This is a genomic window from Xanthomonas sp. LMG 8993 (assembly GCF_009835065.2).
GTDB classification, from domain to species: Bacteria; Pseudomonadota; Gammaproteobacteria; order Xanthomonadales; family Xanthomonadaceae; genus Xanthomonas; species Xanthomonas arboricola.
On record NZ_QVIF02000004.1, the window covers coordinates 285,769 to 341,899 of the forward strand.

Genomic DNA, 56,131 nt, shown 5'->3' on the forward strand with positions numbered 1-56,131 from the left:
TTGATGTTCATGTACCTGCCGTGGGGCATCAAGGCGCAGTACCCCGACAACGAAATGCGTTTCTACGAAGAGTCAGCCAACCGGGTGGCCGATACGCGAAGCGCCTCCGGCACGCCGGCGCGCATGCTGCCGCTGGAACAATTCGTGGCGCGTGCGCGCAGCGACTGGCGTGGCGGCGAGGTGGGCAACGTGGCGGTGTCGCTTCCCAACGACGCGCATGCGGCGGTCGGCGTCACCCAGCGCGCTGGCAACCTCTCCACCGATGCGCCGTCCATCCTGTTCGATGCAATCACTGGACAGCGCCTGCAGCGCAGCGGGCCGCCGGGCGGTGCCAGCCAGACGCGTGGGGTGATGGTAGGCCTGCATATCGCCCACTTCGCCGGGCCGTGGATGCGCGCGCTGTTCTTCGGCTCCGGCTTGCTCGGTTGCCTGATGGTGGCCAGCGGCGTGGTGATGTGGGCAGTGAAGGAACGCCCCAAACACCTGAAGGCCGGGCGCATCGGCTTCGGGCTGCGGTTGGTGGATGCGCTCAACATCGGCACGGTCGCCGGCCTGCCGATCGCCTTTGCCAGTTTCTTCTGGGCCAACCGCTTGTTGCCGGTGGGCCTGGAGGGGCGCGCGGCGATGGAGGCCAATCTGTTCTTCGTCGCATGGGCCACCGCATTGCTGGCCGCGTTCGTGTGGCCACGGCGCGCGATGTGGAGCTGGCAGCTGTATCTGGGTGCGGCCTTGTTCGCGTTGGTGCCGGTGGTCAATGCGATCACCACCGATGTGCATCTGGGCGTGACGTTGCCGGCCGGGCAATGGACGCTGGCCGGGGTCGATCTGGTCTGCCTGTTCCTTGGCGTGTCCCTGGGGATCGCGGGATGGCGCCTGCAACACTGGAGGGCGCCGCAACCGGCATCGGCACGACGTGCGCGCGCCACTGCCGCCGCGTCTGCGCAGGGCAGCGTGCCGATGCAGGAAAGCGCATGAGCGTGTGGCTGTTGCTGGCGCTGAATTTTTCCGGATTCGCCGCGCTGTGCCTGGCGATGGACAAGCATCAGCAGGAAGTGCGTGGCCGCACGCTTGGCGCCGCGCGTTCGCGGCAACTGCGCGTGCTGGGTTGGCTGCTGTTGCTGCTCACCTTCGGCCTGGCGGTACACGCGCAAGGCTGGGGCATCGGCCCGGTGTTGTGGCTGGGCACATTGACCGGCGCTGCCGCGCTGCTGTCGCTGTGGCTGCTGCCGTATCGGCGTGGGTTGATTCTGCCTACGGCTGTGGCCGCGCCGGTGCTGGCGGGTGCGCTGCAGCTGTTGCTGGGTTGAAGGACCTCGCTACGCCTCGATCGGCGGATCGCCCCAGCTACGCCCATCGCGCGGCAGGCGGCCATCGTCGAGCACGCGCAACACGTCTTTGGGCTGCAGCATGTCCAGAAACAGCACCACGTTGATGCCCTCCGGCAACGCCATGCTGGGAAAGATTACGCCCGGTATCTCCGCCTCGCGCAGCATGTCGCCGAGCACCCAGCTCACCGGTTCGATCTTGTTGACCAAGGCCTTGCGCCAGTCCTCGGTCCAATCGGCCCAGAGCGGATCCCAGCCTGCATCGAGCAGGCGCAGATCGGCCAACGCCGGCAGCTCGGCGGCGTAACTGACCAGGGTCAATGGCGGCAGGAACAGCGCGGCCTGCGCGTATTCGGCGGCAGCGGTTTCCAGTTGCAGCGATAGATACAGCGCAGGCTGCCCGAAACGATTGAAGCGCCCGCCCGAGCGTGCCGCACCGGCGCCGCTCAGCGGTTCGGCGGCCCAGCGCGGAGTGAAGGCGCGATACAGCGTGCAGTGCGCCGGGGCGCTCAGCTTCAACCGGCGGCCCCCGAGGCGACGGTGCGCAGATAGGTCAGCGCATCGTCGGTACGGCCCTGTTTGACCACTTCCAGCAAGGTGGCGAATTCGAACGCGGGGATCGGGGTGTTCTTGAGGTGGAACACCACCTGGCGTTCGTCCGGCTGGAGCTGCGTCATCGCCACCAGCAGGCGCGACAGGTTGCGTAGCAGGTCCTGCACGCGCGGGCTTTCCGGATGCACGCGCAGGCTGTTGCGATGCACACCCGCCAGCTCGGCCAGCTCCTGCTGCGACAGATCCAGCAGGCCGGCCATGGCCGAGGGCGACAGGATGGTGCTATCCGGTACGCGCAGGCGTTCGGTCAGGGCCGGGGGATTGAGAACGGCGACCATCGCACGACTCCAGCAGGACGAGTGCACAGTATATGCACAGTCAGCAGCACCCATACAGCCCAGCCGGACGCTCAGTCAGTGCACTGTCAGCCCGTCGGCTGGTGCGCTCCCACCGCGCGCAGGCAGAACCCGCAGATCGCCTCGACCAGTTGCTCGCCCTGCTGCGGGTCGCCGCGACTGGGGGCGATTGGTCCCACCAGCGCTTCGGTGAAGGCGCCGACGATGCAGGCCGCCGCCGCGTCCAGCGACTGCGACGGAAACTCGCCAGCCGCCACGCCTTCGGCAAGCAACTGACGAAACACCTCTCCAAACAGGCGCCGGCCACGGATGCGCTCGGCGTCCACCTCGCTTTCCACCGGCTCGGCGATGAAGGCGTACGCCAACGCCGGGCCGGCCAACGCGCGCCGCACAAAGGTGGCGATCGCATTGCGCAGGCGCTCGGCAGCGCTGGCCCGGGTGGTGGTGATGGCGCGCAGGATGGTCATCTCGCGCTGCACTGCCGCGTTGAGAACTTCCACGAAAAGCTCGGCCTTGGACGGGAAGTGGCGATAAATCTGCCCGGTGGACACGCCGGCGGCAGCGGCGACGGCGGTCACCGGCGCATTGCGGTAGCCGCCTTCGGCGATCAGGGCGCGGGCCGCGTGCAGGATGCGTTCGCGATTGCCGGCCAGGCGTTCTTCCATCAGGGCGGAGCGTCGATAAGCCATGGTGTGATTCTGGGTTCAATAGTTGAATTTTAGTTCACTTTTTCATTGCGGACCGCTAGGCTGCGCACAAACGCCGTGCGGCCTGCCCGCTCCCACCCGGCACATCCCGATCCCTGCGGAGTCGCTCCATGCACGTGCCGTCCCTGAATTTTGCGCTTGGCGAAGACATCGATCTGCTGCGCGAAAGCGTGGCAGCCTTCGCCAGTCACCATATTGCCCCGCTCGCCGCCGCGGCCGACCAGAACAATGTCTTCCCTGCCCAGCTGTGGCGCCTGCTCGGTGAGCAAGGCCTGCTCGGGCTGACCGTGGAAGAAGAATACGGCGGCAGCGGCATGGGCTACCTGGCGCATGTGGTGGCGATGGAAGAGATCTCGCGGGCCGGCGGGGCCATCGGCCTGTCGTACGGCGCGCATTCCAACCTGTGCCTCAACCAGCTGCGCAAGAACGCCACGCCGGAACAGAAGCAGCGTTACCTGCCCAGGCTGTGCACCGGCGAGCATGTCGGCGCGCTGGCGATGAGCGAGGCCGGCTCCGGCTCGGATGTGGTGTCGATGAAGCTGCGCGCCGATGCGCGCGGCGACCGCTATGTGCTCAACGGCAGCAAGATGTGGATCACCAACGGCCCGGACGCCGATGTGCTGGTGGTGTACGCCAAGACCGACCCGGATGCCGGCGCACGCGGCATCACCGCCTTCATCGTCGAAAAGGGCATGCCGGGATTCTCCACCGCGCAGAAGCTCGACAAGCTGGGCATGCGCGGCTCCAACACCTGCGAGCTGGTGTTCACCGATTGCGAAGTGCCGGCCGAGAACGTGCTGGGCACGCTCAACGGCGGCGTGCGCGTGCTGATGTCCGGGCTGGATTTCGAACGTGTGGTGCTGGCCGGCGGCCCGTTGGGCTTGATGGCCGCGGCGATGGACGTGGTGCTGCCGTACGTGCACGAGCGCAAGCAGTTCGGCGCGCCGATCGGCACCTTCCAGTTGATGCAGGCCAAGCTGGCCGACATGTACGTCGGGCTCAACGCCTGCCGCGCATACGTCTATGCGGTGGCGCGCGCCTGCGATGCCGGCCTGACCACGCGCCAGGATGCGGCCGGCGCGATTCTCTACGCGGCCGAAAAAGCCACCTGGCTCACCGGCCAGGCGATCCAGGTGCTGGGCGGCAACGGCTACATCAACGACTACCCCACCGGGCGCCTGTGGCGCGATGCCAAGCTGTACGAAATCGGCGCGGGCACCTCGGAGATCCGACGCATGTTGATCGGCCGCGAGCTGTTCGAACGCACCGCCTGACGGAGCCACCATGAGCGTGATCACCAGCCAGCTGCAGGTCAGCGGCGAGAGCTTCCAACAAAACGCTGCTGCGATGCGCACCGTGGTGGAGGATCTGCGCCGCACGCTGGCGCAGACCGCGCTGGGCGGCAGTGAGGCTGCGCGTGCCAAGCACAGCGCACGCGGCAAGTTGCTGGTACGCGAGCGTATCGATGCCTTGCTGGATCCGGGCAGCGCCTTGCTGGAGATCGCGCCATTGGCCGCGCACGGCATGTACGACGATCAGGTGCCGTGCGCCGGTGTGGTGGCCGGCATCGGGCGCGTGTCCGGGGTGGAGTGCGTGATCGTGGCCAACGATGCCACCGTCAAGGGCGGCACCTATTACCCGATGACGGTAAAGAAGCATCTGCGCGCGCAGGAAATCGCGCAGCAGAACCGCTTGCCATGTGTCTACCTGGTCGATTCCGGCGGCGCGTTCCTGCCGCTGCAGGATGAAGTGTTTCCCGACCGCGATCACTTCGGGCGTATCTTCTACAACCAGGCCAACCTGTCGGCCAACGGCATCCCGCAGATCGCCTGCGTGATGGGCTCGTGCACCGCCGGCGGCGCCTACGTGCCGGCGATGAGCGATGAAACGGTGATCGTGCGCGAGCAGGGCACGATCTTTCTCGGCGGTCCACCCCTGGTCAAGGCGGCCACCGGCGAAGAAGTCAGTGCCGAAGAACTCGGCGGTGCGGATGTGCACACGCGCATCTCCGGCGTGGCCGACCACTTTGCCGACAACGACCTGCAGGCCCTGGCGCGCGTGCGCGCCATCATCGCGCAGCTCAACTGGCGCAAGCCGGCTGCATCGCTGGCACTGCAGGCACCGCTGCCGCCGCGCTACGCCGCCGACGAGCTGTATGGCGTGATTCCTGCCGACACGCGCAAGCCCTTCGATGTGCGCGAGGTGATCGCCCGCATCGTCGACGACTCGCAGCTGGACGAATTCAAGCCGCGCTACGGCAGCACTTTGGTCACCGGCTTCGCGCATCTGCATGGCTATCCGGTGGGCATCATCGCCAACAACGGCATCCTGTTCTCCGAGTCAGCGCTCAAGGGCGCGCACTTCATCGAGCTGTGCACGCAACGCGGCATTCCGCTGGTGTTCCTGCAGAACATCACCGGCTTCATGGTCGGGCGCAAATACGAACATGGCGGCATCGCCAAGGACGGGGCCAAGCTGGTGATGGCGGTGGCCTGCGCCAAGGTGCCCAAGTTCACCGTGGTGATCGGCGGCTCATTCGGTGCCGGCAATTACGGCATGTGCGGTCGCGCCTACTCGCCGAACTTCCTGTGGATGTGGCCGAATGCGCGCATCGGCGTGATGGGCGGCGAGCAGGCGGCCAGCGTCTTGGCCACGGTGCGCCGCGACGGTATCGAAGCTAAAGGTGGCGCCTGGTCGGGCGAAGAGGAAGCTGCATTCAAGGCGCCGATCCGTGCGCAGTTCGAGCAGCAGGGGCATCCGTATTACGCCAGCGCACGCCTGTGGGACGACGGCATCATCGACCCGGCCGATACCCGTCGCGTGCTGGGGCTGGGACTGTCGGCCGCATTGAATGCACCGATCGAGACGACACGCTTTGGCGTGTTCCGGATGTGAGGTGATGATGTCCGTCTGCAGGTGCTGCTCTTGGCTGTCTTGCGGTGTACACACACCTGCACGCAAGGCGTTGCGTGTCGCCTGGAGCAGTGCATGAGGCCGGGCGCGTTGCCTGCGTCGAGCAGCGCACCGCGCGGGGGCGCAGCGGCGTCAGCTGCCATCGCACGGCGTGTGGCGCAATCCATGCAACCCTCTTTCCATCGCAGCGCCTGCCAGCATGGCGGCGTGCAGAGAACTTCGTCATGACCCAGCGCGAACTCGCCACCGCAGCAAGACCGCCCTATTTCGACAAGATCCTGATCGCCAATCGCGGCGAGATCGCGTGCCGGGTCATCGCCACCTGTCGCAAGCTCGGTATCGCGACCGTGGCGGTGTATTCGGATGCCGACCGCGATGCGCGGCATGTGCGGCTGGCCGATGAAGCGATCCATCTCGGCGCCGCACCGGCGCAGCAGAGTTATCTGCGTGGCGATGCGATCCTGGAGGCGGCACGCGCAAGCGGCGCGCAGGCGATCCATCCGGGCTATGGCTTCCTGTCGGAAAACGCGGCGTTTGCCGATGCCTGCGCGCAGGCTGGCATCGTGTTCATCGGCCCACCGGCGGCCGCCATCCGCGCGATGGGCGACAAGAGTGCGGCCAAGGCGCTGATGCAACGCGCCGGCGTGCCGCTGACGCCGGGCTACCACGGCGACGAACAGGCGCCGGCGTTCCTGCGTGCGCAGGCCGACGCGATCGGCTATCCGGTGCTGATCAAGGCCAGCGCCGGCGGTGGCGGCAAGGGCATGCGCCGGGTGGATACCAGCGCGGCCTTCGAAGAGGCCTTGGCCAGCTGCCAGCGCGAGGCGCAATCGGCTTTCGGCAATGCGCAGGTGCTGGTGGAAAAATACGTCGAGCGGCCGCGCCATATCGAGATCCAGGTGTTTGGTGATACCCGGGGCGAGGTCGTCTATCTGTTCGAACGCGATTGTTCGGTGCAGCGCCGGCATCAGAAAGTGCTGGAAGAAGCGCCTGCTCCCGGCATGAGCGAACAACGCCGCGCCGCCATGGGCAAGGCCGCCGTGGATGCCGCGCGCGCCGTGGGTTATGTCGGTGCCGGCACGGTGGAGTTCATCGCCGGCCCGGATGGCGATTTCTATTTCATGGAAATGAACACCCGGCTGCAGGTCGAGCACCCGGTCACCGAGTTGATCACCGGCACCGACCTGGTCGAGTGGCAATTGCATGTCGCCGCGGGCGAGCCGTTGCCGCTGCGTCAGCAGGACCTGCGCATCCATGGCCACGCGCTGGAAGCGCGCCTGTATGCCGAAGATGCCGACCGCGGCTTTCTGCCGTCGACCGGCACGCTGCGGCAGCTGCAATTTCCCGCAGCCGGCGCGCATGTACGCATCGATGCCGGGGTGGAGCAAGGCGACAGCATCAGCCCCTACTACGACCCGATGATCGCCAAGCTGATCGTATGGGATGTGGATCGCCCTGCCGCCCTGGCACGCATGCGCGAGGCGCTGGCGCAATTCCATGCAGTGGGCGTCACCACCAACAGCGCGTTCCTCGCGCGCCTGATCGGCACGGCGTCGTTTGCGTCTGCCGATCTGGATACCGCGCTGATCGAACGCGAGCAGGCCGTGTTGTTTCCCCAGGCGGTCAGTCCGGCCAATGCCTGGTGGTGCCTGGCAGCGGCGTTGATTGCCGACGCGTTGCCGAAGGCCGCCGCCGATCCGGCCGACCCGTTTTCGCCATGGCAACACACCGATGGCTGGCGCATCGGTGCGCATGCCGCGCACGCCATGACGCTGGAGGCCGCAGGCGAGCGCCGCCAGTTCGGCGTGCGCCCGCTTGGCGATGGCTGGCAGGTCACGACTGCAGGCGATACCTACACGCTGCGCTACCACCTGCAGGGCGATGCACTGCGCGTGGAAATGGATGGCCGACAATGGCGCATGCAGGTCCTGCGCGACGGCGACACCCTGACATTGCGCGATGCCACGCAGCGGGCGAGCTTCCGCCACCATGACACGCTGGCCGAAGCCGATCAGCCCGCGCACGACACCGGTGGCCTGACCGCACCGATGCCGGGCCGCATCGTGTCGCTGGTCGCCCCAGTGGGGCAGTCGGTCACCCGCGGCCAGGCCCTGGTGGTGCTGGAAGCGATGAAGATGGAGCACACCTTGCACGCGCCCGGCGACGGCACGGTGGCGGCGTACCTGGTGGCCGAGGGCGAGCTGGTCGCCGAGGGTGTCGCGTTGGTGGAATTTGTGTCCGCGTCTGCGTAGCGGCGCCTGGTGGCGTGACCAACGGCACGTCCGCAGGGGCCGGCCCTCGCCCTAGCGTTGGGGGAAAGCGGCCGGAGTGGCCGCGCCCCAGACCGGAGACGTCCATGCAACGCCTGCTTCTTGTTTCCAGCATGCTGCTCGCGCTGACCGCCTGCAGCGACAACGCCGCGCCCACCACCGACAAGGCTGCCACGCCAGCCCCGGCCGCTGCGCAAGCACCCGCGGCGCCACCCGAACTGATCACCCGTGATGCGCTGTTCGGCAACCCGGAACGGGCGAACGTGAGCATCAGCCCGGACGGCAAGTACCTCAGCTGGGTCGCGCCGCTGGAGGGCGTGCTCAATGTCTGGGTCGCCCCGGTGGATGCACCGGATCAGGCACGCGCGATCACCAAGGACACCGCACGCGGCATCCGCAATTATTTCTGGACCTATCAACCCAACACGCTGCTGTACCTGCGCGACAACGGCGGCGACGAAGACTTCCATCTGTTCTCGGTGAATCTGAGCGATGGCAGCAGCAAGGACCTCACCCCGTTCAAGAAGACCAACGCCGAGGTGTATCGCGTCAGCGCGCAGCACCCCGAGTCGATCATGGTCGGCATGAACGACCGCGATCCCAAATGGCATGACCTGTATCGGGTGGACCTGGCCTCGGGCAAGCGCAGCCTGGTGCAGCAGAACACCGACAGCCTGGATTCCTATCTGCTCGACGGCAACTTCCAGCTGCGCTACGCCACGCGCGCCACCGACGATGCCGGCAGAGAGCTGCTGGTACCGGATGGCAAGCGCTGGAAGCGCGTGGACCGCATCCCGTTCGAGGATGTCAGCAACACCTCGCCCGACGGACTGACCGACGACGGCAAGACGCTGTACATGCAGGATTCGCGCAATCGCGACACCGCGGCGCTGTATGCCATCGACACCGCCAGCAATGCGCGCACGCTGCTGTTCGAAAACCCGCGCACGGATGTCGGCGCCACCTTGAACGACCCCAGGACCGGCGTGGTGCAGGCCGTGTCCACCGACTATCTGCGCGAGGAATGGAAGGCGCTGGACAACGGCATTACCGCCGACCTGCAAAAGCTCAAGTCACTCGGCAGCGGTGATGCCAGCGTTGCCGCACGCACCCTCGACGATCGCATCTGGATCGTGGGGTATTCGGCGGCAGAGACACCGCTGAGCTACTACCGCTACGACCGTGCAGATGGCGGCAAGCTGACCAAATTGTTCTCCGCCCGCCCCGCGCTCGACGGCAAGCCGCTGGTCCCGATGTGGCCGCAGGAACTGACCGCGCGCGACGGCCTCAAGCTGGTCAGCTATCTCACGCTGCCCGCCGAGGCTGACGCCAATCACGATGGCAAGGCCGACAAGCCGGTGCCGCTGGTGCTGTTCGTGCATGGTGGCCCGTGGGCGCGCGACAGCTACGGCTACGGGCCGTATGAGCAGTGGCTGGCCAATCGCGGCTATGCGGTGCTGGCGGTGAATTTCCGTGGCTCCACCGGCTTCGGCAAGGCCTTCACCAATGCCGGCAACGGCGAGTGGGCCGGCAAGATGCACGATGACCTGCTCGACGCCGTGCAATGGGCGGTCAAGCAAGGCGTGACCAGGCCCGAGGACGTGGCGATCATGGGCGGCAGCTACGGCGGCTACGCCACGCTGGTCGGCCTGACTTTCACCCCGGACGCGTTCAAGTGCGGCGTGGACATCGTCGGCCCGGCCAACCTCAACACCTTGCTCGGCACCGTGCCGCCGTACTGGGCCAGCTTCTATAAGCAGCTGACCAAACGCATGGGCGACCCGGCCACCGAGGCCGGCAAGCAGTGGCTGACCGAACGCTCCCCGCTCAGCTATGTCGACAAGATCAGCAAGCCGCTGCTGATCGGCCAGGGTGCCAACGACCCGCGCGTCAAGCAGGCCGAGAGCGACCAGATCGTCAACGCGATGAAGGCCAAGAACATTCCGGTCACCTACGTGCTGTTCCCCGACGAAGGCCACGGCTTCCGCCGCCCGGAAAACAGCAAGGCCTTCAACGCAGTGACCGAAGGGTTCCTGGGCCAGTGCCTGGGCGGCCGCGTGCAACCGATCGGCGACGACCTGACCGGCTCCAGCATCACCGTGCCGGAAGGCGCCGACAAGGTGAACGGTCTGAGCGATGCATTGAAAACGCATACGCAGGCGATTCGGCGGTAGGTGGGCAGTCGTGGCGCCATCCGCCAAGGATGCGTTGGCGTCGCACTGCATCTGCACGTGTTGTCGGGACCGGCGGCCTAACCGCCGGTCTTTGACTTGGAGGCTCTTCGATCAAATAAGTTAGCTGGTTCAATGGCGTGCGTGTTCCTACACGGAGCTATTGCTGATTGAGTTGATCGGAATCGCTTGCTCCATTCCAGATCGCGCCAGCTGGATCGAGCTCTGTAGTGACCATGGTCTGTGCGCGCCAACCGAAGCCACAGACAGCTAAAACACCTTGCGATATCGGGTCCAGTCCCAACGCACGTTCAAGATGTTTCTCGTTGACAGCGCCGGTGATGAATGCACCCAGGCCAAGATCGGTAGCCGCAAGATAGAGGGTCTGCGAGAGGTGACCGGCCTCCAATGCGACCACACGATAACCTTTGGCATGTTGCCGGTATTTCCAGAACGTCCTATCGAAACGCGGAACCAGCGCAATCAGTACGTGTGCATCTGCAAACCAGTGCTGCTGCCCGACAGCCTGCATGACGAAATCATCCGAGCATTCGACCCCTGCTACAAGCTCGAGTGCGTGAACATCTGCACGATAGTGATAAACGCCTGCCGGCAACCCTTCCACACACATGACCAGGATATACGCCTCGATCGGATGCAAACCGCCGCCGGATGGGACGTTTTTTTTCAAAAAGACCAGGTCGTCGCCGACCTTCACCTGAGCCTGTGCGGCAAAAACCCGCTGCAGCATGTGGGAGAACATCTGAAAGGGAACTGCTTTGTTCCGGTCAAAATTACGGCATGTGACCCGGCGACCCAGCAAGTCGTCGAAATCGTTCCGGGGCATGGATGGCAAGCCGATCAATGCACCGTTATCAACGGTCCGCTGAACCTCCTGAGGTGCGGGGCCAAGGACACGACGCATCGCCACAGCCGTTTCGGTTCCAGAGTCCCGTGTGTTCTTGACCGCATCCACACCATCCCAGCGCGTAAAAGCATGCAGCACTGCCGCGAGCGGATGCCAATGCGATTCCCTGAGGCGTTCATCGTTTTGGGCAAAGGACGCATCTGGTGCTCGCTCATCCAGCACCAGGCCTTGGTCAATCAACCCCTCCAGTGTTTCCTGGTCAAAATGCGATCGGTCCGTCCAATGCGAAGGACTGAGTTCACCCAATAACCGGCGCTGATCTTCCGTCACTGCTACTGGTGCATCGAGATGGGGCGCTAGCGCAAACCACTCCATGACATGCTGTAGCCCATTGCCACCCTGCAAAAGACTGTCCAACGTGTAGAACACGGTTTCCCGTGGCTCCAGCAGGACAACTGCACAACGTCTGATCCGCATCAGCTTCTCCAGCGAAATGAAGTGCACCTCACGCAGGTGTACCTGAGGTAGCTATAGCGTCTCCCAGCAGCCCAAACTTGAGTCTGTTGCATGATAGCCCTCAAGCCGACAACGCTAGCGCCGCTAAGTGATACTTCACCCACTTGAAGAATTCAAAGATGCCGACGCTGAAGCTTGATCCTGCGGTTGCAAGCAAATTGATCGACCTGCTCTCCACAGACGACACCTTTCGCGCGTTATTCGTCTCAAACACCATGACAGCGTTACAGCAGGTCGGACACACCGCCGCACCTGAAGACGACCTTGAGGCCTTTGTGCGCGATTGCGCAAGCAGCATCCAACTTGCCGACAAGGATGTGATCGCGAGCGCCCGTGCACAAATCAACACCATGCTCACGTCAGGAACATCCCACATCGTTCCACAACTGGATGCTGGTTATGACGGCGACAGGACTCTCAAATAATTCGATGGATTCGCGACACCGGTGGCAGGGTCAGCCCTGCGCCTCCGCAATCCAGGAGGCTTCTGCGGCTTTCAGATCCACTATGTTGAGTGGCTGCAAGCAGTATCCACACTCGATTTCTGCGTAGGCCAGGCCGCGGCGCTGCCGCATCCAGTCATTTTGGATGCGTGCATCTTCATTGCGTTGCGCTAGTCGTGCCGCACGCATTGCGGTGGCCCGTGTCTGAAAGCGGGATGCTGAATCCAGATAGGGTGTGAGCGAGCGGAATGCATCGTCCGGCCTCCGATTTGCCAACAGGATTTCGGCATCCACTACAGCACCCAGTTCGACGATCAGGCGGTTGGCATAGACCAGCGGCGCTGCTCTGACCTGTTCCCGTACCTTTGCCGCACTCGATACATCTCCCGCACGCACCATCACCAATGCTGCTGCCAGGGCAGTGGAAAGATTGTCGATGGTATCGATTGGCACGTCCTTGCTTACGTCGTGCAGCGCTAGCTGTGCACCTTCTTTTGCTACCTCTACAGCTTTAAGGCGCTGCCCCGACGCCAACAATGCAGTCGCCAGGGGAACGTAGTAATTGATGCGATCAGTCCCTCGCTTGGCCAAGCCTGCGTTCAAGCCGGCTTGGGCGTGCGTGATCGCGCCACGCAGATCACCCTCGTCCAGAGCGACAGACGCCCGGGTGATGCCGGCATGAAAATTGGTTGTCTCCACTTTTGCAAGCGCACTGCGCGCACGGGAGAAATCACGCTTGGCGGCGGCTACGGCGGCCTGGCGGAGCAGCGCGCCATTCCAACCCGCAGTCACTGCTTGTGCCACTGCATGATCGGCTTGATCGTATTGCCCCAGAGCAAGCAGGATACGCCCATGCATATCAAGCGATATGCTGGAGAGATCGTATTTGCTCTGCGTCGACGTACGCGCATGAAGCAACGCCTCAGCAAACCGGTTTGCAACAAATAGATCCATTGCTGCATTGGCTTGAGCAGGAGCATAGTCTGGATACAGCTCTGACATCTGAACCCAGGAATCGGCTGCCTGCGCCGGGTCAAGGATCTGCACGCCCCAGCTCTTAACGTAAAGCGCCTCACGCGGTGGAAGCCTGGATCTGAATTTTTCAGCGACCCTGAGTGTTTCGGTCGCCTTTCTGTAATCGACATTGGCAAAGTAAGCACGCACTTGTCCCAGCCAAGCCAATGCGAAGTGAGGATCTATCTCTACTGCTTTCTGGAAGAAATCCAATGCAGCGGTATATTTCCCCTCCGCATAACGTTTTTGCCCAAGCGCGTACGCACGTAGGGCGTCCAGACTGGAAGTCGTTACATCCGGCAAAGCAGGACTATTGTTGCGGATGCTCTCGCGGTTTTCGCCAAGTTGATTTCTTAATTCGCCAGTGACCTCGTCGACAGCAGCAAGAATAGAAGGGTTGGAACCGAAAGCAGTGCTTACTGCTACTGTCTGCTGTGTCTTCGGGTCAACGACTTCCACAACAAACCGCGTGCGTCCACCAACGTAGCCAACCGAAGGAAGCAACACCGCACGTGCGCCACTTCGAAGTGCAACATCTGAGGCGTTCTTGCGATCCAAAGGCTCCTTGTAAGGGTCCTTACGCATCAGCGCCAGCAGCTTGAGCGTTCTGTCCTCACTCAGCACATTGACGTAGCGCGACTGCTCCAGACTGATTCGGAAAGCCTGATCCAGCGAACTTTCCAGCATGACGTCGTCGGTAAGGTTGCGTACTGCTCCCACAACTACCCAATCCCGCTCGGCGAACGCAAGCGCCGGCTGCGGGCGCGCAAACAGCCAGACAGCAAGACTGATGCCGAGGACGACTCCCAACTCTGCAACTAATGCCGCCGGCCGTCGCCACAGCGGAACATCGCGCCAGGCCTTTGCCGAATTCTTCGGCGTGCGCAGCGGCGTCAGGCCGACTTCGCCGACCTCATAGATCTCCATCGGCGTGGGCACGCCCTTGAAGCGCCAGCGGCCGTGGGATTTCCACAGGATGCGTTCGCCGCGGTCGCCCAGTTCGCGTGCGGCGCGGTGGGTCAACGACTCGGCCACTGCCGACAACAGGATCTGCCCGGGCCGCGCCATCGACATCAGGCGCGCGGCGGTGGGCTTGGCCAGGCCTTCGACTTCCAGCGGTTTGGCACCGATGCTGACCGCTTCGTCGCTATTGCGCCAGGTCAGCACTTCGCCGACGTGCAGGCCCTGCCGCGCGCATAGCGTCAGCGCGCGGGCATCGCCCATCGCCTTGAGGCCACGGGCGTAATCCAGCGCAAAGCCCAGGCCGTCGATGGGGCGATCGAACAACAGCAGCAATCCGTCCGAGCGGTCGATCAGCCGGCCACGCCATTGCTGCTGCAGTTTGACCACCAGCCGGTCGTGCTCGCGAAACAGCGCGGCGGCGGCGTTGTCACCGATGCGCTCGACCAGCGCGGTCGAGTCGCACAGGTCGGTCAGCAGCAAGGTGCGCAAGCGCGGCGCCTGGATCGCTTCCGACGACGCATCCTTGCGTGCGTGGGTGCGGGCGCTCATTGCTCAGCGATTGTCCGACGTGGCTGCGTTGCCGGGTGGCTGCGTGCTGCCAGACCCCAGCGCTTCATGCATGCACAGCACATTGCCGCCTTGCCGCTTTGCTTCGTACAGCGCGCTGTCGGCCAGCGTGTACCAATCGTTCCATGCCGCGTCGGCATCGATCATGCACAGGCCCAGGCTCACCGAGCAGCCCTGCTCGCTCTGGCCATTGCACAGCCGCGCTTCCACTGCGCGCACGATGCATTCGCCGATGTGGTGCAGCAGCTCCCGGGTGCCCTGCGCGACCAGCACGCAGAATTCGTCGCCGCCGAGCCGGCAGGCCAGGTCGCCGTCGGCGATCACCGAACGCAGCGCGTGGGCGACGTTCTGCAGCACGCGGTCGCCAGCGAGATGGCCGAATTCGTCGTTGATGCGCTTGAAACGGTCGCAATCGATCAGGATCAGACCCACCCCGGGCACGCGACCGGCGCGCCGGCATTCCTGCAGATGCAGGGCGAGCCCGCGGCGGTTGTGCAGGCCGGTGAGTTCGTCGGTGCGGCTGAGTTCTTCGGTGTGGTTGAGCTGGTGCGAGGTGACGTAGAGGTTGTCCAGCGCCGCTTCCAGATCGTGGTTGCGCCGGCGCAACTGGCGGATCAGCAACTGCTCGTTGTTGACCACTCGCACAATGGAGCGGCGCAGGAAATGCGCCACCATCGACGGGTCGTGATCGACCAGGCGCTGGAAGTCCTCGTGCGCCAGTTCGATCAAACGGGTGTCGGTGGATGCGCTGGCGCCGGCACTGCGCGCATGGTCGCCGATCAACAGGCCAAGTTCGCCGAAGAATTCGCCCGGGCCCAGGTGCTTGAGCATCAGGTCTTCGCCGAAATCCAGATCGATCTGGCCACTGACCACAATGAACATCTGCGTGCCCACTGCACCGCGCTCGAACAGCGCCTGGCCGGCGGCCAATTCGCGGGCGCGGCCAAAGCGGGCGAAAAACCCCAGCTCTTCGGCAGTCATGAGCGCATGCAGCCCGTCCGACAGCGTCTTTGCAACGCTCCCCGTCGGCTCCACTGCGCCGGCAGTGTTATGGCACGTCATCCCAAAATCCCTTAGACCGACCTGCAGCGCCGGCCTGCCTCAGCATCGTACAGGAGCGTTTTGTTCAGCACCAGGTCACACTCCCTCTCATTGAGCTTGAGACGAAATGACGGGTATTGGCAAAAAAATCGGGCTCGGTTTCCCGAGCCCCTCTCCCCTGCTCCCGGCAGAGCCCGCCATCCTCTTCGACAGGCCACCACCACCCTCCGCGGTGCTAGCGGGGGCTTGGCGGTGGGCGAAGCCCGCTGCTCCGTTTCACCCGTCGGCCGGCCGGCACGCGGTCGCGGCGCCTGCGCGCTGGGTTATGCGGCCTTTTCGCCGTGAAACTGCTCTTCCTCGGTCGAGCCACGCAGCGCGGTGGTGGACGACTGGCCCTGCTGGATCGCCTGCGTCACCGCGTCGAAATAGCCGGTGCCCACCTCGCGCTGATGCTTGACCGCGGTAAAGCCCATCTCGGCCGCCGCGAACTCGGCCTGCTGCAACTCGACGAAGGCGCTCATCTGGCGGCGTGCGTAGCCATGCGCCAGGTTGAACATGCCGTAGTTCAAGGCATGGAAGCCGGCCAGGGTGATGAACTGGAATTTATAGCCGTAGCTCGCCAACTCGGTCTGGAATTTGGCGATGGTGGCGTCATCCAGGTTCTTCTTCCAGTTGAAGCTCGGCGAGCAGTTGTAGGCCAGCAATTTGCCGGGGAATCTGGCATGGATGGCTTGCGCAAAGGCGCGCGCAAATTCCAGATCCGGCTTGCCGGTCTCGCACCAGATCAGATCGGCGTACGGCGCATAGGCCAGCCCACGGCTGATCGCCTGATCCAGCCCGTTGCGGGTCTTGAAGAAGCCTTCGACGGTGCGCTGCCCGGTGGTGAACGGCTGGTCGTTGGCATCCACGTCGCTGGTGATCAGATCGGCCGCCTCGGCATCGGTGCGCGCGATCAGCAGCGTGGGCACACCCAGCACATCGGCCGCCAGACGCGCGGCATTCAACTTTTCGATTGCCTCGCGGGTAGGCACCAGCACCTTGCCGCCCATGTGGCCGCATTTCTTCACCGATGCCAGTTGATCCTCGAAGTGCACCCCGGCCGCGCCGGCTTCGATCATCGCCTTCATCAGCTCGAAGGCGTTGAGCACACCGCCAAAGCCTGCCTCGGCATCGGCCACGATCGGCTGCAGGAAGTCGATGTCGTCATTGCCTTCGGCGTGATGCAGTTGATCGGCGCGCAACAAGGTGTTGTTGATGCGCTTGACCACCGCCGGCACCGAGTCGGCCGGATACAGCGACTGGTCCGGATACATCTGCCCGGCCAGGTTCGCATCGGCGGCGACCTGCCAGCCGGACAGGTAGATCGCCTTCAACCCGGCCTTGACCTGCTGCATCGCCTGGTTGCCGGTCAACGCGCCCAGCGCATTGACGAACGGCGTGGCGTGCAACGCATTCCACAACTTGTCCGCGCCCAGCCGCGCCAGCGAATGCTCGACATGCACGGTGCCGCGCAAGCGCACCACGTCGGCGGCGGTGTAGTTGCGGGTGATGCCGGCCCAGCGCGGGTTGCTGGCCCAGTCTTGCTGGATCTGTTCGGCGGTCTGTAGTGTGCTGCTCATGGTGCGTTCTCCTGGCAGGGATACGACGGATGCAACGAGGAATGAATGGCGCGATGACACGCGCGCCGGGCATGGCAAGGCCGTCGTTGCGCGCGTGGGCGCAACCGGCGGTGTGGTGCATGACGTGGATGGACTGCAGCGACAGCGGGCAAGCGCTGGCGTGTCGCTGCAGCGTTGGCTCAATCGATCAGGCGATATGCCGGCACGGTGAGGAAGTCGGCCAGCGCATCGGCACGGCTGAGCGTGTCCAGCAGTGCAATGGCGTCGTCGATGCGTGCGGCGCCGGGCAGTGCATCGGTCGCGCCCAGGCGTGCCGGCAACGCACGCAACGTGGCCTGCAACAGGGGCTGATCGATCGCAGTGCCATCGTCCAGGTGCTGGCCGTGATGCAACCACTGCCACAGCTGCGCGCGGCTGATTTCGGCAGTGGCGGCGTCTTCCATCAGGTTGTGGATGGGCACGCATCCATTACCGTCCAGCCAGGCCGCCAGATAACGCACGCAGACTTCGACATTGCCTTCGAACCCGGCGCGGGTGACGGTGCCTGGCGAAGGCGCGATCAGCATGTCGCGCGTCACCTGCACGTCGTTGCGCAAGACATGCTGCTGATGCGCAGTGGGCATGTGCTCGTCGAAGATCTTCATCGCTACCGGAATCAACGCCGGATGCGCCACCCAGGTGCCATCGTGGCCGGCGCTGACTTCGCGCAGCTTGTCGGCACGCACGCGCGCCATCGCCTGCTCGTTGGCGGCCTCGTCGTGATTGATCGGAATCTGCGCCGCCATGCCGCCCATCGCATGGGCGCCGCGGCGATGGCAGGTCTTGATCAAAAGTTCCGAATACGCCTTGAGGAAGGGCTGGGTCATGGTGACCTGGCCACGTTCGGGCAACACGCGGTCGCGATGCGCGCGGAAAGTTTTCAGATACGAAAAGATGTAATCCCAACGGCCGCAATTGAGCCCGACGATGCGCTCGCGCAGCGCGTGCAGGATCTCGTCCATCTCGAACACCGCCGGCAGCGTTTCGATCAGCACGGTCACCTTGATCTGCCCGTGCGGCAGGCCCAGCATCGCTTCGATATGCGCCAGCGCGGTCTCCCACAGCGCGGCTTCTTCCATGCTCTGCAACTTGGGCAGATACAGATACGGGCCACGGTCCTTGGCCAGTAGCGCGCGACCGTTATGGAAGGCGAACACCGCCGCATCGAACAGGCCGCCAGCCAGCGGCTGCCCATCGATGAGCACGTGCTTCTCATCCAGATGCCAGCCGCGCGGGCGCACGATCAACATGGCGCGCTCGGCTTCCGGGCGCAACGCGTAATGCTTGCCGTTGGGCGCATCGAAGCTGAGATCACCGCGTACCGCAGCGGCCAGCGTGCGCTGGCCGGCCAGCAGGTTGCGCCAGGTCGGCGCGGTGGAATCCTCGAAGTCGGCCATGAACACCTTGGCGCCGGAGTTCAGCGCGTTGATGACCATCTTCGGATCGGTGGGGCCGGTGATCTCCACCCGGCGGTCCTGCAGCGCCGACGGCAGTGCGGCGACGCGCCAGTCGCCATCGCGGATGGCGCGGGTATCGGGGCGGAAATCCGGCAGCTGGCCGGCATCGAACTCGGCCTGGCGGGCGCGCCGGCGGGCCAGGCGCTGCTGGCGGCCGGGTTCGATCGCGCGGTGCAACGACACCAGCAAGGCCAGCGCGGCGGCCGGCAGCAGTTCCGCCTGGCCTGCGATCTGCGTGGTCAGCGACAGCCCGGGCGTGGCGCGTTCGGTGGGACGTGGGGCAAAAGCGGTGGCAGACATGTCGGGGAGTCCTTGTGCATCCGGACCTGTACCGTGCGCCGACGGAAACTATTTGACAAAGCAGTTTTATCAATGCTGTAAATAAGCCTGACTTATATTGGGTTTCAGAACACACCCAGATGTCGCCAACCCCGCGATTTTCCTACAAATCCGACCGGCTCAAGCCCCTGCGTGCGTTCTGCCAGACGGTGCGTCTGGGGTCTGTCTCACGGGCGGCTGAGGCGCTGTACGTGAGCCAGCCGGCGGTGACGCTGCAACTGCAGGCGCTGGAACGCGACCTGGGGGTGGCCCTGTTCGAGCGCTCGGGGCGCCGCATGGCACCCAGCCGCGAGGGCCAGCTGCTCTACGACATGGCGCTGCCGCTGGTGGAGAGCCTGGATGGACTGGAGGCGAGCTTTCGCGAGAAGGTGCGCGGGCTGGATGCGGGCGAGCTCAATATCGCCGCCAACAGCTCCACCATCCTGTACCTGCTGCCGCGCATCGTGGCGAACTTCCGCGCGCGCCACCCGGACGTGCGGCTGACCCTGCACAACGCCATCAGCGCCGACGGCACCGACCTGCTGCGCGAGGACGCGGTGGACCTGGCGATCGGTTCGATGCTGGACGTGCCGGCCGACCTCAACTACGCGCCGGTGTATCGCTTCGAACAGCTGCTGATCACCCCGCCCGACCACCCCTTGGCCAGCAGGTCCACGGTCACGCTGCAGGATCTGTCGCCGTATCCGCTGATCCTGCCGCCGCGCCGGCAGGTGACCTATCGCTTGGTCGATCTGATCTTCCAGCAGGCACGGGTGCCCTACACCGTGGCGTTGGAGGTGGGCGGCTGGGAAGTGATCAAGCAATACGTGGCGATGGACATGGGCATCTCCATCGTCACCGCGATCTGCGTCACCGATGCAGACCGCGACAAACTCGCCACCCGCTCGCTCAAGGACTACTTCCCCACCCGCAGTTACGGCGTGGTGGTGCGCAAGGGCAAGTATCTGTCGCCGCAGGCGCGTGCCTTTATCGAGCTGATCCAGCCGGACCTGTTTACCCCGCGCGGGTATGACGAGAGTGGCGATTCGGAGCGGTGAGTCTGCTGCCGGCTGTGCGCGCGTGAGTTCGCATCGCGCCTGAGCTTGCTCGCCAGGCACCGGGCATGAGGCCGCCACGCGCTCTCCATCTGCGATCCCGTGTGCGACATGCGGGTTGCCGTTGACGGCGTCGTTCGATCAAGCCGTGCAAGCGCACACAAGCAGCACCGACGACGGTTCCCGCCTGCAGCGCGAACCACGCCACATTGCCGCAGCATGTCGGCTCGATGCAACGGCACGGCGGTTGTCGTCATAGACTAGGCCGATGCTGTGGGGACGGCATGTCACCGCTGATCAGTCCGGGGAAACAACTGACCAGATGCGCAGCCGTCCCGCACTGCAGGGGCGAGCCGACTCAACCAACCAAGGCTAACGCAATGAATCCGACCATGCTGTTGCTGGTGCAGTTGGCGCTGATCCTGGGCGCGGCGCGTGCATGCGGTGCGCTGCTGCAACGCTTCGGGCAGCCGCCGGTGATCGGCGAAATGGCCGCCGGCCTGCTGCTGGGGCCGATCGCATTCGGCGCGTGGCTGCCGGAGTTGCATGGCGTGTTGTTCGCCTCCAGCAGCTTGCCGCCACTATCGGGCTTGGCCAACATCGGCGTGGTGCTTTTCATGTTCATCGTCGGCGTGGAGTTGCGTGCGCCGGAAGGCACTACTGCGCAGGTGCGCGCGTCAGTACTGGTGGGGCTGTCCGGTATCGTGCTGCCGTTGCTGCTGGGGCTGGCCGCCGCACCATGGTTATTTGCGCGCTTTGCTCCGCAGGGCATCGGCTTCTGGCCCTTCGCCTTGTTCATTGCCGCAGCGATGTCGGTGACTGCGTTTCCGGTGCTGGCGCGCATCCTCAAGGACCGCAACATGACCCGTACGCCGGCCGGCCGCCTGGCCCTGGGCGCGGCGGTGATCGACGATGCCACGGTGTGGATGTTCCTGGCGATCGTGCTCACCCTGACCCGCGGCAACAGCCATGGCGGCATTGCGTTCACTGCGGCCGGTGCGGTGGTGCTGATTGCGGTGGTGTTCGGCGTGTTGAAGCCGGTGTATGCGCGCGTGCTCACCCCGCGCGCAAGCGATGGAAGCTATGCGCCGACTGCGCTGGTGTGGGTGCTGATCGGTATGCTGGCCTGCGCCGCGGCGGCTGAATGGATCGGCCTGCATGCGATCTTCGGCGCATTCCTGTTCGGCATCTGCGTACCGCGCGATGACCGCCTGCTGGAACACCTGACCGGGCGCATCGAACCCCTGGCGATCACCCTGCTGATGCCGGTGCTGTTTGCGGTCGCCGGCCAGGCCACCAGCCCCGGCGTGTTCGTCGGCGCAGGTGTGGCCGGCTTTGCGCTGGTGGTCGGTGTGGCAGTCACCGGCAAGCTGCTCGGCTGCACCCTGGGCGCGCGCCTGAGCGGCCACGATTGGCGCGATAGCCTGAGCGTGGGTTCGCTGATGAACGCACGCGGCCTGATGGAACTGGTGGTGATCAAGATCGGCCTGGACAGCGGCGTGATCGGGCCGGACCTGTTCACCCTGCTGTTTGGCATGACCTTGGTGACCACGGTGATGGCCTCGCCGATGGTGGCCTGGTTGCAACGCGGCCGGCACACCGTCACCGCCAACGTGCTGGGCGCGGGCAACCGCCCGCATTGACGAGGCAGCGCTGAAACACGGCGCGGCGTCAGTAGACGTGACACGTCGCGCCGGCACGCGCATCGCAGACCATCACTCGCGCCCGTACAAACCCAGGAACATCGCCACCGTCGATTCGGCCACCTGGGCGCGTTGCTGCGGCGACAGCGGCGGCTGGCCCATGGCGATCTGCGGCCAGAACGCGAAGCCCTTGATCAATGCCTGCAGTTGCTGCGCGCCGACCTCCGGCTCCACGCCCGCCAGCCGGCCGTCGGCCAGTGCGGCGCGCACCCAGGTGGTGGTGCCTTCTTCCTTGCTGCCCAATTGCGCGATCAGCGCACGCGCGCGCTCGGGCGAATGGATGCCTTCGGCAATGGCGACGCGCGACAGGTCGATAAACGCCGGGTCGTCGAGCAGGTGCAGCTTCTGCTGCAGCAGCTGGATCAGCTGCGCGCGCAGCGGCTGGTCGGGCCGGTAGACAAGATTCACCGCGTCGGCGCTGCGTTGCCACAGCCCGCGCAGGATCTCGCCGAACAGCGCGTCCTTGCTGGGGAAATGGTTGTAGACGGTGCGCTTGGACACGCCCGCAGTGGCCGCCACGCGGTCCATGCTGGTGGCCTCGAAGCCATGCTGGCGGAACTCGACAATGGCCGCCTCGACGATGGCGTGGCGCTTGCGGTCGGTCAGCCGCTGCGGCGCGGGCCGGGGGGAAGATGCGCTCGACATCGGATCATTTTACACCCGACAGTTTACTTTCAGCCGAATGAAACTACACTGCTCGGTGTAATTTCCTCCTGCTGTTGTTCCCTGCCCCGGTCGGACTCCCCATGGCTTCCTCTCGCCCTTCCCCGTATGCCGATTCGCCGCAGTTTCGCCGCGGCCGGTTCCGCAATGCGTTGCCGCTGCCGACCACCGCGCTCAGCCTGCGCAAGCAGATCGGCCTGATCTGGACCGTCCTCTTCGACAAACCCAGCACCACGGTGCCGTCCGCGCCGCTGCCGGTACAGCCGCTGACACGCGCGCAGCTGCTTGCCGCGCCCGATCGCAGCCTGTATCGCTTGGGCCATTCCACCGTGCTGATGAAGCTGGGCGGTGGCCTGTGGCTGACCGACCCGGTGTTCTCCAGGCGCGCCTCGCCGGTGCCGTTCGCCGGGCCCAAGCGCTTCCATGCGCCCCCGATCGCGCTGGACGAGCTGCCGCCGCTGGCCGGGGTGATCCTGTCGCACAACCATTACGACCACCTCGACCGCGCCAGCATCCGTGCCCTGGCCGACCGCGTCGGCGTGTTCGTCGCGCCGCTGGGCGTGGGCGATCTGCTGGTGCGCTGGGGCGTGGACCCGGCCAAGGTGCGCCAGCTGGACTGGTGGGACACGATCAACATCGATGGCCTGCAACTCACCGCCACCCCGTCGCAGCATTTTTCCGGGCGCGGCCTGTTCGACAGTGGGCGTTCGCTGTGGTGCTCCTGGGCGATCCAGGAGCGCGAGCTGCGCGTGTTCTTCAGCGGCGACGGCGGCTATGGGCCGCACTTCAAGACCATCGGCCAACAGCTCGGTCCGTTCGACGTGGCGCTGATCGAAAACGGCGCCTACGACCAGCAGTGGCCGCATGTGCACATGCAGCCGGAGCAGAGCCTGCAGGCCTACCTGGACGTCGGCGGGCAGACCCTGCTGCCGATCCACAACGGCACCTTCGACCTGGCCATGCACGCGTGGCAGGAACCGCTGGACCGGATCGTGGCCTTGGCCGACAGCGCCGGCGTTGCACTGGCGACGCCGCGCATGGGCGAGCGGGTGGATCTGAATGCGCCCGGCAATCGCCTGCGTTGGTGGCGACAGGATGCTGCAACTCAGGCATCGGATGGCCTGGTGGCGCCGCGCTAGCCAGTGCGGTGCACGCATCCACAAACAAAAACGGGATGGCGCGTGGCCATCCCGTTTCGATTGCTGTTGCAGCTACTGCACACGCATGCGCCAACGACGCAGGCGCGTCATCCAGTCGCTCACTCCGTCAGACCGCGATTTTCCAGCAGCGCCTTGACGCTGGGATCCTTGCCGCGGAAATCGCGATACAACGTGGCCAGGTCGACGGTATTGCCGCGCGAAAGGATCTTGGCGCGGAAGGTGTCGCCATTCTTGCGGGTCAGGCCACCATTTTCCTTGAACCATTCGAACGCATCGTCGTCGAGCACTTCCGACCAGAAATACGCGTAGTACCCGGCCGAATAACCGCCGCCCCAGATGTGGTCGAAATAGCTGCTGCGATAACGCGGCGGCACTTCGGCCAGGTCCACCTTGAAGCGCTTCAGGGCGTCGGCTTCGAACTTGCTCACGTCCTGCAGCGGCGCATCGGCCGGCTGGGTGTGCCAGGCCAGATCGAGCAACGCGGCCGACAGGTACTCGGTGGTGGCGTAGCCGCTGTTGAAGGTCTTGGCCTTCTTGATCTTCTCCACCAGCTCGGCCGGCATCGCCGCGCCAGTCTGGTAGTGCTTGGCGTAATTGGCGAAGACCTTGGGATCGGACGCCCAGTGCTCGTTGAACTGCGAGGGGAACTCGACAAAGTCGCGCGAGGTGCTGGTGCCGGCGATCGAGGGGTACTTCACCTTGGAGAACATGCCGTGCAGCGCGTGGCCGAACTCATGGAACAGCGTGGTGACGTCGTCGAAGCTCAGCAGCGCCGGCTGGCCGGCGGCCGGCTTGGTGAAGTTGCAGACGTTGTAGACCACCGGCTTGGCACCGGTGAGACCGTCCTGTTCGACGAACACGTCCATCCAGGCGCCGCCGGACTTGCTGTCGCGCTTGAAGTAGTCGGTGTAGAACAGCGCCATCGAGGTGCCGTCCGCGTCGAACACTTCATACACCTTCATGTCCGCGTGATAGGTCGGGATGTCGGTGCGCTGCTTGAAGGTGATGCCGTACAACTGCGTGGCCGCGTAGAAGACGCCGTTCTGCAGCACGTTGTCCAGCTCGAAATACGGCTTGATCTGCGCCTCGTCCAGGTCGTACTTGGCCTTGCGCACCTGCTCGGCGTAGAAGTCCCAATCGGAGGCGGCGAGTTTGAAGTCTCCCTTCTGCGCGTCGATCACCTTCTGCATCTCGGCCACTTCGCGGCGCGCCTTGGCGGTGGCCGCAGGCACGGTATCGGTCAGCAGCTTGAGCGCGGCGTCCGGGGTCTTGGCCATCTGGTCGCCCAGGCTGTAGGCGGCGTAGTTGTCAAAGCCGAGCAGCTTGGCCTTTTGTGCGCGCAGCTGCGCCAGGCGCTGGATGGTCTGGCGGGTGTCGTTGGCATCGCCCTTTTCCGCGCGCGTTTCCGAGGCCTTGAGCACATCGGCGCGCAGCTGGCGGTCCTTCAGCGAGGCCAGCACCGGCTGCTGGGTGGTGTTCTGCAGGGTCAGCAGATACTTGCCATCGAGCTTGCGCGCCTTGGCCGCATCGGCGGCGGCGGCGATGTCGCCCTCGCTCAGGCCGTCGAGCCTGGCCTTGTCGTCCACCACCACCGCACCGGCGGCCGAGGCGGCCACCAGACGGGTATGGAACTGGGTGGAGAGCGTGGTTTCTTCGATGTTGAGCTTGCGCAGGCTGGCCTTGTCGGCCTCCGACAGCTGCGCACCGGCGCGCACCAGCTCTTCGTAGTCGCGCTCGACCAGACGTTTCTGCTCCGGCTCCAGGTTCAGCGTGTCGCGCTGGTCGTAGATCGTCTTGACCCGTGCGAACAGCTTCGGGTCGAGATTGATCTCGTCCTGGTGCGCAGCCAGCTTGGGCGCGATCTCTTCCTGGATCTTCTGGCGTGCATCGCTGGTATCGGCCTGCACCAGCCCGAAGAAGATGCGCGACACGCGCGTGAGCGTCTCGCCGCTTCGCTCCATCGCCTCGATGGTGTTGTCGAAGCTGGGCGGCTCGGGGTTGTCGGCGATCTTGCGGATGTCGGCCAGGTGCAGGCGCATGCCTTCCTCGAAGGCCGGCAGGTAATCGGCGTCCTTGATCTTGTCGAACGGCGGCGCCTGGAACGGCAGCGTGCTGGCGGTCAGCAGCGGGTTCGGCGCAGCATCCGCGGCCGGGGTGGTGGCGGTCTTTTCGGGCACGGTGGTGGACTCCTTACCGGACGAATCTTTTCCAGAACAAGCAGCCAGTGCCAGGGTGATGGCAGCGGCCAGAACGACGGTACGCGACATGGCGTGTGATTCCTGAGTGGGTAGCGCAGCCGGTCACGCTAGCGGGTTTGCGCAGCGTCGGCATGTGCCGTTGGATTGGGAAGATGGGTGCGATTGGGGATGCGCGCGCTACAGCGTCTCATCCTTGAAGATCGCCACGTGCGGGCTGCCGTCGGCGCCGATCCAGCCGCGGTACATGCCTTCGGTATTGAACGGGAATGCGGCGTTGCCCTGCGCATCCAGCGCGATGGCACCGCCGTCGCCGCCGGCCTTGGGAATCTCCTGGTCGATCACCGTGTCGGCGGCCTGTTGCAACGACTGCCCGGCGTATTTCATGCGTGCGCAGATGTCGTAGGCGGCTACCGCGCGGATGTAGAACTCGCCCCAGCCGGTGCCGGACACCGCGCACTGGCTGTTGGCATAGGTGCCGGCGCCGATGATCGGCGCATCGCCGACGCGGCCATAGCGCTTGTTGGTCATGCCGCCGGTGGAGGTGCCGGCGGCCAGGTGTCCCGCGCGATCCAGCGCCAGCGCGCCCACCGTGCCGAAATGCTTGGCGGTTTCCAGGTCCAGTTCGGCCTGCGCCTGACGGTCGCCGGCTTCGGCCTTGCGCGCTTTCTGCAGCTGCTGCCAGCGCTTGTCGGTACGGAAATAACCCGGGTCGACCAACGTGACGCCCTGCTCGCGCGCGAATTGTTCGGCGCCGTCACCGACCAGCATCACGTGCTTGGAATGGTCCATGACGCTGCGCGCCAGCTGGATCGGGTTCCTGACCGTGTGCACGCCGGCAATCGCGCCGGCCTTGCCGGTGGCGCCGTCCATGATTGCGGCATCCAGTTCGTTCTTGCCGTCATGGGTGAACACCGCACCGCGCCCGGCGTTGAACTGCGGCGCATCCTCCAGCACGGAGATGGTGGCGGCCACCGCATCCACCGCACTGCCGCCACCTTGCAGCACCGCGTGCCCGGCACGCAGCGCGCGTTGCATCGCCTCGCGCGCCTGCGCCTGTTCCTCGCTGGAAAGGCTGGATTTCTCCACTCCGGCGCCGCCGTGGATCACCAGCATCGGCGTGGCCGCCAGCACCGGGCCGGCAGCAAGCAGGAGGGAAAGCGACAAACACAGTGCGCGTGCGGACAAGCCCATCATGGTGTTTCCTCGGTGGAGGCAGCGAGGTGCCCGGCGGCGGCGGTCATGAATGCAGGCGACCGGCAGCGACAAAAACCTTTCAAGCGCGCGGCCGCATCGTCACAGCGTATCGCGATGCTTGCCGCGCCACGGCCGGTACCAGGTGCGGATGGCGGCGATATCGGCGGCCATGTCGGTGCCGGTCCAGAATGGCTCGCCGATGCCCACGGTCTTGCTGGGGTAGTCGAAATACACCGGCAGGATCGGCACCTTGGAATCGGAGGCAATCTTCCAGAAGCCGGCCTTCCAGTGCTCCACCCGCTTGCGGGTGCCCTCGGGGGTGATCACGTACCACATCTGTTCGGAATTGCGGATCAGCCGCACCGCCTGGCCGATGGTGCCCTGCGGCGAGCTGCGGTCCAGCGGGATGGCGCCAAGCTTGCGCAGCAGCGGGCCCAGCGGCCACCAGAACAGCTGCGCCTTGCCCAGCACGCGCACGTCGAAGCCCAGCGCGAACTTGGCCGCAAAGCCCAGGAAGCCGTCCCAGTTGGACGAATGCGGGGCGACGATCATCACCAGCTTGGGTTCGTCGGGCAGCCGCCCGAGCAGGCGCCAGCCGGTCAGACGCAGTGCCGTGCGCCCCAGCCAGCGGCCGAAGCGGCCATGGGCGCGTGGCATTGTGGGTGGAGAGGGCTGCAGCAGGATGTTGGCCTGTGTTACCGGTGGCAACGACGGGTCGGTGTGACTCACGCTTACTCCCAGTGGGACGCAGAGCGTCCACGCTTGATATGGCTGCGCTCACGCTTGGCATCCAGCCGCCGCAGCTTGGCACCATGACTCGGTTTGGTGGCGACCCGGCGCTTGGGCACCGACAGGCAGGCACTGATGATCTCGACCAGCCGCTCGCGCGCATCCTCGCGGTTGCGGTCTTGGGTGCGGAAGCGCTGCGCGTCGATCACCAGCACCCCATCGGCGGTCATGCGCCGGTCGCGCCGCGACAGCAGCCGCGCGCGCAGGGGTTCGGGCAGCGACGGCGACCCGGCCACGTCGAAACGCAGTTCCACCGCGGTGGAGACCTTGTTGACGTTCTGCCCGCCCGCGCCGCTGGCGCGCACGAAGCGCTCGACGATCTCGCTGGGCGGGATCGTCAGGCTGGGGGTGATCTGGATCGGGTCGCTGGCCATCGGGCCGATTGTATCGGCACCGGCATGGACGCGCGCGCGAACGCCGGCTTCCCGTATGCTGCGGCCGGTTCCCCCGACTGTGCAGGATGCTCCGATGACACCGCCCCGTTCCGTTGCCGCCGCCCGCGCCTTGGCGCGCCGCCTGATCGTGCTGGCCGCGCTGGCGCTGGCCACGCCCGCCGCGTTTGCGCAGGCGCCCAGCGATGCCGACATCAACCGCCTGCTGGCCGCCTCGCGCGCGCAGACCATGCTGGACACGATGCTGCCGCAGATCGAAGCGATGCAGCAGCAGCAATTCGCCCAGCTCACCGCCCAGCGCCAGCTCGACGCCGACCAGCAGGCCCAGCTGCAGCGTATCCAGGAGCGCACCCGCCAGACCGTGCGCAAGGCACTGTCGTGGTCGGAGCTGCGGCCAATGTATGTGGACATCTACAAGCGCTCGTTCTCGCGCGAGGATGTGCTGGCCATGGCCGAGTTCTACGAGAGCTCGGCCGGCCAGAGCCTGCTGGACAAGACCCCGGCACTGACCCAGAACCTGATGGGCGCGATCCAGCAGAAGATGCTGCCGCTGTTTGCCGACCTGCAGAAGGATCTGGAGAAGATCGTCAATACGCCGGCGGCGGCACCGCAGAAGCCCTGAAGGGCGGGGATGGGGGAATCGGGATTGGGGAATCGGAACAGCGTGCCTGCTGTGGCGGTTGCTGCTTGCGACGGTGGCGGTGGTGGCGCTGACGACGATTGCGCCAACCCGCTTGTCCCACTCGGTGAGGAGGCGCTTGGCCCCTCTCCTGCGGGAGAGGGGATGGGGTGAGGGTACGGTTGTGTGGATTTCCAGCAGATCGTGTGGGCGTGTTGACCGTTAGCCGCGCGCACCGCATCAAGCCGTCTGCACCGCTCCCAGCGCGGCCATCTCCCACCCGAGCAATGCGCAGGCCTTGGAAAATTCCACATCCAGCGGCGCGGTGACGCTGATGCGCCGCCCGTCGGCCGGATGCGGAAACCCCAGCCGCTCGGCGTGCAGCAGCATGCGGTGGATGCCGAGCATGCGGAAGCTGCGGTTGTGCCGGCCATCGCCGTGGCTGGTGTCGCCGATCATGTGGTGCGACAGGTGTTTCATGTGCCGGCGGATCTGCCGGAACCGCCCGGTCTGCGGCTGGCAGCGCAGCAGCGCATAGCGCGAGGTGGCAAAACCGGTGGACGGGATCTCCAGCTCGCCGGTCGCCAGGCGCTGGAAGTGCGTCACCGCCGGCTTCTTGACCGGCTTGCCGGGGCCGCCGTCCAGATCGTGGTCGACGATGAAGCGCTCCTCGGCCGGCCAGCCGCGGCAGACGGTCAGATAGTCCTTCTCCAACTCGCCGGCCATCAAGGCCTTGCCCAGCGCGCTGGCGGCCTCGCGGTCGAACGCCAGCAGCAGGCAGCCGCTGGTCGCGCGGTCGAGCCGGTGCACCAGAAAGATCGGCCGGCCCAGCTGTTCGCGCAGGCGGTCGGCCAGGAAGTCGTCCTCCCCGCGCGCCAGCTTGCTGTCGTGGACCATCAGCCCGGCGGGTTTGTCGACGACGGCCAGGAGCTCGTCCTGGAAGAGAATCTGCAAGTGCTTGGGGGATGTGCTCACCGGCGGATTATCCGCATCGTCGACACCGCATGCCACTGCGTCGCCGCGCCATATGGCGCATGCCGACCACGCGCCTTGAGGCCTGAGGGCGTGGCAGCTCGGCCGCGCACGCTCAGGCCGCGCCGCACACCGCCAGCAATTCGCCCTTGCCCACCGGCACCACGCTGCAGGTGACTGCCGGATCGTCAGCCAGCAGCGCGGTGAACGGCGCCAGTTCGTCGGCATGCGACAGCGCATTGTCGACCACCAGCAGGCCGCCGCCGCGCAGCACGCGGCGCAGTGCCGGCCACCAGCGCACGTACTCGCCACGCGCCGAATCCAGGAAGACCAGATCGATGCTCGCGCTGGCGGCCTGGGTCAGCCACGCGCCGCCGTCGCCGTGCACCACCTCCACCGACGCGGCCAGGCCGCTGCGTGCAAGCGTGGCCTGCGCCAGGTCCACCTTGTCGGCCGCAAGCTCCACCGTGGTGACGTGCCCACCGATTGCGGCGGCCGCTTCGGCCAGCCACAGCGTCGAATAACCGTTGGAGGTGCCGATTTCCAGCACGCGCCGCGCAGCGGTGGCGCGTACCAGCACGGCCAGCAATTGCCCGGTGTCGGGCGTGATATTGAGCATGCGCCGGCCACGCTCCGGCTGGTGCGCATCGTTGTCGCTACCGAACCGCGCCAGTTCGTCCTTCAACGCCTGCAGATCGATCATCGCTACCTCGCCGGGGACGGCTTCGTCATCGTGCCGCTGCAGGCGCTGCCGCTATCCAGCCGGATGCGGCAGGCCACCTGCGCAGTGCTTGAGTGCTTCAGCGCCGCAGCCAGGCGACCAGCAGGGCCACCGAGCCGGCGCCGCCGCTGACCCAGCTCCATACCGGCACCGTGCCCAGGTACCAGCCATTCGGGTGCAGGCCATACAGCACGGCAGCCACCACCAGCAGGCCGCTGCCGGTGATGGCAGTGACCACGCGCGTCTGCAGCTTGCGCAGGCTCAGGTCCAGCGCGCGCAGCTCGGCCGAGCGGATGTCGAGCTGGTGGCGGCCTTCCACCTGCTGCTTCAACCAGCTGTGCACCAGGCGCGGCATGTCCGGCGCATGGGTCATGATTTCCGGCAGGCGCTTGCGCAACTCGCCGAGCACGCGGCGCGGGCTGTAACGCTCGCGCAGGATGCGTTCGAGCACCGGCCGCGCCACCGCCCAGATGTCCAGCCTGGGGTCGAGCTGGCGGCCGACGCCTTCGATGTTGAGCAAGGTCTTCTGCAACAGGATCAGCTGCGGCTGCAGCGTCAGTTCGTAGCGCTGCGCGACGCGGAACAGCTTGATCAGCACTTCGGCCAGCGAAATCTCCGACAACGGGCGGGTGAAGTACGGCTCGCACACCGAGCGCGCGGCCGCCTCCAGTTCGTCGATGCGCACGTTGTCGGGCATCCAGCCCGCCTCCACGTGCAGCTCGGCCATGCGGCGGTAATCCTTGTGGAAGATCGCCATGAAGTTCTCGGCCAGATAGTACTGATCTTCCTGCGAGAGCTGGCCCATGATGCCGAAATCCAGCGCGATGAAACGCGGATTGAGCCGGCGCTCCGGGTCGCTGTCGACCCAGATGTTGCCGGCATGCGCATCGGCATGGAAGAAATTGTCGCGGAACACCTGCGTGTAGAACACCCGCACGCCCTTGGCCGCCAGCGCCTTGCGGTCGATACCGGCCGCATCGAGCTTGGCGATGTCGTCGGACGGAATGCCGTACACGCGCTCCAGCGTGAGCGCACGCTCGGCGGTGTGCGACCAGATCACCTCGGGCACGTACAGATCGTCCGAGCCTTCCCAGAACCGGCGCAGCACGCTGGCGTTGGCGCCTTCGCGCTGCAGGTCGAGTTCGGCCGACAGGGTGCCTTCGATCTCGGCCACCACTTCGCGCGGCCGGATCTTGTCAGCGCGCGGGTGGGTGCGTTCGACCAGCGTGGCCAGCGACTGCAGCAACGCGATATCGGCATCGATCTGGCGCTCGATGTCCGGGCGCAGCACCTTGACCACCACCTCGCGGCGCACGCCGTTGGCATCCGGCGGCAAGGTGGCCGCGTGCACCTGCGCGATCGAAGCCGAGGCCAGCGGCACGGTGTCGAACGCGGCAAACGCCACGCTCACCGGCAGGCCCAGCGCGCGCTCGACGATGAGCCGCGCCGCTTCGCCGTCGAAGGGCTTGACGCGGTCCTGCAGCAGGGTCAGTTCATCGGCCACGTCGGCCGGAATCAGGTCGCGCCGGGTCGACAGGATCTGCCCGAACTTGACGAAGATCGGCCCCAGTTCCTGCAACGCCAGCCGCAGCCGCGCACCGCGCGATTGCGCGGCGATTTCGGCACTGGCGCGCGGCACGAACGGCTTGGCCAGGCGCAGCCAGCGCTCGGCCGGCGTGTCCTGCAGCAGGTCGTCCAGGCGATAGCGCAGGATCACCCGGCCGATGCGGCTGGCCCGCAGCAGCGCCTTCATGCCGCACCTCCGGCCGCGCGCAGGCGCGCCACGCGTGCGGCCAGCCGTTCGACGTCGTCGCGCAGTTCGTCGACATCGTCGTGAAAGGCGTCCAGTTCGGCACGCGGCACCACGTCGCGCGATTCCTCGGTCACGAATTCTGCCGCGCTATGCGCCAGATCCACCGCGCTGCGGCGTGCCTGCTGCAGCGCTGCACGCACCGCATTGGCGATCTGCACGCCGAGGATCTCGCCGAACACCGCCACGAACGGCAGTTGCCAATCCGGATCGAAGCGGCCGGCCAGTTGCTGCAGCTGGCGCGCCAGCTCGGCATCGCCGGAGACCTTGAGCCGCCCGGCCGGTGCGCCGCTGCGGCGCGCGTTGGCCAGGAACGGCAGCTGGCCGAGCAAGCCGGCCAGGCTGCTGCGCACGGCCAGGTCCGGCTCCTGCGCCTGGTCCACCGGGCCGACCAGCAAGCGGCGCTCGTGCACGCGGATCTGCAGGGCCAGCGCAGGCGCCTCCAGGGTCAGTGCGATGCGTTGGCCTTCCAGTGGCAGCAGGGCATCACGGGTATCGGGGTCCAGTGCCAGCGCGCGGTTGAGCGCGGCTTGCAGGGCCTGGCCGGCGAGCGGCTTGAGTGAGTTGAACAGGGATCCGGGCATGGGCGCATTCTACCGTCCCCGCATGTCGCCACTGCTTGACGGTGGTGTGGCAAGTGCAAGCCGGAGGCCGGGGTGGCGATCATGTCAGGGCGCCTTGCGGCCAGGCCGCGTGCGTCGATCATGCAGGACTTCCTTCGGCGCCCCTGCCGCGGGCATGCTGGCGACCTCATCACGCAGGTGGCAGGAGCAGGCAATGCGCAAGATCCGGGTCGGTCTCATCTTCGGCGGCAAATCGGCCGAGCACGAGGTCTCGCTGCAATCGGCGCGCAACATTCTCGATGCGCTCGATCCGCAGCGCTTCGAGCCGGTGCTGATCGGCATCGACAAGCAGGGCCAGTGGCACGTCAACGACCCCGACAGCTTCCTGCTCAATGCCGACGACCCGGCCCGCATCGCCCTGCATCGCAGCGGTCGCGGCGTGGCCCTGCTACCGGGCGCGCAGCAACAACAGCTGCGCCCGACCCAGCCGGAGCAGGCGCTGGCGCAGATCGATGTGGTGTTTCCGATCGTGCATGGCACGCTCGGCGAAGACGGCTCGCTGCAAGGGCTGCTGCGCATGGCCAATCTGCCCTTCGTCGGCTCCGGCGTGCTCGGCTCGGCGCTGGCGATGGACAAGGACCTGGCCAAGCGCGTGCTGCGCGATGCCGGGCTCGAGGTGGCGCCGTTCGCCTGCTTCAACCGCCACACCGCCGCACATGCCGACGTGGATGCGTTGATCGCGCAGTTGGGTTTGCCGTTGTTCGTCAAACCAGCCAACCAGGGTTCGTCGGTCGGTGTCAGTCAGGTGCGCAGCGCCGATGCGTTTGCCGACGCGCTCGCATTGGCGCTGGCATACGACCACAAGGTGCTGGTGGAAGCGGCAATCGCTGGGCGCGAGATCGAATGCGCCGTGCTGGGCAATGCCACCCCGCAGGCCAGCGTGTGCGGCGAAGTGGTGGTGCACGACGCGTTTTACTCCTACGAGACCAAGTACATCAGCGAACACGGCGCCGACATCGTGATCCCGGCCGACATCGATGCGCAGACGCAGCAGCGCATCCAGCAGATTGCGGTGCAGGCCTACCAGGCGCTGGACTGCGCCGGCATGGCGCGTGTGGACGTGTTCCTGTGCGCCGATAGTCGCATCGTGATCAATGAGGTCAACACATTGCCGGGCTTCACCCGGATCAGCATGTATCCCAAGCTCTGGCAGGCAAGCGGGCTGGACTACTGCAGTTTGATCACGCAGCTGATCGAGCTGGCACTGCAACGGCATGCTGACGATCAGCTGCTGCGCAGCGCGGTCGAGCCAGGCGCATGAGCCAGGCCCGTGTGCGCGCCGTGCAACCGCACGACCACCGCGCACTGCTTGCGCTCAACAATGCGCATGCCACCGAGCTGTCGTTGCTGGATGCCGACGGGCTGGCTGCATTGCTGCAACTGGCGTGGCACGCACGCCTCGTCGCGCCGGCGGATGGCCTGCTGATCGCGCTGGATCAAGGCGCGGCTTACGCCAACCCGAACTTTGCATGGATGGCGCAACGCTTCGCGCGCTTTGTCTACATCGACCGTATCGTGATCGCCGCGCATGCGCAGCGGCGCGGGCTTGCCAGGCAGCTGTATGACGAGCTCATCCACGCCGCGCGTGCAGCGGGGCAACCGCGGCTGGTCTGCGAGGTCAACCTGCTCCCACCCAATCCGGCATCGCTGGCGCTGCATCTGCAGCTGGGTTTCCAGCCGGTCGGTGACGCGCTGCTGGGCAACGGCAAGCATGTGCAATATCTCGAAAAACTGCTTTGAAACAGAAGCGATTCAACGATGGAGCGTCCACAACGCACATGGCCCGCCTCCTTGCGGAAGCGGGCCATGCGAGCGTCGACCGGCAGCGCCGCTGCCGTGACGTATCGCAGCTAGGCGTTATACCTTGCCGCGACGGAACATCGAGATCACAGCCAGGATCAGGAACACCACGAACAGGATCCAGGCGATGTTGGTCGCCGCACCGGCGATACCGCTGAAGCCCAGCACGGCGGCAATGATGGCGATGACGAAGAAGATGATGGCGTAATGCAGCATGGCAAGGATTCCAGAAGTTGTCGTGCCGAATCGGCGCAGACGTATCCTGAAGATGCGGCGGTCTTTATCGAGTGATGGCGATGTCGTTGGAAGATGAGGATCGCAGCCGTTGCAGCCCCTCTTCGATGCTGACCTGCGGCACATAGCCGAAGTCGCGACGTGCCGGCTCCATGCTGTACCAGTGCGGCGTGCACAGCTGTTCCACCAGAAAACGCGTCAACGGCACTTCGCCAGGCAGACGCAACAGTGGCCACATGGTCTCGCAGATTGCACCGATTCTGTACGCAGTCTTGAACGACAACGAACGCGTCACCGCCGGTGCATCCACCGCAGCCAGCAGGCGATTGAGCAACTCGCGCATCGGCAAGGGCTCGCCGTTGGAGATGAAGTACGCCTTGCCCGCACACGCAGCACCTGCAGCCAGATGTGCGAACGCATCGAAATGCGCCTGCGCGGCGTTGTCGATGTAGGTGCTGTCCACCAGGTTGCTGCCATCGCCGACCATGCGCAAGCGGCCAGCGCGCGCACGCGCGGCCAGGCGCGGCAACAGATGATTGTCGCCCGGGCCCCAGATCAGGCGCGGACGCAAGGCCACCGTCGCCAGTTGCGCATCGTTGGCCGCCAGCACCGCGCGCTCGGCGATCGCCTTGGTCGCCGCGTACGCCGCGCGCAGATCTTCGCCATACGGCACTTCGTCGGCCCCCAGGCCTTCCACCGGATTGGTGGCGCGATGGGTCACGCTGGGCGTGGAGGTATAGATCAGGCGCGGCACACCATTGGCCCGACACGCGTCGAGCACGTTCTGCGTGCCCACCACATTGGCCTGGTGATAGCTGTCGTAGCTGCCCCACGCACCGGCCTTGGCGGCATTGTGGAAGACCGCATCGATACCGGCGAAGGCATGCCGCACCGCCTGCGGATCGGCCAGGTCGCCACGGATCTGGCCCACGCCCAAACTCTGCAGCACCGGGTAATCGCCGCGCTGGAAACTCACCACCTCATGCCCACGCGCGATCAAGCCGCGGCACAACGCCTGGCCAAGAAAGCCACCACCACCGGTTACCAGGATGCGCACGCATCACCTCCATCGCAAGGACGCACACGATAACGGGCGCGGCCGGAATTGGCGATGCGGCCAGCTGCGTGCGCGATACGCATCCACAGGTCAACCACGCTGCTGCGCCGCCCAGATCGCCAGCGTTTCGCGGCCGATCTTGGCGTTGTGGCGAATGTCCACCGGAAATCCGGAATGGCGCAGGAAACGCGTGACTCCAGCCGTGTGCGGGTGCGCAGCGCCCAGCGCGCGCAATGCGGTTTCCACTTGTGCAAATGCCGATGCCGGCACGCCAGGCTGCAATTCCACGCACAGCACCGGCTGTTGCTGTCCGGGTGCGCCGACACCGACCAAGGCGGTGCGCCGCACCTGCGGATGCACGTTGAAGACCGGCTCCACCTGCTCGGTGTAGAGCGGGCCGGTGGCGGTTTCCACGCGGTGGGTCTTGCGCCCGCAGAACCACAAGCGCCCTTCGGCATCGAAGTAGCCCACATCGCCCATGCGATGCACGATGCGTTCGCTGCCATCCGCGTTGCGCTCGCGGATCTTGGCAATCCGCGTGGCCGCGTCGCGGTTGAAGTAGGTGTCGGTGGTGGTGGGGCCAGCGACGGTGATCTCGCCCACCTCGCCCGCCGCCAGCACGCGCGTGCCGCTCCACTCGTGAATGGCCGCATCGTCGATGGCGATGATGCGCACCTCGTTCGGCGCGACGACCTGGCCGACGCAGGTGCCGGCACCGGCCTCGGTGGCCGCGCGGGTGGCGTCCAGCGTACGCCCTTCAATCGCTGCCACCGGCAGGCATTCGGTGGCGCCATACGGCGTCCAGAATTGCGCATCTTCCGGCAGCAACGCGCGGATCTTGGCCACCACGTCCGGCGGCACCGGCGCACCGGCAGAGGTGGCCAGGCGCACGTTTGGCAAGGGCTGGCCGTAGTCGGCCAATACGCGCATCAATGCCGGCGAGCCGAACAACTGCGTGACTCCGAAGCGGTCGATCGCATCGTGCAGCTTGCGCGGATCGGCAGTGGCCGGGCGGGTCGGATCCATGTCCGGAATCACCGAGGTCAGCCCCAATGCCGGATCGAACAGGGCAAACGGCGGAAACGTCGGCAGATCCACGCCACCGGGCTGCATGCCGAAGGCATTGCGCAGCAATTCGATCTGGCCGACGAAATGCCGGTGGCGGTACACCACGCCCTTGGGCACGCCGGTGGAGCCGCTGGTGAACAGGATGGCGGCCACATCGTCCGGCCCGGTGTTGGCCAGCTGACTGCCGGCGCCGGCGCCATCGCGCTCCACGCGCGCCAGTGTCACCCCGCCCCAGCCGTAACGGCCACCGACGCTGACGATCTGCTTTGCAGAGCGCGCCCACCGCAGCAGACGACGCGCCAGCTGCGCAAGCGGAATGCCAATGAACGCCTGCGGCTGCGCTTCGTCCAGGCATTGCTTGAGCGCACGCTTGTCGATGCCCGGATCCACCAGCACCGGCACCGCACCGGCCTTGAACAAGGCAAACATCAGCAGGAAGAATTCCGGCGACGGGCGCACCATCACCACCGCGCGCGCACCGCGTCCGATGCCGTGCAGGGCCAGACCGGCAGCGATCGCATCGCTGCGCGCGTCCAGCTCGGCATAGCTCAAGGTCACATCGTAGGCGGCAAACCCGTTGGCGGCGCGGCGGCCCGGGCAACGGATGGCGATCTGCGCGGGGCGCTCGCGCGCGAGTTCCGGCAGGGTGACGGCGATATTGCAGAGAGTCGTCGTAGTCATTGCCGCATTATCACCCATGCGCCGACGGTGCCGGCCGCTTGACCGCGCTCAGGTCAGCTGCGCTGGTGCGTGCTCCCAGCGCAGCGATGGCTGACGCGGCGATTGCGCGTCGTCGGGCCATAACAACACCGCGCGCGCGCGAGGTGCCTGCCCGCGCAAGGCGCAGCGCCTTGCACACACGCGCTGCGTCGAGCGATGCAGATGAACCGCTAACCGGCGCACGGCCGCGCCACTTGTATCGCAGCGTGGTTCGGTCAGAATGCCGCGCTCACCACGTTGTTTCGCCGCGCAAGGCCCGGCATTCCATGGCACATCCCTGCCTTACCTGCGGCGCTTGCTGCGCCTATTTCCGCGTCAGTTTCCACTGGAGCGAAGCCGATCCCGCATTGGGCGGCAGGGTGCCGATCGAGCTGACCGATGCGCTGCGCACCCACGAACGCGTCATGCGCGGCACCTCGCAATCGCAGCCGCGCTGCATCGCACTGGACGCGGACATCGGCCGCTACAGCCGTTGCAGCATCCATGATCGTCGGCCCTCCTCCTGTGCTGCCGTGCCGGCCTCGCTGGAATTCGGCCAGCGCAGCGCGCAGTGCGACAAATCCCGGCTGGCGCACGGCCTGCACGCACTGACCGAGGCCGACTGGCTGGGCGTGGACGAGGCGCAACGCAATCCGCTGCCACCGTTGTAACGGCCATCGCTGCGAGTGAGCGCGGCATCCACACGCAACGACCAACAGACCGACGGCATGGCCGGCCCCATCGTTCGTGCATCCGCGCTCTGCATGCAGCAGGCACTCATCGAGCGAGCGCCTGCGTGGCCATGCCAGCAGCGCTTACAGCGGGTGGCGCTCCAGAAATGTACGGATCGCCGGCACCAGCACTTCATGCTTGTCTTCCAGCACGTAGTGATTGGCATCGTCGAACGCGGTGACCTCGGCATTGGGCAATGCCTTGCGGAAGCCGGCCAGGAAATGCTTGTCGAAGCAGATATCGCGCAGGCCCCAGGCGATGAACGCCGGGCGATCGGCGAACGACGGCAATGCCTGCGCCGAGCGCTCCAGCAGCGACCAGGCCTGGTCGGCGGGCGACAGCGGAATATCCTGCATGAAGCGAATGGTGGAGATGCGATTGCGCCAATTGTTGTAGGGCGCCACATAGGCGCGACGCACCTCCGCCGGCATCCGCCGCGACACCCCGAACCAGGATGCGCCGGAGGAAAACGCATTGAACGTGCGGATGAACCATTCGCCCGGTCCCCAATGCCGCCCCATTGCGATCTGCCACGGCATCGGTTTTTCCGGCGGCAACGGGAACGCAGCGGTGTTGGTGATCACCAGCCGCTTGACCTGCGCATGGTGCGACAACGCCCAGCCGAACCCGATCATGCCGCCCCAGTCGTGCACCGCCAGCGTGACCGGACCGGTGATGCCCAGATGCCGCAACAACGTGTCCAGATCATCCACGCGCGACTGCAGCGTGTAGTCGTAACGCGGCTGCGCGTCGGGCGCATCGTCCGGCTTGTCGGACAGTCCCATGCCGATATGGTCCGGCACGATGCAGCGGTAACGATCCGACAGGCCGCTCACCAGGTGCCGCCACAGATAGCTCCACGACGGATTGCCGTGCAGCATCACGACCACCTCGCCATCGCGCGGACCTTCGTCCAGATACGACATCGCAATGCCGGGACGCACCTCAAGGCGCTGGGGAGTGAAGGGATAGCCGGGGTAGTTCATGGATCTCTCTATTTGCTGAAGCTTGGGCTGGGTGCGTGGCAAGTCGCCAGCTACATCGCCACGACAGTATCGAAAATACGCTGGATGTCTCTGCATCGTCGGCAACAGCCGCGCGCAAACGCATCGCTCACAGCGGCTGCGCCCCTTCGCTGAGGATGTCGAGATAGGCGTGATAGGCAAAAATACGATGCCGCTGCTGGCCGGTGAGTTCGTTGACGATTTCCAGCTCCTGCAGGGTGCGTACCGCAGCACGGATGGTGGGCGCACTCAACGACAGGGCGGGCGCCACCTGCGGCACTGCCAACACCACGCGCCGCGCGAACTGCTCAAACACCAAGCCGACGTTACCTGCTCGCTGGCCCAAAGCCGCAATGCGGGCCCGATCACGTGCCAACAGTGCCAGCAGGCGCTGCGCGGTGCCGACGGCTTGTTGCGCGGTCTCTGCCACACCATCCAGAAAGAAACCCAGCCATCCTTCCCAGTCACCGTTGAGTCGCACCGCATTGAGGCGATCGTAGTAATCGGCACGACGGCGCTTGAAATACAGGCTCAGATACAGGCTGGGCTCCCGCAGCACGCCTTCGCTGCACAGGATCAAGGTAATCAACAGCCGTCCCAGGCGCCCATTGCCATCGCTGAAGGGATGGATGGTTTCGAACTGCACGTGGGCAAGCGCCGCCTTCACCAACGGCGGCATCTGCCCCTGCGGCGCATGCAGAAACTGTTCGAGTGCCGACAGCGCGTCGGGCAATGCATCTGGCGGTGGCGGAACAAAGTGCGCAAGTGCAGGCGAGGCCCCGCCTACCCACGCCTGACTCCGGCGGATTTCACCTGGCTGCTTGCCGGCTCCACGCCCGCCCTGCAGCAATAGCGCATGCATCTCGCGGATCAAACGCAGCGACAGCGGGAAATCGTCCTCGCGCAGGCGCCGCAAACCATGGTTGAGGGCCGCGACATAGTTGGACACTTCTTCGACATCGTCGACAGGCACGCCCGGTGCCGCATCCATCTCGAACAGCAACAGGTCCGAGAGCGATGACTGGGTTCCTTCGATCTGGGACGACAGCAAGGCTTCCTTGCGGATGTACTGATAGAGAAACAGCTCCGGGTCCGGCAGCATCAGCGTGATGCCGTCCAGTCGCCCCAATGCCTGGTCGGCGCGCTCTTTGCGCGCCACCAGTTCGGCCTGTGCGAAATCCAGTGCCGGCACTCGCGGCAACGGATCAGGGACGAACGCCTGGTAACGGCTCCCTGCGAGAGCGCCAGCAACATAGTGTCCAGTGATGCGCTGAGCCATCGTCTTTCCTTACAGACCGCAACTATTCCTGCGAGGAAACTTAGATACCACTTTTTTACTTAAGCAGCGATATTGCCCGGCGTGCAAGAGCATCGGCCGGGCACTATCACACGCATTACCAGACCACTTCCGCCATCGAGCAGTTCAGGCCAGAACCAATTCCCATCAACGCGATGCGGTCGCCCTTCTTCAAGCGGCCGAGCTCCTTGAGCTTGCTGAGCACGATCGGGACCGAAGCCGGGCCGATGTTGCCGTGTTCGCCGAAAATGGTCATGACCTTGGCCGGGTCGATGCCGAACGACTTCACGAATGAAGCGGTATGCGGGCGACTGACCTGGTGGATGACGAACTGGTCCAGCTCGTCCACTGCCCAGCCCATCGCCTGCTTGGCGGCCAGGAAGGTCTTCTGTGCCAGCTTGATGCCTTCGATCAGCAGCAGGCGGGTGTCGGTGACCATGCGGTCCAGGTTGCCGCGGCACAGCTTGTTCCATTCGGTGGCCGAGCGGGTCACGCCACCCTTGTAGCGCGGGGCATCGGGCACCAGCTCGGTGCGCGCCATCACCATCGCTGCGGCACCGCAGCCCAAGGTCAGCGCAGCGAGTTCATTGCGGAACTCTTCTTCGGTGACGTCGGGCGAGGTCATGCGCTCGAGGGTCTTTTCGTACACCAGGTTGGCGGTTTCGCCATCGACGACCAGCGCATAGTCGATCTCGCCGCGCTCAAGCATGCGGGCGGCGATGTCCATGCCGTTGATGAAGGCAAGACAGGCGTTGGCGACGTCAAAGGTGACGCAGTGGTCGCCGACCCCGAGGTTGCCGGACACGATGGAGGCGGTGGACGGCTCCAGGTAGTCGCGGCTCACCGAGGTGTTGACCAGCAGGCCGATCTTCTCGATGCCGATGCCGGCGTCGAGCAGCGCCTTGCGCGCAGCCTGGGTGGCAGCGTCCGAGGCCTGGACATCCTGGTCCCACAAGCGCCGTGCATGGATACCGGCAACGTCGCCCAACACGTCGGTTCTGATCCCGAGGCGGTCGTAGGTCGGTTGCAGGCGCTCGTTGATTTCCTTGGAAGTCAGCGTGTGCGGCGCATCAATATGCGCCAGTCCCGCGATGGAGACATTCTGGAAGAGCATCGAAGTAGCGCCATGGCGTCAGGCGAGGGGGCGCTAGTCTAGCCGCTGGCTGGTTTTACCGCATCTTTACAATTGCAGCGGCCGCGCCCCAGCCCAACGGTTCAGCGCGGCGGGCAGCGGAAGGCGTTGAAGCGCTGGCTGCCATCGGCCGGCTGGCCCTGCGCCTGGACCGTATTGGCATTGGCGCCCGGCGCCTCGTTGCGTGCCAGCGTTTCCAGTTCTTCCTGCACCCGCAATGGGTTGCGGTTGTAAAAGCCGACCTTGCTCTTGACCGACACCACCACCTCGCCCTGCTGCTGACAGCCAGCTGGCACAGGGCCTGCGGGCAGCACCTGCACGCCTTTGCCGCTTTGCTCGATCGGCACCCAGGTGCAGGCCGTGGCAGTGGTGGCAACCAGAACAGACAGCATCAGCACGCGCATAAGTCTTAGACACCTGAGGACGAAGCCGGATTGTGCCGCAGTTGCCGGGTGGCGATCGGCGTGCGCTGCATGACCGCACGCCGCGCATTCAGCGCGCTGAACACCAAGCAGATCGTCGTGTTCTCTCGCTTCGGCCGGTGTCCGGCGCCCGCAACCGCGTCCGGGTGTCCGGACGCGGACACCGCTGCCGCGCATAAATCCTTTTAAAAACAATCCACTGGAACTGGCACGCGGTTTGCTGCATGGCATGGGCAAGCAGCGGGAAGCGACCTCGATCAATGAAAATGACCGCCAGCTGAATAAGTAAAACTGCGCCGCGAAAGTTATTGCACTTACCGGAACGGTGTACTACCTTACTACCACACCACTGATCGCCCACACCAAGAGACCTCGCCATGAAGACCCAGACCCTGCGCATCGCCCTCTCCGCCGCCCTGTTTGCCGGTACCGCCCTAGCCGGTTTCGCCCAGGCCGCCAGCCTGACCACGCTGGACACCGTGCAGGTCCGCCCGTCGGCCGACCAGATCGCCCAGCAGGCACTGGAGCGCAACAGCGACATCCCTACCCTGGCCGCCGTGCAGGTGCGTCCGTCGGCCGAGCAGCTGGCCGCCCTCGCCGCCGAGCAGGCCGGCCCGCGCATCCTCACCCTCGCTGCGGTGCAGGTGCGGCCGTCCGCCGACCAGCGCGCCGACCTGGTGACCCGCAACGCCGCTGCCAGCGCGCAGAGCACCTCCGGCCAGGCCGCTGCCGCCATCGGCGCGCTGATGGGCCAGGTCATCGTCAACCTGCCGGTGCCGCAGCTGCAGCCGTCGCCGGTCGAACTGGAAGCGCTGGTCAACGCCGCCATCAGCCTTTGAGCACGCGCGCAGCTACACTGCGCGCATGTCAGCCCCCGTCCTCGATGTCATCCTGTTTCAGCCGGAAATTCCGCCCAATACGGGCAATGTAATTCGCCTGTGCGCCAACACCGGCGCGCGCCTGCACCTGATCGAGCCGCTCGGCTTCGACCTCAGCGACAAGCAGCTCAAACGCGCCGGCCTGGACTATCACGAATACGCAAGCCTGCAGGTGCATGCCGACCTGCCCACCGCCCTGGCCGCGATCGCGCCCAAGCGCGTGTTTGCACTGAGTACGCGCAGCACCGTGCGTTACGACACACCGCAATTTGCCGATGGCGATGCCTTCCTGTTTGGTCCGGAAACACGCGGCTTGCCCGCCGACGTGCTGGAGTCGATCCCGCCACAGCACCGGCTGCGCCTGCCGATGCGCCCGGACAACCGCAGCCTCAATCTGTCCAACACCGTTGCGGTGATGGTGTTCGAAGCGTGGCGTCAGTGGGACTTCAGCGGCGGCCGATAAACCGTGGCGATGCAGACGGCTGGCTGACTGCGGCACCGTCCGCCCCGATCCCGGCGCGCAGCATGGTTCCCGTACCGGTCTGTCACTCAACGCGTGCTCCGCGCGTATGCCAGTCGCGGGCGTTGCCGTTTGCGTGCTGCTCCGCGCCGCTGCCATGACCTCATTGCATCGCCTGGGCATCGGTCGCTGCCTGCAACATGCCGCGGCAGCCTGCCCAGAGCGCCACCGCCAGCAGGGCGATGGCGCCCAGCGCCAGAAACGCGATGCGATAGCCGAAGGCGTGCGCCAGCCAGCCGCCCAAGGCCGGGCTCAGCGCCGCGCCCACACCTTGCACCGTCATCACCGCGCCCTGGCCGACATTGACGCGCCCGGTGCCCTGCAGCAATCGCGCCACCAGTGCCGGCACCACCACGGCCTGCAGGCCGGCGCCGAGTCCGTCGAGGATCTGCACCGGAAACACGCCCCAGCCATGGATCAGCGACGCTGCCACCAATGCACGCAGCGGCAAGGCCATGAAGGCCACCAGCAGCACCCACCAATGCCCGTGCACGCGGATCCAGCGCATCGCCAGCAATGCCACCACCACCATCGTGGCCTGCGCGACCACGATGGTGGTCGCCGTCAGCGCACTCGCATCGCCCGCATGCGCGGCCACGATGGCCATGCCGTAGAGCGGCAGCATCGCCGCATTGCCCAGGTGGAACAGCCCCAGGGTGATGGCCAGCAAGGCCAGTGGCCGGCAGGTCAGCAACACCCGCCAGCCGCTGAGGGTGTCCGCGCCGTCGGCATGGCCCAGGCCGCGCGCGGCACGATGGTCGATGGCCGCAGACGGAATCAGCAGCACCGCCGCGACCGCCAGCACACCGAACGCGGCGGTGAGCACGAACACCGCCGCAAACCCGTAGCGCCAGCCCAGCCAGCCGGCCAGTACCGCAGCCAGCATGTTGCCGGCGTGGTTGGCGACCTGATTGCGCGCCAGTTGATGATCGAATCCGCGCGCGTGCACCAGCCCCAAAGTGATGCCGGTGAGTGCCGGGCCGATGCCGGCTGCCGCCAACGTCGAGACGATCTGCGCGGTGACCACACCGGAGGAGGTCGGATGCAGCCAGATCAGCGCCGTGGCCAACAGGATCGCCAGGCAGCCCACCACCACCACGGCGCGCTTGCGCCGGGTGCTATCGACCAGTGCACCGGCCGGGGTGGTGGCGAGCATGCCGGCGATGCCGCCCACGCTCATCACCGTGCCGATCGCCGCCACCGACCAGCCCCTGGATTGCAGGAACACGCTGAGAAATGGCCCCAGCCCGTCCTGCACATCGGCCACGCTGAAATGCAGCGCCTCCAGTGCGCGGCTGCCACGGGGACGCGGTGTGCTCATGCGCATCGGCGCTCTCCACGAAACGATGAAAGGCGACTGCGCATGCTGGGCGGCATGTGCGACCCAATCGCGGTCGCACGGCGCCAGCACGGCAGTCGCATTGCAGGCTGCTAGTGCTTCGGCTTCGGCTTCGGCTTATGCGCACCCGGACCATGCGGATGCTCGATCTGCTTCAGCGACGCGGCCTTGGCGCCCAGGGCATGCGCGTGGATCAGTACCCCGTGCGGGGTCGTCCTGGTATCGCCTTCGGCCACCAGCGTCTTGCCGACCACCAGCTGCTTGGCGAAGTCCTCTCCGGCATGCGGTGGGAACCGCACCGTGACCTCGTCGTCCAGCAACGCGCCATGCACCTGCCCGTGCGGGCCGTGCAGCAGGCGCGCGATGGTGCCGCTGTGCTGGGTGAGCTGCGGCTTGGGCGGCTTGCCGGCGGGCGGTTTGGGCTTGGGCTTGGCATGCGGCCCGTGCGGGCCCTCATCGACGATACGCTTGCCACCCTCCGGATCAATCGCCAGGGCCACCAGCATGTCCACATCGCGCGGCTTGAGGCCACGCACACTCAAGGTGCTGCCGGGCTTGAGCGCCTTGAGCAAGGCGGCGGACAGGTGCGGCGGCGTGTGCACCTCGGTGCCGTCGGTCAGCAGCAGGCCGTCGATATCGGCCTTGGGATTGAGCAGAAAGCGCGCCAGCGTGCCGCGGGTTTCGGGAAGGAAATCAGGGTCGACCCAATGCATGAAAAACTCCAGAGAAGTGAGAACCGGCCGATGCCGGCAAGCCGCGCCCGTCGCCACGCATGCGGCGTGGTGAACAGGCGCGTAGAGGGGAACGCGACGGGTAAGCGCCGCCGCGTGGGCGGCGGCGCCCTGGATCAACGCGGCGCCGGAGCCGGCGCTGGCGGTGCGGCCGGCGGGACAGGCGGGGCCGGTGGTGCGGGCGGCACCGGGCCGTCCGGGCGCGGCGGGCTGAACAGCGCACGCTGCGAGGCGCGATCGCGGCCCAGTTGGGTGGCTTCGATGGCGCGGCCGTTGGCGGTGGCAACCCCGAAGCCGCTCACGCTCAATGGCGCGCCGGCCCGCAGCAGATCACCGAACTGAAGCGCCAGATGCGGCGGCATCCGCACCAGCGTGCCATCGCTCAGCAACGCGCCATTGGTCTCGCCACCCGGGCCGTAAACCAAGCGCTCGATGCGTCCTTCCGCCTGCAACGGCGTCAACGCGGCAGGTGCTGGTGGCGCCGGCGGCATGGCGCCCGTCGGCGGCTGGTCGACCACTTCGCGCCCACCACGATTGGAGCGGATGCTGCTGGCGCGCAGCACCGGCAGGCTGCCCAGGCGATAGCCCTGCACGCTCACCGTATCGCCCCGGCGCACCGCAGCCTGCAACTGTGCGGACAGATGCGGTGCAAATGCCACCTGGGTGCCATCGCGCAACCACAGGCCGTCAACCTCGCCATTGGGATTGAGCATGAAGCGCTCGACCGTGCCGGTGATGCGCACCGGGGTGGCGGCCAACGGCGCAGGCGGTGCGGGCGGCACCGGCGGAGCCGGCGGTGGCGTGCCGACCGGCGCGCGCGGCGCCATCGGTGCTGCCGGCGGTGTGGGAGCCTGCGCGGCAGCGGTCGCCACGCTGCAGGCCAGTGCGAAAGCAAGTGCGGTCTGACGAATCATGCGATGTCTCCAACGCGGCAGGAGCGCCGCTCGCCCTGGAGATAAAGCAGCAATCGTGCCAACAGCGAGTCCGTTGTTTTATAAGGGTTTTGTGTCTGCACGCGCGCGGACAGTCGTCTGCGTTTCATCCACCACTGTCCGCTTTGCAGACACGTTGCAGCTCGGGTTGTGTTTCGACCCTGCAAGGCAAGAGCGTGCCGGGCACGCTCGACGGTGGCGTGCGCGTGCCGATGTCCGGGCTGGATTTCGAACGCGTGGTGCTGCGCTTTCCGGCTGCACCGTTTGCTGGTGCAAGGCCGTAGCCAATGCTGCGAGTGGCAGCGGCGACATGCAACCAACAGGTGCGCATGACAACAGGTGCACGTGCTGCTGTGCGCGTATTGCGTCGTGACCGAGGCGGCAGCCTGCAACCATCGCGTCCGGTGATCGCTGCGCCTACTGCAGGCCGTACTCATCGAGCTTGCGGTACAGCAGCTGGCGATGAATGCCGAGCCGGCGCGCGGCTTCGGCGCGGTTGCCGCCACTGTGCGCCAAGGCGTCCTGGATCATCTGCTTTTCCAGCCGCGCCACCGCCTCGGGCAAGGTGCCTTCCGGTGGCGCTGTCGTCGTGGGCTGCTCGGCATCGTACTCGAGCGCGTCGTCCAGATCCGCGGCAACGATGCTGTGGCCGCGCACCAGCAGCTGGCTGCGTTGCATGACGTTACGTAGCTCGCGCACGTTACCGGGCCACGGGTAGGCCAGCAGCCGCGCTTGCGCATCCGCCGACAGCGCGCGCGCCGCGCCTTCGCCGCTGCGCAGAAAATACTGCGCAAGCAGCACGATGTCCTGCCCGCGTTCGCGCAGCGGCGGCAGTTCGATCGGCACCACATTGAGGCGATAGCGCAGATCGCTGCGGAACTGTCCTGCCGCCACCCACGCCGCCAGATCGCGATGCGTGGCTGCCAGCACGCGCACATCCACTTTTTGCGCGCCGCGCCCGCCCAGCGGCGTTACTTCGCCCTCCTGCAGGAAGCGCAACAACTTGGCCTGCATCGGCAGCGGCATGTCGCCGATCTCGTCCAGGAACAACGTGCCGCCATCGGCTTCGCGAATCAGGCCGATGCGGTCGCTGGTCGCCCCGGAAAAGGCGCCCTTGCGATGGCCGAACAATTCGCTTTCCATCAACTCCAACGGGATCGCCGCACAATTGACTGCCACGAACGCCGCATTTGCGCGTGCGCTGGCGCGATGCAGGGCGCGCGCGACCAGCTCCTTGCCGGTACCGGTTTCGCCGGTGATCAACACCGGCAGATCGGAGGCTGCCGCCAGCCCGATGCGTTTATGCACGGTACGCATCGCCGGACTGTGGCCGACCAGGCCGTCGTCGTCGTCGGGTGGTTCGCTCGCTGCGGCATCGGCATCGGCATCGGCGTCGGCATCGGCGCGACTCGCCAATGCACGCTCCACCACCTCGACGATATCGGCACGCCCCACTGGCTTGACCAGGTGATCGAATGCACCCAGCGTCATCGCCTCGATGGTGTTGCCGCTGGAGGCGTACGCGGTGAGCATCACCAGCGGCACCTGGCGCGCGCGGGGATCGTCCGCATGCGCACGCAGCACCTGGATGCCGTCCATACCGGGCATGCGGAAGTCCACGAACGCCAGCTCGATGCCGCCCTCGTTCAGGCGCAGCAAACCATCGGCGCCGTTGTCGACCGCGATCACCGTATGGCCGAGCGAGCGCAGCGTTGCCTGCAAGGTGGCCAGGAACGCCGCATCGTCGTCGATGATCAGGATGCGCGCCATGGCAGCTCCAGAATGAAATGGGTCATACCGTCGGCGTGTGCATAACGCACCTGCCCGCCATGTGCACGGGCGATCTCGCGCACCAGCGCAAGCCCCAGGCCATTGCCGTCGGCGCGACCGCTGACGAACGGCTCGAACAATTGCGAAGCGATGGCATCGGCGATGGCCGCGCCACGATTGCTCACCCGTAGCTGCAGCAACCCATCGCTGGCGCTGGCCTCCAGCGTCACCGCGCTGCCTGCATCGGCGTGCTGGAGCGCGTTGCGCAGCAGATTGTGTACGGCACGGCCGAGCTGCTGCGGATCGAGCATCCACTGCAGCGGCGCGTCCGGGACGCGCAGCTGTGGCGCCGGCGCGCCCGGCGGCAGCACGGCAGGATCGAGCAAGCTCGCCAGCCAGTCCTGCACCACCACCGTCTCCAGCTGCAGCCGGATCGGCTGCACCATGCCGAGCAGGCTTTCGACCACCCCATCCAGGCGACGGATCTGCCCCAGCATCAGCTCAGCGTGCGCGGCATCGTCCGGCGTGCCCTGGCGCGTGGCGATTTCGTTCTCCACGGCCAGGCGCATCGTGGCGATGGGGTTGCGAATCTCATGCGCCACCGTGGCGGTCAGGCGCCCGAGTGCGGCCAGCCGCTCGTGCCGTGCCAGCTCGTCGGCCAGCCGCCGCGTCTGCGCCAAGGCCTGCGCATTGCGCTGTGCGTAATCGCTGACTGCAGCGCCCAGCCGGTCCAGCTCGGGTGCGCCGGTGACCGGAATCTGCGGAAGTTCGGTATCGGCGGCCAGCGCCTGCTGGATGCGCTGCAGGCGCTGACTCCAGCGCCGCACCACCACGCCCAGGGCAATCGCCGACATTGCCACCATGGCGAAGATCAGCAGCATGCCGATCGCCAGTGGCCGCCAGGCATCGGAGGTGCTGGCCGGCACCCGCGACATGGTCCAAGCGGCGGTTCCCGCGGCCAATGGGCAGGCGCTGATCAGCACCACTTCGCGGCTGCCGTCGCGACGAAAATCCACGGCCTTGTTGCCCACCGCACTCTGCCGCGCGGTACTGACGATCGTGGTCCACTCGGCGGCCGGGATATCGGTCTTGTGATCGCTGCCGTCGTAGGTGGGATAGGCGTAGGCAACGAATCCCTTGTCGAGGTTCCACACCCCGCCCTCCACACCGGGCGCATCGGCCAGCACCAGTTGCACCACCACCGCGGCCAACCCGGCGCCGTTGTCGCCGCTGCGCGCCGCCTCGCTCGCGCCGGCGTAGCGCTGCACGATGCGTGCGCATTGCGCGGTCAATTGCTGGCGCGCATCGTCCAGTCGCACGCCTTCGGTCTGTCGGTACAGGCCATACAACATCGTGGCCACGCCCACGCAGGCAGCCAGGATCACCACCCAGATCAGCAGCAACTGGCGCAACAACGAACGAGGCATGCGAGGGTCCGGTAAAGACGTGCGGTTTCAGAACGCGGTAACTGTGTCAGCGCATGTTGGTCTTGACCAGATCGATCACCTCGTCGCCGCGCCCGCTCATCACTGCCTTGAGCAGATACAGGCCCATGCCCTTGGCCTGTTCCAGCTTGATTGCCGGCGGCACCGCCAGTTCCTGCGTGGCGATGCGCACATCCACCAGCGCCGGACCAGAGTGCGCGAAGGCCTGCCGCAACGCCCGCTCCAGTTGCGCGGACTCATCGACCCGGATGCCCAGGATGCCCATCGCATTGCTCATCGCTGCGAAGTCCGGATTGCGCAACTCGGTGCCGGTATCCAGATAGCCGGCGGCCTTCATTTCCATCGCCACGAATCCCAGCGAGGCATTGTTGAACACCACGATCTTCACCGGCAGGCGCAGCTGCGCCAGCGAGATGAAATCGCCCATCAGCATCGCAAAACCGCCATCACCTGACAGCGCAACTACCTGACGGCCCGGATACGCCGACTGCGCACCCAGCGCCTGCGGCATTGCATTGGCCATCGAACCGTGGTTGAACGAACCGAGCAAGCGGCGTTGTCCGTTCATGCGCAGGTAGCGCGCGGCCCACACCGTTGGCGTGCCGACATCGCAGGTGAATACCGCATCCTGGTCGGCGATCTGGCTGATCATGCGCGCCACGAATTGCGGATGCAGCGGCTCGCCTGGATCGGCCGGCACCGCCAGATCGTCCAGTCCCTCGCGCGCCTTGCGATAGTGCGCCAGCGCCTTGTCCAGGAAGTCGCGTTTCTCGCGTCGCTGCAGCTGCGGCAGCAAGGCGGCGATGGTTTCGCCCACATCCGCTGCGATGCCCAGCTGCAACGGCGTACGCCGCCCCAGCGCGCTCGGGTCGCGGTCCACCTGCACGATGGTCGCGTCCTTCGGGTAGAACTGCCGATACGGGAAATCCGTGCCCAGCATGATCAAGGTGTCGCAGTTGAGCATCGCGTGATAGCCGGAGCTGAAACCGATCAGGCCGGTCATGCCGACATCGAACGGGTTCTCCCACTCCACGTGTTCCTTGCCCCGCAAGGCATGCACGATCGGCGCGCCCAGGGTGTCGGCCAATGCCACCACCGCATCGTGTGCGCCCGCGCAACCGCTGCCGCACAACAGCGTGATCGCTTCGCTCTGCTGCAGCAGCGCGGCCAGTTGCTGCACATCTTCGGGAGCCGGCAGCACGCGCGGTTGGCGCAGTTGCGGCCACGCCGTGGGGATGTGCTTGTCCACTTCCAGCAGTGCGATATCGCCGGGGATCACCACCACCGCCACGCCTTGCTGCAGGATGGCCGCACGCATCGCGCGGTGCAGCACTTCCGGCAGCTGCGCCGGATTGGTCACCAATTCCACAAAGTGACTGCACTCGCGGAACAGTTCCTGCGGATGCGTCTCCTGAAAATAGTTCAGCCCGATCTCGGACGAGGGAATATGCGCGGCGATCGCCAGCACCGGCTGGCGGCTGCGATGACAATCGAACAGCCCGTTGATCAAGTGCAGGTTGCCCGGCCCGCAGCTACCCGCACACACCGCCAGCTTGCCGGTCACCGCCGCCTCGGCGCCGGCAGCGAACGCAGCCACCTCTTCGTGGCGCACGTGCATCCATTCGATCGTCTGCATCTCGCGCAAGGCATCGGTCAGGCCGTTGAGGCTGTCGCCGGTCAACCCCCAGATCCGCTCCACCCCCGCGCTCTGCAGCGTCTCGGCCAGAAACCGCGCCAACGTCTTTTTCTTCGCCACGATGCAGCTCCACGCTTGTTCGACAAGCCTTGCATGCTCCCAGTCACAGTGTCAGCGCAATGTGCTTGCACGCTGCAAACGCAGTAAAAATCACTGCAAAACAGCCGCTTCTATACATGCGCATCACATCGACGCGATGTAACCGCCAATGCATCACGCTTTGCGCGTGCGCTACGCGCATTGCAATTTGATGACAAGGAAGCGGAGCTGAACTGGGCGCGATGATTCATGGACCAGTCAGTCCAAAATTCATGTCGCGTTCCATCGAATAACGGAGAATTTACATCTCGGCAGCGAACGGCATCCGCCTCAGCGCCGGCCCAAACCATAAGTACAGGTATCGATCATGAAGAATTCCCTGCTGGCCCTCGGCCTTCTCGCAGCCCTGCCGTTTGCGGCCTCCGCTGCTGAAAACCTCTCCTACAACTTCGTCGAAGGTGACTACGTGCGCACCCCGACCGAAGGCCGCGACGCTGATGGTTGGGGCGTGAAGGCGTCCTACGCCGTCGCTCCGAACTTCCACGTGTTCGGCGATTACAGCAAGCAGAACGCTGACGACAACGACAACGTGTTCGAAAGCTCCAACTCCGACTTCCAGCAGTGGGGCGTCGGCGTGGGTTACAACCAGGAAATCGCCACCAGCACCGACTTCGTTGCTCGCGTTGCCTACCGCAAGCTGGACCTGGACACCCCGAACATCAGCTTCGACGGTTACAGCGTTGAAGCCGGCCTGCGTAACGCCTTCGGCGAGCACTTCGAAGTCTACGCCCTGGCTGGCTACGAAGACTTCTCCAAGAAGCGCGGCATCGACATCGGCGACAACTTCTACGGCCGCCTCGGCGCCCAGGTCAAGTTGAACCAGAACTGGGGCATCAACGGCGACATCCGTATGGATGGCGACGGCAATAAGGAATGGTCGGTCGGCCCGCGCTTCAGCTGGTAAGCCGCACGTTTGACTGCAACGCGACTCTCTCTCCCGCGTTGCATTGGAAGCCCGGTCCCCCGACCGGGCTTCTTTCTTTTGGGCGATCGGCTGGCGCTGCGCACATCGCGCTATAGCGGCATGTGCGCAATGCGGCTGCTGTAGAAGCACGATCCAGCGCGCTCAAGCGGCTACAGCTTGCCGCCAACCTTTGCGATCGACACCAACAAAAAGCCCGGCAATGCCGGGCTTTTTGTTGTTTCTGCGCAGCGCGTCAACGCGCGATGCCACGATCAGGTGAACAAGGTCTGCGGGTACTCGGGCTTGCGCTCGCGTGCCAGCAATTCCTTCAAGCCTGCTTCCGGGGTGATCTCGCCATGCAATACCGCACGCACGGCGTTGGAGATCGGCAGCTCGATGCCGTGATGCTCGGCCTGACGCATGACTTCATCGGCGGTCTGCACCGATTCAACCACCTGGCCGATCTCGCGGATCGCATCGTTCAGGCTCTGTCCGCGCCCTAGGGCCAGCCCCAGCCGTCGGTTGCGCGACAGATCGCCGGTGCAGGTGAGCACCAGATCGCCCAGACCCGCCAGGCCCATCAACGTCTCCGGCCGTGCACCGATCGCCGCCGCCAGACGCAGCATCTCGTTCAAGCCGCGCGTGATCAGGCCGGCACGGGCGTTGAGGCCGAGCTGCATGCCATCGGCCACGCCGGTGGCCACCGCCAGCACGTTCTTCATCGCACCACCGAGCTCGGCGCCCACCATGTCATCGCCCGTATAGGCGCGGAAAGTGGGGCCATGCATGGCATCGGCCACGACCTGCGCAAACGCCGCATCGTCGCCGTGCACGGTGATGGCGGTCGGCAGGCCGAGCGTGACTTCCTTGGCGAAGGACGGCCCGGTCACCACGGCCAGCGGAACGCCGGGACCGAGGATGTCGCGCGCCACTTCGTGCAGGAACCGCCCAGAACCGGGCTCGAAGCCCTTGGTCGCCCACGCAACGCCGGCACCGGCCGGACGCAACGGGGCGATCAACCGGATCGTCTCGGTGAATGCGTGCGAGGGCACCACGACCAGGATCCAGCCAGCATCGGCAATGGCCAGTTGCAGGTCGGTGGTCGCGCGCAGGCTCTCGGGCAGTGCAATCCCCGGCAGATAACGCGCGTTTTCGTGGGTGCGGTCGATGGTATCCACCATCGCCGCATCGCGTCCCCAGAGCACGGTCGGGTGACCGTGCCTGGCGAGCAGCGCGGCCAGGGCCGTGCCCCAGGAGCCGGCGCCGAGAACCGCGATCTTCTGCGTCGAATCGCTCATCGGCGCACGCAAGGCTTAGGCGTTGCCAGCCGGCTCGGAATCGGCCAGCGAGGTGCCTTCGCCCTGCGAACGCTGGCGCAGGGTTTCTGCATACAGCGCTTCGAAGTTGATCGGCTGCAGGTAGAACGGCGGGAAGCCGCCGGCCTGGATCAGGTCGCTGACCAGGGTGCGCACGTACGGGAACAGGATGTTCGGGCACTGGGTGCCGAGCAGCACGTCGATCGCCTGCGGCTCCAGGCCGACCAGGCCGAACACGCCGGCCTGCTGCACTTCGGCCACGTAGGCGGTCTTGCCACCGGCGGTGCAGGTCAGGGTCACGGCCAGCACCACTTCGAAGGCGTTGTCGTTGAGGCGCTGCACCTTCTGGTTGAGGTTCAGCTGCAGCTCGGGCTGGTTGGCGTCATTGAAGACGGACGGCGCGTTCGGCGATTCGAAGGAAACGTCCTTGACGTAAATCTTCTCGATGGTGAAAGCGGGGCCAGCAGCGGCGTCGGCCGGCGCAACCGCGCCGTTGATGATTTCGTCGGACATTCCTAACTCCAGAAACGGTTCGGTGGATGCAGCGTTGAATGATGCAGACGTGAAAGTGCGAGTCTCTCACGCCAGCAATGGGGACTTGCCCGGCGCCTCACAAGGTGGGGTCAGGCGCGGCCCTTGACCAGCGGCAGCTCGGCCATCTGCCAGGCGGCCACGCCGCCATCGAGCCAGTAGACCTGCTCGAAACCGGCTTTCTTCAGCGTCCTGGCCGCGCCCGCGGAGGCATTGCCATTGCGGCACACCACCACCACGGGCGAGGACTTGGCGTTGGCGAGGAGCTTGCCGGCCGGGTCGAACTTGGCCAGCGCCACGTTGCGGCTGCCGGCGATATGGCCTTTTTCGAAATCGGCGGTCGGCGACAGGTCGATCACCAACGCGTTCTCGCTGTTGATCAAACGGGTCAGCTCGGCCGGCTTGAGTGCGCGATACCCACGGAACAGGCGCGCGACCTCGGTGACGATCAGGGCGATGGTCAGGCCCACCAGGGCCAGTGACAACATGGGGTTGCGGCCGACAAAGGCCTGCAGCTCTTCGAAATTCACGGGGTCAGGGTCAGTCAAGCGGGCGGGAATTGTCGCACAGCTGGCGCGTGCGACGGCCAGGCGCCGGTGGCACGGGCTACTGGCCCTGCCACAGATCGGGCAGGCCGCTGGCCAGCCACCAGCGTTTGCGCTCGGCATCCCAGCGCCACAGCTCGATGCTGCGCACCAGCCGCTCGGCCTGGGTATTGCGGTTGATCACCCGCAGCTCGACCTCGCGGCGCAGGTCGCCGTTGCCATCCTCGCCCACCCGCAGCTCGCGGTAGCCGGAGATCTGCACCTGTTCGTAGCGCGAGCGTTCCAGATCGCTGAGCGGATGCGCCTGGGCATAGGTCGGCTCGACAAAGCCCTGCGCGGCATCGAAATCGCTCCAGCGCACCGCGGCGGTGTAGGCGGCCTGGGTAGTTTCCAGCGCGCGTGCCTGGGCACGGCTGCCGGCAGACGCCCCCCCGCTGACCATCGCCAGCCCGAGCAACAGCATTGCCCCGATCACTGCACGCATGCGCATTCCCCCAAGTCCAGCGCGCATCCTACCGTTTTGGAAACGCCACGAAGCGCCCGCTCAGGGTGGCCGCCGCCGCCCCGGATCCCAGCGCGATCTGCGCACGCATGCCGATGCGCGCCTTGCCGCGTTGCCGGAAGGTGGCCAGGAACGCCTCCCAGCTGCCGAGTTCGGACGGCTCGGCATTGGCCACCAGGTCCTCGTAGACCGGCGCGACGTAGCGCAGCTGGCTGTCGGCCACGTAGACATCGGCGCTGTGCCCGGCCAGTTGCAGTTGCAGCGTCAGCCAGCCCCAGCTGGCCAGCGTCATCAACGAAGCCAGGCTGCCGCCGAACGCGTTGGCCTTGTCGTTGACGTTGGCCTGCAGCGGCGCGCGCAAGCGCAAGGCGCCGTCATGCAAGCCGTCGACGGCAATGCCCATCGACAGGACCGGCGGCATGGCGACGAACTGTTGCTGC

General features: G+C 65.9%; 52 protein-coding genes and 1 pseudogene (2 of these 53 running past the window's edge). 18 read left to right on the forward strand and 35 right to left on the reverse strand.

The genetic code is table 11. The features are described 5' to 3' along the window. Together DYQ94_RS10275 and DYQ94_RS10280 are read left to right on the forward strand one after the other, a co-directional pair. Positions 1–975, forward strand: partial view of a PepSY-associated TM helix domain-containing protein gene (locus DYQ94_RS10275; protein WP_160954784.1) — the 3' portion only. It extends 642 nt beyond the left edge of the window; only the last 975 of its 1,617 coding nucleotides appear in the window; the start codon falls outside the window, past its left edge; the stop codon is at positions 973–975. Then, complete coding sequence (locus tag DYQ94_RS10280) at positions 972–1,307, forward strand: DUF3325 domain-containing protein (RefSeq protein WP_016902052.1); 336 nt, start codon at positions 972–974, stop codon at positions 1,305–1,307. Before DYQ94_RS10275 ends, DYQ94_RS10280 begins: the two co-directional genes overlap by 4 nt. Positions 1,308–1,316: 9 nt before the next feature. Here DYQ94_RS10280 and DYQ94_RS10285 read toward each other — a convergent pair whose 3' ends face one another. From DYQ94_RS10285 to DYQ94_RS10295, 3 genes are all read right to left on the reverse strand, one after another. Further along, positions 1,317–1,844 (reverse strand): RES family NAD+ phosphorylase, encoded by a 528-nt coding sequence (locus DYQ94_RS10285; RefSeq protein ID WP_160954785.1) that lies wholly within the window; start codon positions 1,842–1,844, stop codon positions 1,317–1,319. Continuing rightward, entirely contained in the window at positions 1,841–2,215 is a 375-nt protein-coding gene (locus tag DYQ94_RS10290; RefSeq protein WP_160954786.1) for a DNA-binding protein, read from the reverse strand. Before DYQ94_RS10290 ends, DYQ94_RS10285 begins: the two co-directional genes overlap by 4 nt. 86 nt (positions 2,216–2,301) lie before the next feature. Next, entirely contained in the window at positions 2,302–2,922 is a 621-nt protein-coding gene (locus DYQ94_RS10295; protein WP_126965451.1) for a TetR/AcrR family transcriptional regulator, read from the reverse strand. A 128-nt stretch (positions 2,923–3,050) separates the two neighbouring features. On the opposite strand from DYQ94_RS10295, the gene DYQ94_RS10300 reads away from it, so the two are divergent. The 4 genes from DYQ94_RS10300 to DYQ94_RS10315 all read left to right on the forward strand — a co-directional run bounded on the left by DYQ94_RS10300 (position 3,051) and on the right by DYQ94_RS10315 (position 10,297). Next, on the forward strand, positions 3,051–4,214 hold the full coding sequence (locus tag DYQ94_RS10300; protein ID WP_126965452.1) for an isovaleryl-CoA dehydrogenase: 1,164 nt from the start codon (positions 3,051–3,053) through the stop codon (positions 4,212–4,214). A gap of 10 nt (positions 4,215–4,224) precedes the next feature. After that, positions 4,225–5,835, forward strand: a complete 1,611-nt coding sequence (locus DYQ94_RS10305) for a carboxyl transferase domain-containing protein (protein WP_126965453.1) — start codon at positions 4,225–4,227, stop codon at positions 5,833–5,835. Positions 5,836–6,077: 242 nt separating this feature from the next. Further along, a complete protein-coding gene (locus DYQ94_RS10310) occupies positions 6,078–8,105 on the forward strand; it encodes an acetyl/propionyl/methylcrotonyl-CoA carboxylase subunit alpha (RefSeq protein WP_126965454.1) in 2,028 nt (675 codons plus the stop codon). 104 nt (positions 8,106–8,209) lie between these two features. Further along, complete coding sequence (locus tag DYQ94_RS10315; protein WP_160954787.1) at positions 8,210–10,297, forward strand: S9 family peptidase; 2,088 nt, start codon at positions 8,210–8,212, stop codon at positions 10,295–10,297. Between the two features lie 157 nt (positions 10,298–10,454). Here DYQ94_RS10315 and DYQ94_RS10320 read toward each other — a convergent pair whose 3' ends face one another. Then, positions 10,455–11,639 carry a putative peptide maturation dehydrogenase gene (locus tag DYQ94_RS10320; RefSeq protein WP_126965456.1) on the reverse strand — a complete coding sequence of 395 codons (1,185 nt, stop codon included), beginning with the start codon at positions 11,637–11,639 and terminating at the stop codon, positions 10,455–10,457. A 158-nt stretch (positions 11,640–11,797) separates the two neighbouring features. On the opposite strand from DYQ94_RS10320, the gene DYQ94_RS10325 reads away from it, so the two are divergent. Further along, positions 11,798–12,103, forward strand: a complete 306-nt coding sequence (locus DYQ94_RS10325) for an NHLP-related RiPP peptide (protein ID WP_102580155.1) — start codon at positions 11,798–11,800, stop codon at positions 12,101–12,103. A gap of 30 nt (positions 12,104–12,133) precedes the next feature. Here the strand turns inward: DYQ94_RS10325 and DYQ94_RS10330 are convergent, their stop codons facing one another. The 4 genes from DYQ94_RS10330 to aceB form a co-directional block, all read right to left on the reverse strand. After that, positions 12,134–14,647, reverse strand: a complete 2,514-nt coding sequence (locus DYQ94_RS10330) for a putative peptide modification system cyclase (RefSeq protein WP_160954788.1) — start codon at positions 14,645–14,647, stop codon at positions 12,134–12,136. A 3-nt stretch (positions 14,648–14,650) separates the two neighbouring features. Continuing rightward, a complete protein-coding gene (locus DYQ94_RS10335) occupies positions 14,651–15,727 on the reverse strand; it encodes a GGDEF domain-containing protein (protein WP_039517644.1) in 1,077 nt (358 codons plus the stop codon). A 302-nt stretch (positions 15,728–16,029) separates the two neighbouring features. Further along, positions 16,030–17,325 carry an isocitrate lyase gene (gene aceA / locus DYQ94_RS10340; RefSeq protein WP_102255393.1) on the reverse strand — a complete coding sequence of 432 codons (1,296 nt, stop codon included), beginning with the start codon at positions 17,323–17,325 and terminating at the stop codon, positions 16,030–16,032. A gap of 179 nt (positions 17,326–17,504) precedes the next feature. Next, a complete protein-coding gene (aceB, locus tag DYQ94_RS10345; RefSeq protein ID WP_126965458.1) occupies positions 17,505–19,121 on the reverse strand; it encodes a malate synthase A in 1,617 nt (538 codons plus the stop codon). 119 nt (positions 19,122–19,240) lie between these two features. Between aceB and DYQ94_RS10350 the strand changes: the two genes are divergently transcribed. Both DYQ94_RS10350 and DYQ94_RS10355 read left to right on the forward strand, forming a co-directional pair. Continuing rightward, a complete protein-coding gene (locus tag DYQ94_RS10350) occupies positions 19,241–20,197 on the forward strand; it encodes a LysR family transcriptional regulator (RefSeq protein WP_046345344.1) in 957 nt (318 codons plus the stop codon). Positions 20,198–20,574: 377 nt separating this feature from the next. Then, positions 20,575–21,837: a cation:proton antiporter gene (locus tag DYQ94_RS10355; RefSeq protein ID WP_126965459.1), complete on the forward strand. Its 1,263-nt coding sequence runs from the start codon at positions 20,575–20,577 to the stop codon at positions 21,835–21,837. Between the two features lie 72 nt (positions 21,838–21,909). Here the strand turns inward: DYQ94_RS10355 and DYQ94_RS10360 are convergent, their stop codons facing one another. Next, positions 21,910–22,542 (reverse strand): TetR/AcrR family transcriptional regulator, encoded by a 633-nt coding sequence (locus DYQ94_RS10360; RefSeq protein ID WP_039529027.1) that lies wholly within the window; start codon positions 22,540–22,542, stop codon positions 21,910–21,912. A 101-nt stretch (positions 22,543–22,643) separates the two neighbouring features. Between DYQ94_RS10360 and DYQ94_RS10365 the strand changes: the two genes are divergently transcribed. After that, positions 22,644–23,699 (forward strand): MBL fold metallo-hydrolase, encoded by a 1,056-nt coding sequence (locus tag DYQ94_RS10365; protein WP_126965460.1) that lies wholly within the window; start codon positions 22,644–22,646, stop codon positions 23,697–23,699. Positions 23,700–23,818: 119 nt separating this feature from the next. Here DYQ94_RS10365 and dcp read toward each other — a convergent pair whose 3' ends face one another. The 4 genes from dcp to arfB form a co-directional block, all read right to left on the reverse strand. Next, entirely contained in the window at positions 23,819–25,987 is a 2,169-nt protein-coding gene (gene dcp, locus DYQ94_RS10370) for a peptidyl-dipeptidase Dcp (protein WP_160954789.1), read from the reverse strand. Positions 25,988–26,095: 108 nt separating this feature from the next. Beyond that, complete coding sequence (locus tag DYQ94_RS10375; protein ID WP_160954790.1) at positions 26,096–27,112, reverse strand: isoaspartyl peptidase/L-asparaginase family protein; 1,017 nt, start codon at positions 27,110–27,112, stop codon at positions 26,096–26,098. A 99-nt stretch (positions 27,113–27,211) separates the two neighbouring features. Next, a complete protein-coding gene (locus DYQ94_RS10380) occupies positions 27,212–27,841 on the reverse strand; it encodes a lysophosphatidylcholine acyltransferase (RefSeq protein ID WP_160954791.1) in 630 nt (209 codons plus the stop codon). A gap of 2 nt (positions 27,842–27,843) precedes the next feature. After that, positions 27,844–28,275, reverse strand: a complete 432-nt coding sequence (arfB, locus tag DYQ94_RS10385; protein WP_006449817.1) for an alternative ribosome rescue aminoacyl-tRNA hydrolase ArfB — start codon at positions 28,273–28,275, stop codon at positions 27,844–27,846. 55 nt (positions 28,276–28,330) lie between these two features. Between arfB and DYQ94_RS10390 the strand changes: the two genes are divergently transcribed. Then, positions 28,331–28,915 (forward strand): DUF2059 domain-containing protein, encoded by a 585-nt coding sequence (locus DYQ94_RS10390; RefSeq protein ID WP_039529037.1) that lies wholly within the window; start codon positions 28,331–28,333, stop codon positions 28,913–28,915. A 237-nt stretch (positions 28,916–29,152) separates the two neighbouring features. Here DYQ94_RS10390 and DYQ94_RS10395 read toward each other — a convergent pair whose 3' ends face one another. The 4 genes from DYQ94_RS10395 to DYQ94_RS10410 form a co-directional block, all read right to left on the reverse strand. Then, positions 29,153–29,923 (reverse strand): pseudouridine synthase, encoded by a 771-nt coding sequence (locus tag DYQ94_RS10395; RefSeq protein WP_054592056.1) that lies wholly within the window; start codon positions 29,921–29,923, stop codon positions 29,153–29,155. 76 nt (positions 29,924–29,999) lie between these two features. Next, the gene (locus tag DYQ94_RS10400) at positions 30,000–30,587 is read right to left on the reverse strand and encodes an O-methyltransferase (protein ID WP_160954792.1); all 588 of its coding nucleotides are present in this window, start codon (positions 30,585–30,587) and stop codon (positions 30,000–30,002) included. Positions 30,588–30,684: 97 nt separating this feature from the next. Then, the gene (gene ubiB, locus DYQ94_RS10405; RefSeq protein ID WP_039814160.1) at positions 30,685–32,358 is read right to left on the reverse strand and encodes a ubiquinone biosynthesis regulatory protein kinase UbiB; all 1,674 of its coding nucleotides are present in this window, start codon (positions 32,356–32,358) and stop codon (positions 30,685–30,687) included. Next, positions 32,355–32,999, reverse strand: a complete 645-nt coding sequence (locus DYQ94_RS10410; protein ID WP_046345336.1) for a ubiquinone biosynthesis accessory factor UbiJ — start codon at positions 32,997–32,999, stop codon at positions 32,355–32,357. Before DYQ94_RS10410 ends, ubiB begins: the two co-directional genes overlap by 4 nt. Before the next feature lie 193 nt (positions 33,000–33,192). On the opposite strand from DYQ94_RS10410, the gene ddlA reads away from it, so the two are divergent. Both ddlA and DYQ94_RS10420 read left to right on the forward strand, forming a co-directional pair. Continuing rightward, positions 33,193–34,299: a D-alanine--D-alanine ligase gene (gene ddlA, locus DYQ94_RS10415; RefSeq protein ID WP_126965463.1), complete on the forward strand. Its 1,107-nt coding sequence runs from the start codon at positions 33,193–33,195 to the stop codon at positions 34,297–34,299. Next, positions 34,296–34,778 carry a GNAT family N-acetyltransferase gene (locus DYQ94_RS10420; RefSeq protein WP_126965464.1) on the forward strand — a complete coding sequence of 161 codons (483 nt, stop codon included), beginning with the start codon at positions 34,296–34,298 and terminating at the stop codon, positions 34,776–34,778. Before ddlA ends, DYQ94_RS10420 begins: the two co-directional genes overlap by 4 nt. A 117-nt stretch (positions 34,779–34,895) precedes the next feature. On the opposite strand, the gene DYQ94_RS10425 is transcribed toward DYQ94_RS10420, so the two are convergent. From DYQ94_RS10425 to oleC, 3 genes are all read right to left on the reverse strand, one after another. After that, a complete protein-coding gene (locus DYQ94_RS10425) occupies positions 34,896–35,054 on the reverse strand; it encodes a DUF1328 domain-containing protein (RefSeq protein WP_003468167.1) in 159 nt (52 codons plus the stop codon). 64 nt (positions 35,055–35,118) lie between these two features. Continuing rightward, positions 35,119–36,129, reverse strand: coding sequence for a 2-alkyl-3-oxoalkanoate reductase (oleD, locus tag DYQ94_RS10430; RefSeq protein ID WP_026064697.1), 1,011 nt, complete (start codon positions 36,127–36,129; stop codon positions 35,119–35,121). A gap of 90 nt (positions 36,130–36,219) precedes the next feature. Next, a complete protein-coding gene (gene oleC / locus DYQ94_RS10435; RefSeq protein ID WP_160954793.1) occupies positions 36,220–37,878 on the reverse strand; it encodes an olefin beta-lactone synthetase in 1,659 nt (552 codons plus the stop codon). 305 nt (positions 37,879–38,183) lie between these two features. On the opposite strand from oleC, the gene DYQ94_RS10440 reads away from it, so the two are divergent. Continuing rightward, complete coding sequence (locus tag DYQ94_RS10440; protein ID WP_024939040.1) at positions 38,184–38,567, forward strand: YkgJ family cysteine cluster protein; 384 nt, start codon at positions 38,184–38,186, stop codon at positions 38,565–38,567. Positions 38,568–38,711: 144 nt separating this feature from the next. Here DYQ94_RS10440 and DYQ94_RS10445 read toward each other — a convergent pair whose 3' ends face one another. From DYQ94_RS10445 to DYQ94_RS10460, 4 genes are all read right to left on the reverse strand, one after another. After that, on the reverse strand, positions 38,712–39,614 hold the full coding sequence (locus tag DYQ94_RS10445; protein WP_024939041.1) for an alpha/beta fold hydrolase: 903 nt from the start codon (positions 39,612–39,614) through the stop codon (positions 38,712–38,714). Positions 39,615–39,741: 127 nt separating this feature from the next. Continuing rightward, on the reverse strand, positions 39,742–40,911 hold the full coding sequence (locus DYQ94_RS10450) for a Fic family protein (RefSeq protein ID WP_184428937.1): 1,170 nt from the start codon (positions 40,909–40,911) through the stop codon (positions 39,742–39,744). Positions 40,912–41,026: 115 nt separating this feature from the next. Next, a complete protein-coding gene (locus DYQ94_RS10455; protein WP_016903994.1) occupies positions 41,027–42,043 on the reverse strand; it encodes a 3-oxoacyl-ACP synthase III in 1,017 nt (338 codons plus the stop codon). A gap of 101 nt (positions 42,044–42,144) precedes the next feature. Continuing rightward, positions 42,145–42,465 carry a DUF4156 domain-containing protein gene (locus tag DYQ94_RS10460; RefSeq protein ID WP_016903993.1) on the reverse strand — a complete coding sequence of 107 codons (321 nt, stop codon included), beginning with the start codon at positions 42,463–42,465 and terminating at the stop codon, positions 42,145–42,147. Positions 42,466–42,860: 395 nt separating this feature from the next. Between DYQ94_RS10460 and DYQ94_RS10465 the strand changes: the two genes are divergently transcribed. Together DYQ94_RS10465 and DYQ94_RS10470 are read left to right on the forward strand one after the other, a co-directional pair. Beyond that, positions 42,861–43,322 carry an XAC0231 family protein gene (locus DYQ94_RS10465; protein ID WP_054592048.1) on the forward strand — a complete coding sequence of 154 codons (462 nt, stop codon included), beginning with the start codon at positions 42,861–42,863 and terminating at the stop codon, positions 43,320–43,322. 25 nt (positions 43,323–43,347) lie between these two features. Continuing rightward, on the forward strand, positions 43,348–43,824 hold the full coding sequence (locus DYQ94_RS10470; protein ID WP_039517704.1) for a tRNA (cytidine(34)-2'-O)-methyltransferase: 477 nt from the start codon (positions 43,348–43,350) through the stop codon (positions 43,822–43,824). A 160-nt stretch (positions 43,825–43,984) separates the two neighbouring features. On the opposite strand, the gene DYQ94_RS10475 is transcribed toward DYQ94_RS10470, so the two are convergent. The 3 genes from DYQ94_RS10475 to DYQ94_RS10485 all read right to left on the reverse strand — a co-directional run bounded on the left by DYQ94_RS10475 (position 43,985) and on the right by DYQ94_RS10485 (position 46,865). Beyond that, complete coding sequence (locus tag DYQ94_RS10475; RefSeq protein WP_126965467.1) at positions 43,985–45,208, reverse strand: MFS transporter; 1,224 nt, start codon at positions 45,206–45,208, stop codon at positions 43,985–43,987. Positions 45,209–45,312: 104 nt separating this feature from the next. Next, positions 45,313–45,933, reverse strand: a complete 621-nt coding sequence (locus DYQ94_RS10480) for a hypothetical protein (protein WP_126965468.1) — start codon at positions 45,931–45,933, stop codon at positions 45,313–45,315. A 134-nt stretch (positions 45,934–46,067) separates the two neighbouring features. After that, positions 46,068–46,865: a hypothetical protein gene (locus DYQ94_RS10485; RefSeq protein WP_046345324.1), complete on the reverse strand. Its 798-nt coding sequence runs from the start codon at positions 46,863–46,865 to the stop codon at positions 46,068–46,070. A gap of 134 nt (positions 46,866–46,999) precedes the next feature. On the opposite strand from DYQ94_RS10485, the pseudogene DYQ94_RS10490 reads away from it, so the two are divergent. Beyond that, positions 47,000–47,128, forward strand: a pseudogene (locus DYQ94_RS10490) (isovaleryl-CoA dehydrogenase); the annotation flags it as partial. A 172-nt stretch (positions 47,129–47,300) separates the two neighbouring features. Here DYQ94_RS10490 and DYQ94_RS10495 read toward each other — a convergent pair. Genes DYQ94_RS10495 through poxB form a run of 3 tightly spaced genes read right to left on the reverse strand, consistent with a single transcriptional unit; the run spans position 47,301 to position 51,836 of the window. Beyond that, positions 47,301–48,653, reverse strand: coding sequence for a sigma-54-dependent transcriptional regulator (locus DYQ94_RS10495; RefSeq protein WP_126965469.1), 1,353 nt, complete (start codon positions 48,651–48,653; stop codon positions 47,301–47,303). After that, positions 48,638–50,080 carry a sensor histidine kinase gene (locus tag DYQ94_RS10500; protein WP_065033157.1) on the reverse strand — a complete coding sequence of 481 codons (1,443 nt, stop codon included), beginning with the start codon at positions 50,078–50,080 and terminating at the stop codon, positions 48,638–48,640. Before DYQ94_RS10500 ends, DYQ94_RS10495 begins: the two co-directional genes overlap by 16 nt. Positions 50,081–50,126: 46 nt before the next feature. Next, positions 50,127–51,836: a ubiquinone-dependent pyruvate dehydrogenase gene (poxB, locus tag DYQ94_RS10505; protein WP_180970360.1), complete on the reverse strand. Its 1,710-nt coding sequence runs from the start codon at positions 51,834–51,836 to the stop codon at positions 50,127–50,129. A 364-nt stretch (positions 51,837–52,200) separates the two neighbouring features. On the opposite strand from poxB, the gene DYQ94_RS10510 reads away from it, so the two are divergent. Beyond that, on the forward strand, positions 52,201–52,797 hold the full coding sequence (locus DYQ94_RS10510) for an OmpO family porin (RefSeq protein WP_016904049.1): 597 nt from the start codon (positions 52,201–52,203) through the stop codon (positions 52,795–52,797). 272 nt (positions 52,798–53,069) lie between these two features. Here the strand turns inward: DYQ94_RS10510 and DYQ94_RS10515 are convergent, their stop codons facing one another. From DYQ94_RS10515 to DYQ94_RS10535, 5 genes are all read right to left on the reverse strand, one after another. Beyond that, on the reverse strand, positions 53,070–54,095 hold the full coding sequence (locus DYQ94_RS10515; protein ID WP_026064544.1) for an NAD(P)H-dependent glycerol-3-phosphate dehydrogenase: 1,026 nt from the start codon (positions 54,093–54,095) through the stop codon (positions 53,070–53,072). 15 nt (positions 54,096–54,110) lie between these two features. Beyond that, a complete protein-coding gene (gene secB / locus DYQ94_RS10520) occupies positions 54,111–54,626 on the reverse strand; it encodes a protein-export chaperone SecB (protein ID WP_016903394.1) in 516 nt (171 codons plus the stop codon). A 110-nt stretch (positions 54,627–54,736) separates the two neighbouring features. Next, positions 54,737–55,174 (reverse strand): rhodanese-like domain-containing protein, encoded by a 438-nt coding sequence (locus DYQ94_RS10525; protein ID WP_024940486.1) that lies wholly within the window; start codon positions 55,172–55,174, stop codon positions 54,737–54,739. Between the two features lie 76 nt (positions 55,175–55,250). Further along, entirely contained in the window at positions 55,251–55,673 is a 423-nt protein-coding gene (locus tag DYQ94_RS10530; RefSeq protein ID WP_026064545.1) for a hypothetical protein, read from the reverse strand. A 28-nt stretch (positions 55,674–55,701) separates the two neighbouring features. Beyond that, positions 55,702–56,131, reverse strand: the 3' portion of a protein-coding gene (locus DYQ94_RS10535) for a YiiD C-terminal domain-containing protein (protein WP_024940488.1). Its footprint extends 41 nt past the window's final position; the window shows 430 of its 471 coding nt (coding positions 42–471); its start codon lies beyond the right edge, outside the window — the gene reads right to left on this strand; its stop codon occupies positions 55,702–55,704.

Bases quoted from the DNA above. Each gene is read 5' to 3' on its own strand.
- ubiB (WP_039814160.1), bottom strand. From the start codon at position 32,358: ATGAAGGCGCTGCTGCGGGCCAGCCGCATCGGCCGGGTGATCCTGCGC.
- DYQ94_RS10350 (WP_046345344.1), top strand. From the start codon at position 19,241: ATGTCGCCAACCCCGCGATTTTCCTACAAATCCGACCGGCTCAAGCCC.
- DYQ94_RS10295 (WP_126965451.1), bottom strand. From the start codon at position 2,922: ATGGCTTATCGACGCTCCGCCCTGATGGAAGAACGCCTGGCCGGCAAT.
- DYQ94_RS10330 (WP_160954788.1), bottom strand. From the start codon at position 14,647: ATGAGCGCCCGCACCCACGCACGCAAGGATGCGTCGTCGGAAGCGATC.
- DYQ94_RS10410 (WP_046345336.1), bottom strand. From the start codon at position 32,999: ATGCCCGGATCCCTGTTCAACTCACTCAAGCCGCTCGCCGGCCAGGCC.
- DYQ94_RS10335 (WP_039517644.1), bottom strand. From the start codon at position 15,727: ATGACGTGCCATAACACTGCCGGCGCAGTGGAGCCGACGGGGAGCGTT.
- DYQ94_RS10310 (WP_126965454.1), top strand. From the start codon at position 6,078: ATGACCCAGCGCGAACTCGCCACCGCAGCAAGACCGCCCTATTTCGAC.
- DYQ94_RS10445 (WP_024939041.1), bottom strand. From the start codon at position 39,614: ATGAACTACCCCGGCTATCCCTTCACTCCCCAGCGCCTTGAGGTGCGT.
- DYQ94_RS10425 (WP_003468167.1), bottom strand. From the start codon at position 35,054: ATGCTGCATTACGCCATCATCTTCTTCGTCATCGCCATCATTGCCGCC.
- DYQ94_RS10400 (WP_160954792.1), bottom strand. From the start codon at position 30,587: ATGATCGATCTGCAGGCGTTGAAGGACGAACTGGCGCGGTTCGGTAGC.
- DYQ94_RS10375 (WP_160954790.1), bottom strand. From the start codon at position 27,112: ATGATGGGCTTGTCCGCACGCGCACTGTGTTTGTCGCTTTCCCTCCTG.
- DYQ94_RS10495 (WP_126965469.1), bottom strand. From the start codon at position 48,653: ATGGCGCGCATCCTGATCATCGACGACGATGCGGCGTTCCTGGCCACC.
- DYQ94_RS10510 (WP_016904049.1), top strand. From the start codon at position 52,201: ATGAAGAATTCCCTGCTGGCCCTCGGCCTTCTCGCAGCCCTGCCGTTT.
- DYQ94_RS10365 (WP_126965460.1), top strand. From the start codon at position 22,644: ATGGCTTCCTCTCGCCCTTCCCCGTATGCCGATTCGCCGCAGTTTCGC.
- oleC (WP_160954793.1), bottom strand. From the start codon at position 37,878: ATGACTACGACGACTCTCTGCAATATCGCCGTCACCCTGCCGGAACTC.
- DYQ94_RS10300 (WP_126965452.1), top strand. From the start codon at position 3,051: ATGCACGTGCCGTCCCTGAATTTTGCGCTTGGCGAAGACATCGATCTG.
- DYQ94_RS10460 (WP_016903993.1), bottom strand. From the start codon at position 42,465: ATGCGCGTGCTGATGCTGTCTGTTCTGGTTGCCACCACTGCCACGGCC.
- DYQ94_RS10305 (WP_126965453.1), top strand. From the start codon at position 4,225: ATGAGCGTGATCACCAGCCAGCTGCAGGTCAGCGGCGAGAGCTTCCAA.
- DYQ94_RS10450 (WP_184428937.1), bottom strand. From the start codon at position 40,911: ATGGCTCAGCGCATCACTGGACACTATGTTGCTGGCGCTCTCGCAGGG.
- arfB (WP_006449817.1), bottom strand. From the start codon at position 28,275: ATGGCCAGCGACCCGATCCAGATCACCCCCAGCCTGACGATCCCGCCC.
- DYQ94_RS10325 (WP_102580155.1), top strand. From the start codon at position 11,798: ATGCCGACGCTGAAGCTTGATCCTGCGGTTGCAAGCAAATTGATCGAC.
- secB (WP_016903394.1), bottom strand. From the start codon at position 54,626: ATGTCCGACGAAATCATCAACGGCGCGGTTGCGCCGGCCGACGCCGCT.
- DYQ94_RS10315 (WP_160954787.1), top strand. From the start codon at position 8,210: ATGCAACGCCTGCTTCTTGTTTCCAGCATGCTGCTCGCGCTGACCGCC.
- DYQ94_RS10485 (WP_046345324.1), bottom strand. From the start codon at position 46,865: ATGATTCGTCAGACCGCACTTGCTTTCGCACTGGCCTGCAGCGTGGCG.
- DYQ94_RS10360 (WP_039529027.1), bottom strand. From the start codon at position 22,542: ATGTCGAGCGCATCTTCCCCCCGGCCCGCGCCGCAGCGGCTGACCGAC.
- DYQ94_RS10420 (WP_126965464.1), top strand. From the start codon at position 34,296: ATGAGCCAGGCCCGTGTGCGCGCCGTGCAACCGCACGACCACCGCGCA.
- DYQ94_RS10515 (WP_026064544.1), bottom strand. From the start codon at position 54,095: ATGAGCGATTCGACGCAGAAGATCGCGGTTCTCGGCGCCGGCTCCTGG.
- DYQ94_RS10290 (WP_160954786.1), bottom strand. From the start codon at position 2,215: ATGGTCGCCGTTCTCAATCCCCCGGCCCTGACCGAACGCCTGCGCGTA.
- ddlA (WP_126965463.1), top strand. From the start codon at position 33,193: ATGCGCAAGATCCGGGTCGGTCTCATCTTCGGCGGCAAATCGGCCGAG.
- DYQ94_RS10320 (WP_126965456.1), bottom strand. From the start codon at position 11,639: ATGCGGATCAGACGTTGTGCAGTTGTCCTGCTGGAGCCACGGGAAACC.
- aceA (WP_102255393.1), bottom strand. From the start codon at position 17,325: ATGAGCAGCACACTACAGACCGCCGAACAGATCCAGCAAGACTGGGCC.
- dcp (WP_160954789.1), bottom strand. From the start codon at position 25,987: ATGTCGCGTACCGTCGTTCTGGCCGCTGCCATCACCCTGGCACTGGCT.
- DYQ94_RS10470 (WP_039517704.1), top strand. From the start codon at position 43,348: ATGTCAGCCCCCGTCCTCGATGTCATCCTGTTTCAGCCGGAAATTCCG.
- DYQ94_RS10440 (WP_024939040.1), top strand. From the start codon at position 38,184: ATGGCACATCCCTGCCTTACCTGCGGCGCTTGCTGCGCCTATTTCCGC.
- DYQ94_RS10475 (WP_126965467.1), bottom strand. From the start codon at position 45,208: ATGCGCATGAGCACACCGCGTCCCCGTGGCAGCCGCGCACTGGAGGCG.
- DYQ94_RS10500 (WP_065033157.1), bottom strand. From the start codon at position 50,080: ATGCCTCGTTCGTTGTTGCGCCAGTTGCTGCTGATCTGGGTGGTGATC.
- DYQ94_RS10280 (WP_016902052.1), top strand. From the start codon at position 972: ATGAGCGTGTGGCTGTTGCTGGCGCTGAATTTTTCCGGATTCGCCGCG.
- DYQ94_RS10390 (WP_039529037.1), top strand. From the start codon at position 28,331: ATGCTGCGGCCGGTTCCCCCGACTGTGCAGGATGCTCCGATGACACCG.
- DYQ94_RS10355 (WP_126965459.1), top strand. From the start codon at position 20,575: ATGAATCCGACCATGCTGTTGCTGGTGCAGTTGGCGCTGATCCTGGGC.
- DYQ94_RS10480 (WP_126965468.1), bottom strand. From the start codon at position 45,933: ATGCATTGGGTCGACCCTGATTTCCTTCCCGAAACCCGCGGCACGCTG.
- DYQ94_RS10530 (WP_026064545.1), bottom strand. From the start codon at position 55,673: ATGCGTGCAGTGATCGGGGCAATGCTGTTGCTCGGGCTGGCGATGGTC.
- aceB (WP_126965458.1), bottom strand. From the start codon at position 19,121: ATGTCTGCCACCGCTTTTGCCCCACGTCCCACCGAACGCGCCACGCCC.
- DYQ94_RS10465 (WP_054592048.1), top strand. From the start codon at position 42,861: ATGAAGACCCAGACCCTGCGCATCGCCCTCTCCGCCGCCCTGTTTGCC.
- DYQ94_RS10455 (WP_016903994.1), bottom strand. From the start codon at position 42,043: ATGCTCTTCCAGAATGTCTCCATCGCGGGACTGGCGCATATTGATGCG.